This window comes from Streptomyces sp. NPDC058086 (assembly GCF_042885015.1).
GTDB lineage: Bacteria > Actinomycetota > Actinomycetes > Streptomycetales > Streptomycetaceae > Streptomyces.
The window spans coordinates 1-51,999 of record NZ_JBHVST010000083.1 but is presented as its reverse complement, the minus strand read 5'-3'; the positions used below and the strand labels follow the sequence as shown (position 1 = coordinate 51,999).

At 69.0% G+C, this 51,999-nt stretch carries 43 protein-coding genes; 17 read left to right on the top strand and 26 right to left on the bottom strand.

Annotated elements, in window-relative coordinates; translation table 11 throughout:
- Positions 1–168: 168 nt before the first annotated feature.
- Both ACFVWD_RS42065 and ACFVWD_RS42060 read right to left on the bottom strand, forming a co-directional pair.
- Complete coding sequence (locus tag ACFVWD_RS42065) at positions 169–2,280, bottom strand: acyltransferase family protein (protein ID WP_389603211.1); 2,112 nt, start codon at positions 2,278–2,280, stop codon at positions 169–171.
- Between the two features lie 236 nt (positions 2,281–2,516).
- Positions 2,517–3,344 carry an SDR family oxidoreductase gene (locus tag ACFVWD_RS42060; RefSeq protein WP_389603210.1) on the bottom strand — a complete coding sequence of 276 codons (828 nt, stop codon included), beginning with the start codon at positions 3,342–3,344 and terminating at the stop codon, positions 2,517–2,519.
- Positions 3,345–3,419: 75 nt separating this feature from the next.
- Here ACFVWD_RS42060 and ACFVWD_RS42055 point away from each other — a divergent pair, with 75 nt between their 5' ends.
- On the top strand, positions 3,420–3,869 hold the full coding sequence (locus ACFVWD_RS42055) for a MarR family winged helix-turn-helix transcriptional regulator (RefSeq protein ID WP_389603209.1): 450 nt from the start codon (positions 3,420–3,422) through the stop codon (positions 3,867–3,869).
- A 264-nt stretch (positions 3,870–4,133) separates the two neighbouring features.
- On the opposite strand, the gene ACFVWD_RS42050 is transcribed toward ACFVWD_RS42055, so the two are convergent.
- The 3 genes from ACFVWD_RS42050 to ACFVWD_RS42040 form a co-directional block, all read right to left on the bottom strand.
- On the bottom strand, positions 4,134–4,676 hold the full coding sequence (locus ACFVWD_RS42050; RefSeq protein WP_389603213.1) for a DoxX family protein: 543 nt from the start codon (positions 4,674–4,676) through the stop codon (positions 4,134–4,136).
- A gap of 333 nt (positions 4,677–5,009) precedes the next feature.
- A complete protein-coding gene (locus ACFVWD_RS42045; RefSeq protein WP_389603208.1) occupies positions 5,010–6,011 on the bottom strand; it encodes a zinc-dependent alcohol dehydrogenase family protein in 1,002 nt (333 codons plus the stop codon).
- A gap of 88 nt (positions 6,012–6,099) precedes the next feature.
- A complete protein-coding gene (locus tag ACFVWD_RS42040) occupies positions 6,100–6,699 on the bottom strand; it encodes a TetR/AcrR family transcriptional regulator (RefSeq protein WP_389603207.1) in 600 nt (199 codons plus the stop codon).
- Between the two features lie 675 nt (positions 6,700–7,374).
- On the opposite strand from ACFVWD_RS42040, the gene ACFVWD_RS42035 reads away from it, so the two are divergent.
- Both ACFVWD_RS42035 and ACFVWD_RS42030 read left to right on the top strand, forming a co-directional pair.
- A complete protein-coding gene (locus ACFVWD_RS42035) occupies positions 7,375–8,511 on the top strand; it encodes a PP2C family protein-serine/threonine phosphatase (RefSeq protein WP_389603206.1) in 1,137 nt (378 codons plus the stop codon).
- Between the two features lie 94 nt (positions 8,512–8,605).
- A complete protein-coding gene (locus ACFVWD_RS42030) occupies positions 8,606–9,280 on the top strand; it encodes a hypothetical protein (RefSeq protein WP_389603205.1) in 675 nt (224 codons plus the stop codon).
- A 39-nt stretch (positions 9,281–9,319) separates the two neighbouring features.
- On the opposite strand, the gene ACFVWD_RS42025 is transcribed toward ACFVWD_RS42030, so the two are convergent.
- The 3 genes from ACFVWD_RS42025 to ACFVWD_RS42015 form a co-directional block, all read right to left on the bottom strand.
- Positions 9,320–9,748, bottom strand: coding sequence for a hypothetical protein (locus ACFVWD_RS42025; RefSeq protein WP_389603204.1), 429 nt, complete (start codon positions 9,746–9,748; stop codon positions 9,320–9,322).
- A 321-nt stretch (positions 9,749–10,069) separates the two neighbouring features.
- A complete protein-coding gene (locus ACFVWD_RS42020) occupies positions 10,070–11,134 on the bottom strand; it encodes an LLM class flavin-dependent oxidoreductase (RefSeq protein WP_389603203.1) in 1,065 nt (354 codons plus the stop codon).
- Positions 11,135–11,246: 112 nt separating this feature from the next.
- Positions 11,247–11,807, bottom strand: coding sequence for an NADPH-dependent FMN reductase (locus ACFVWD_RS42015; protein ID WP_389603202.1), 561 nt, complete (start codon positions 11,805–11,807; stop codon positions 11,247–11,249).
- Positions 11,808–11,892: 85 nt separating this feature from the next.
- Here ACFVWD_RS42015 and ACFVWD_RS42010 point away from each other — a divergent pair, with 85 nt between their 5' ends.
- Positions 11,893–12,354, top strand: coding sequence for a MarR family winged helix-turn-helix transcriptional regulator (locus ACFVWD_RS42010; RefSeq protein WP_054233414.1), 462 nt, complete (start codon positions 11,893–11,895; stop codon positions 12,352–12,354).
- A gap of 16 nt (positions 12,355–12,370) precedes the next feature.
- Here the strand turns inward: ACFVWD_RS42010 and ACFVWD_RS42005 are convergent, their stop codons facing one another.
- From ACFVWD_RS42005 to ACFVWD_RS41975, 7 genes are all read right to left on the bottom strand, one after another.
- Complete coding sequence (locus ACFVWD_RS42005) at positions 12,371–13,561, bottom strand: thiolase family protein (RefSeq protein ID WP_389603201.1); 1,191 nt, start codon at positions 13,559–13,561, stop codon at positions 12,371–12,373.
- A 53-nt stretch (positions 13,562–13,614) separates the two neighbouring features.
- Complete coding sequence (locus tag ACFVWD_RS42000) at positions 13,615–14,259, bottom strand: CoA transferase subunit B (protein ID WP_389603200.1); 645 nt, start codon at positions 14,257–14,259, stop codon at positions 13,615–13,617.
- Complete coding sequence (locus ACFVWD_RS41995; protein ID WP_389603199.1) at positions 14,259–15,041, bottom strand: CoA transferase subunit A; 783 nt, start codon at positions 15,039–15,041, stop codon at positions 14,259–14,261. Before ACFVWD_RS41995 ends, ACFVWD_RS42000 begins: the two co-directional genes overlap by 1 nt.
- Before the next feature lie 116 nt (positions 15,042–15,157).
- Positions 15,158–16,921, bottom strand: a complete 1,764-nt coding sequence (locus ACFVWD_RS41990; protein WP_389603198.1) for an FAD-dependent oxidoreductase — start codon at positions 16,919–16,921, stop codon at positions 15,158–15,160.
- A gap of 14 nt (positions 16,922–16,935) precedes the next feature.
- Positions 16,936–18,927 carry a maleylacetate reductase and hydroxyquinol 1,2-dioxygenase domain-containing protein gene (locus ACFVWD_RS41985; protein WP_389603197.1) on the bottom strand — a complete coding sequence of 664 codons (1,992 nt, stop codon included), beginning with the start codon at positions 18,925–18,927 and terminating at the stop codon, positions 16,936–16,938.
- A gap of 205 nt (positions 18,928–19,132) precedes the next feature.
- Complete coding sequence (locus tag ACFVWD_RS41980) at positions 19,133–20,008, bottom strand: helix-turn-helix domain-containing protein (RefSeq protein ID WP_389603196.1); 876 nt, start codon at positions 20,006–20,008, stop codon at positions 19,133–19,135.
- A 394-nt stretch (positions 20,009–20,402) separates the two neighbouring features.
- Positions 20,403–20,957: an ester cyclase gene (locus ACFVWD_RS41975; RefSeq protein WP_389603195.1), complete on the bottom strand. Its 555-nt coding sequence runs from the start codon at positions 20,955–20,957 to the stop codon at positions 20,403–20,405.
- 158 nt (positions 20,958–21,115) lie between these two features.
- Here ACFVWD_RS41975 and ACFVWD_RS41970 point away from each other — a divergent pair, with 158 nt between their 5' ends.
- The 3 genes from ACFVWD_RS41970 (at position 21,116) to ACFVWD_RS41960 (ending at position 23,128) form a co-directional block, all read left to right on the top strand.
- The gene (locus tag ACFVWD_RS41970; RefSeq protein ID WP_389603194.1) at positions 21,116–21,727 is read left to right on the top strand and encodes a TetR/AcrR family transcriptional regulator; all 612 of its coding nucleotides are present in this window, start codon (positions 21,116–21,118) and stop codon (positions 21,725–21,727) included.
- A 99-nt stretch (positions 21,728–21,826) separates the two neighbouring features.
- Positions 21,827–22,309, top strand: a complete 483-nt coding sequence (locus tag ACFVWD_RS41965) for an SDR family NAD(P)-dependent oxidoreductase (protein ID WP_389603193.1) — start codon at positions 21,827–21,829, stop codon at positions 22,307–22,309.
- 69 nt (positions 22,310–22,378) lie between these two features.
- Positions 22,379–23,128 carry an SDR family NAD(P)-dependent oxidoreductase gene (locus ACFVWD_RS41960; RefSeq protein ID WP_389603192.1) on the top strand — a complete coding sequence of 250 codons (750 nt, stop codon included), beginning with the start codon at positions 22,379–22,381 and terminating at the stop codon, positions 23,126–23,128.
- A gap of 100 nt (positions 23,129–23,228) precedes the next feature.
- Here the strand turns inward: ACFVWD_RS41960 and ACFVWD_RS41955 are convergent, their stop codons facing one another.
- Together ACFVWD_RS41955 and ACFVWD_RS41950 are read right to left on the bottom strand one after the other, a co-directional pair.
- A complete protein-coding gene (locus tag ACFVWD_RS41955) occupies positions 23,229–24,293 on the bottom strand; it encodes a tartrate dehydrogenase (RefSeq protein WP_389603191.1) in 1,065 nt (354 codons plus the stop codon).
- 84 nt (positions 24,294–24,377) lie between these two features.
- Positions 24,378–25,271: a LysR family transcriptional regulator gene (locus ACFVWD_RS41950; RefSeq protein WP_389603190.1), complete on the bottom strand. Its 894-nt coding sequence runs from the start codon at positions 25,269–25,271 to the stop codon at positions 24,378–24,380.
- 268 nt (positions 25,272–25,539) lie between these two features.
- On the opposite strand from ACFVWD_RS41950, the gene ACFVWD_RS41945 reads away from it, so the two are divergent.
- Positions 25,540–26,706, top strand: a complete 1,167-nt coding sequence (locus ACFVWD_RS41945; protein ID WP_389603189.1) for an MBL fold metallo-hydrolase — start codon at positions 25,540–25,542, stop codon at positions 26,704–26,706.
- A 174-nt stretch (positions 26,707–26,880) separates the two neighbouring features.
- On the opposite strand, the gene ACFVWD_RS41940 is transcribed toward ACFVWD_RS41945, so the two are convergent.
- From ACFVWD_RS41940 to ACFVWD_RS41930, 3 genes are all read right to left on the bottom strand, one after another.
- The gene (locus ACFVWD_RS41940; RefSeq protein ID WP_389603188.1) at positions 26,881–28,905 is read right to left on the bottom strand and encodes a multicopper oxidase family protein; all 2,025 of its coding nucleotides are present in this window, start codon (positions 28,903–28,905) and stop codon (positions 26,881–26,883) included.
- Positions 28,906–29,304: 399 nt separating this feature from the next.
- A complete protein-coding gene (locus tag ACFVWD_RS41935; RefSeq protein ID WP_389603187.1) occupies positions 29,305–30,120 on the bottom strand; it encodes an alpha/beta fold hydrolase in 816 nt (271 codons plus the stop codon).
- Between the two features lie 156 nt (positions 30,121–30,276).
- The gene (locus ACFVWD_RS41930; RefSeq protein ID WP_389603186.1) at positions 30,277–30,942 is read right to left on the bottom strand and encodes a DUF4097 family beta strand repeat-containing protein; all 666 of its coding nucleotides are present in this window, start codon (positions 30,940–30,942) and stop codon (positions 30,277–30,279) included.
- A gap of 238 nt (positions 30,943–31,180) precedes the next feature.
- Between ACFVWD_RS41930 and ACFVWD_RS41925 the strand changes: the two genes are divergently transcribed.
- Together ACFVWD_RS41925 and ACFVWD_RS41920 are read left to right on the top strand one after the other, a co-directional pair.
- Positions 31,181–31,936 (top strand): helix-turn-helix domain-containing protein, encoded by a 756-nt coding sequence (locus ACFVWD_RS41925; protein ID WP_389603185.1) that lies wholly within the window; start codon positions 31,181–31,183, stop codon positions 31,934–31,936.
- 103 nt (positions 31,937–32,039) lie between these two features.
- Positions 32,040–33,413, top strand: a complete 1,374-nt coding sequence (locus ACFVWD_RS41920; RefSeq protein WP_389603184.1) for a hypothetical protein — start codon at positions 32,040–32,042, stop codon at positions 33,411–33,413.
- A 44-nt stretch (positions 33,414–33,457) separates the two neighbouring features.
- Here the strand turns inward: ACFVWD_RS41920 and ACFVWD_RS41915 are convergent, their stop codons facing one another.
- Positions 33,458–36,352, bottom strand: a complete 2,895-nt coding sequence (locus ACFVWD_RS41915; protein WP_389603183.1) for a BTAD domain-containing putative transcriptional regulator — start codon at positions 36,350–36,352, stop codon at positions 33,458–33,460.
- 135 nt (positions 36,353–36,487) lie between these two features.
- Entirely contained in the window at positions 36,488–37,951 is a 1,464-nt protein-coding gene (locus ACFVWD_RS41910; RefSeq protein WP_389603182.1) for a carotenoid oxygenase family protein, read from the bottom strand.
- Between the two features lie 326 nt (positions 37,952–38,277).
- Here ACFVWD_RS41910 and ACFVWD_RS41905 point away from each other — a divergent pair, with 326 nt between their 5' ends.
- The 6 genes from ACFVWD_RS41905 to ACFVWD_RS41880 all read left to right on the top strand — a co-directional run bounded on the left by ACFVWD_RS41905 (position 38,278) and on the right by ACFVWD_RS41880 (position 44,760).
- Positions 38,278–38,898, top strand: a complete 621-nt coding sequence (locus ACFVWD_RS41905) for a hypothetical protein (protein WP_389603181.1) — start codon at positions 38,278–38,280, stop codon at positions 38,896–38,898.
- Between the two features lie 123 nt (positions 38,899–39,021).
- On the top strand, positions 39,022–40,236 hold the full coding sequence (locus tag ACFVWD_RS41900) for a carbohydrate-binding protein (RefSeq protein ID WP_389603180.1): 1,215 nt from the start codon (positions 39,022–39,024) through the stop codon (positions 40,234–40,236).
- Positions 40,237–40,480: 244 nt separating this feature from the next.
- Positions 40,481–42,568: an FUSC family protein gene (locus ACFVWD_RS41895; protein WP_389603179.1), complete on the top strand. Its 2,088-nt coding sequence runs from the start codon at positions 40,481–40,483 to the stop codon at positions 42,566–42,568.
- Between the two features lie 188 nt (positions 42,569–42,756).
- Positions 42,757–43,398 (top strand): hypothetical protein, encoded by a 642-nt coding sequence (locus tag ACFVWD_RS41890; protein ID WP_389603178.1) that lies wholly within the window; start codon positions 42,757–42,759, stop codon positions 43,396–43,398.
- A gap of 157 nt (positions 43,399–43,555) precedes the next feature.
- A complete protein-coding gene (locus tag ACFVWD_RS41885; RefSeq protein WP_389603177.1) occupies positions 43,556–44,305 on the top strand; it encodes a glycine betaine ABC transporter substrate-binding protein in 750 nt (249 codons plus the stop codon).
- Positions 44,306–44,394: 89 nt separating this feature from the next.
- Complete coding sequence (locus ACFVWD_RS41880; protein ID WP_389603176.1) at positions 44,395–44,760, top strand: hypothetical protein; 366 nt, start codon at positions 44,395–44,397, stop codon at positions 44,758–44,760.
- 57 nt (positions 44,761–44,817) lie between these two features.
- Here the strand turns inward: ACFVWD_RS41880 and ACFVWD_RS41875 are convergent, their stop codons facing one another.
- The 4 genes from ACFVWD_RS41875 to ACFVWD_RS41860 all read right to left on the bottom strand — a co-directional run bounded on the left by ACFVWD_RS41875 (position 44,818) and on the right by ACFVWD_RS41860 (position 49,937).
- Positions 44,818–46,383: a DUF1254 domain-containing protein gene (locus tag ACFVWD_RS41875; protein ID WP_389603175.1), complete on the bottom strand. Its 1,566-nt coding sequence runs from the start codon at positions 46,381–46,383 to the stop codon at positions 44,818–44,820.
- A gap of 97 nt (positions 46,384–46,480) precedes the next feature.
- Positions 46,481–47,368 (bottom strand): geranyl diphosphate 2-C-methyltransferase, encoded by an 888-nt coding sequence (locus ACFVWD_RS41870; RefSeq protein ID WP_389603212.1) that lies wholly within the window; start codon positions 47,366–47,368, stop codon positions 46,481–46,483.
- Positions 47,369–47,451: 83 nt separating this feature from the next.
- A complete protein-coding gene (locus ACFVWD_RS41865; RefSeq protein WP_389603174.1) occupies positions 47,452–48,510 on the bottom strand; it encodes a family 2 encapsulin nanocompartment cargo protein terpene cyclase in 1,059 nt (352 codons plus the stop codon).
- Entirely contained in the window at positions 48,507–49,937 is a 1,431-nt protein-coding gene (locus tag ACFVWD_RS41860) for a family 2B encapsulin nanocompartment shell protein (RefSeq protein ID WP_389603173.1), read from the bottom strand. Before ACFVWD_RS41860 ends, ACFVWD_RS41865 begins: the two co-directional genes overlap by 4 nt.
- 537 nt (positions 49,938–50,474) lie before the next feature.
- Here ACFVWD_RS41860 and ACFVWD_RS41855 point away from each other — a divergent pair.
- On the top strand, positions 50,475–51,920 hold the full coding sequence (locus ACFVWD_RS41855; RefSeq protein WP_389603172.1) for a glyceraldehyde-3-phosphate dehydrogenase: 1,446 nt from the start codon (positions 50,475–50,477) through the stop codon (positions 51,918–51,920).
- The last annotated feature ends 79 nt before the right edge of the window (positions 51,921–51,999 follow it).

Below are 51,999 nucleotides of genomic sequence, written 5' to 3'. Positions count from 1 at the left end.
GGTGACCGAGGAGCCGTTCTCCGTCCGCAGAAACGTCGCATGGGTGTGGGTCACCGCGTCCGGATCTTCCCCGGGGACCCACACCCCAGATCTGACAGGCGCTCTGGCGCACCCCCGGTTCGGCCGAGGCCATCGGCCAACTCGGCTGCGGGCGTTGCGCGTCGATGTTCACGAGCTGCCGACGAGGCGGTCCAAGGGGTCGGCGAGGACAGGGGTGAGGGCCGCGGCGTAAGCCTCGGAGAGGTGACTTTCGTCGCGGTAGACGGCGGTGTTGCCGACGACGACGGGGCAAAGACCCGTGCGGATCGCGCAGACCCACGGTCGGGGGTCGATGACCGTGGCGCCGGTCGCGGCGGCGGCGTTGCGGATGGCGGTCTGGCGGGTCGCATCGTGGATCGCGTCCGGCAGGTGGTTGGCGCAGGCGTGCAGTTGCAGGGAGTTGTCGGCTGCGCAGTCGACCGGGTCGCCCTTGGGCCAGGGAGTGTCGAGCAGTGCGGCGACGTGGGCGCCGGAGGTGCCGAGGTCCCGGAAGGTCTCCTCGAAGCCGGTGGTCCACTGCCGCAGGGTGTCGTCGTCGGGCCGGGCGGGGTCGCCCGCGTCCGAGGAGGAGACGACCACCAGGGCAGGGTGAAGGGCGTTGATCCTCGCCACGGCGTTGGAACGCCAGGTGTCGCAGGCCGTGTACGGCCTGTGGCGGTTGATGATGGTCACGCCGGCGGTCTTGCAGGAGGCCTTCGTCAGTGAGACCAGCTTCCACCCGCGCTCGATCGCGAGGCCCTGCAGAGCCGGGAACCACTGGGCCGCGTGGGAGTCGCCGAAGAGCACGACGGTCCGGGAGGAAGCGCGGTTCCCGTAGACGCACGGCGGATTACGGGTGCTGTCGTAGTCGACGTGGCAGCCGTCCCGGTAGACCGCGGACCGGGAGGACTTCACCTTCGGCAGGGCCGGGGTGAGGTTGTTCGGCAGGCTGCCGGAGGACGCCGCCAGAAGCTCGGCCAGCCGCGCCTGCGGGTCCGGCGCGCCGGCCAGCTCCTCCGCCAGTACGGGCGCGGGCCCGCCCACTTCGATCGTCGGCGGAACCGCCGCCGCCGTCAGCGCCAGCACCGTGGCCCCCGCCGACAGCCCGACGCCGAGCGCCAGGGCCCGGTGCGGCCGTCCCCTGAACGCCCGGTGGAAGCGGACCGGGTTCTCGACGAGGCGCAGCGTCAGCCAGGCCAGGCCCAGCGCGACCGCGCACAGCCCGAGCGCGAGCGGCACCTCGGCGGTGCCGTCCGTACGGCCCAGCGCCACCGGGGCTACGACCAGCAGCGGCCAGTGCCACAGGTACCAGCCGTACGAGAGCCCGCCCAGCCACACCAGAGGCCGCCGCCCGAGCAGCCACCCCGCGCCGTGCGAGGCGGGCGCGCAGCCGCCGGCCAGAACGAGCGCGGCGCCGAGGACCGGCAGGAGGGCGTGGTAGCCCGGGAAGGGCGTCTCGGCGTCGAACCGGACCGCCGCCAGCACGACGCAGGCCAGGCCGAGCCAGGTCAGCGGGGCCGCGAGGGCGGCGGGCAGCCGTTCCAGCCGGGCCGTGGCCAGCGCCAGCAGCGCGCCGGCGCCGAGCTCCCAGCCCCGGGTGGGGGAGCCGAAGTACGCCCAGGGCGCCGAGGAGTTCGTCACCAGGACACTGATCACGAACGACACCAGGCACAGCGCCCCGAGCGCCAGAGCGATCAGTCGGCGCCGGCCGCGGGCGGCCCGCCAGCTGAACAGCAGGAGCAGCGGCCACACCAGGTAGAACTGCTCCTCCACGGCGAGCGACCAGAAGTGCTGGAACGGCGAAGGCGGACTGTTCTGGGCGAGATAGTCCGTACCGGCCGCCGCCAGCCGGAAGTTGACCGCGTACAGCGCGCTGCCGAGGGCGTCGCCCGCGTACTCGGCGAGCCGCGCCTTCGACAGGAACAGCCATGACCCGGCCAGCGTGACCGCGATGACCAGGGACGACGCGGGCAGCAGCCGCAGCGCCCGGCGGGCGTAGAAGGTGCGGACCGACAAGCGGCCGGTGGTGGCGAGTTCGCGCAGCAGCAGGGACGTGATGAGGAAGCCGGAGATCACGAAGAAGACGTCGACCCCGACGTATCCGCCGCTGACCTGCGGCACTCCGGCGTGGGAGAGCACCACGAGCGTGACGGCCACCGCGCGCAGCCCCTGGATGTCCAACCTTAAGGCGTGGTGTCCGGGTGGTGCGTTTCTGCCGCCCGCTGGGATGGTACGGACCTTGGCGGGCGTGGTGCTCGGCATCAGGCGCAACTCCTTGGGGGACTGACATGGATTGATGCCGTACTGTCCGGCCGTCGCCCGGAGTTCGGATGAACAACGCCTCAACTTCACAGGAATCCCCGGCGTGCCCGTGCGGATCCCGCCGGCCGGGGGGTGACCCCGCCATGCGGATGTCAGGCGGTCGAATGGGGGAGGGCCGAGTGGCCTCCGGGCTAGGTGCCTGACCTGTACGTTTCTTCCGGCTCAGTCCTCCCTGTTCATGCCCCGAGCCAGGAGGTGGTGAGAGCCTGTACGGCCGAGCCGTCGGCGTCGGCCAGCTTGACCGCGGTGAAGCCGGCCGCGGACTCGGAGCTCTGGTAGCGGAACCGGGGCTCGGCGGCGGTCAGCGCGCCCACGACGATCTCCGCGCACTCCCGGGCCGACTGTGCCGCGGAGAACGCCTGCTGGGTGCGGGCCAGATAGCCGTTGATCACCGACTGGTAGTCCCCGGCTCCGGCGACCAGGGCCTCGACGTCCCGGTCGGCCCGCACGTTCGCGACGAACTCGGTGGCCACCGCGCCGGGCTCGATCACGCTCACCGCGACACCGAGCTTGCCGACGACAGGGGCGAGACTCTCCATCCAGCCCTCGACCGCGAACTTGGCCGCGCAGTAGGCCTCGTTGAACGGCTGGCCGACGACGCCTCCGATGCTGGTGACCGTGATCAGACGCCCCTTGGCGGCGCGAAGGTACGGCAGCGCGGCCTTGGTGACCTGGACGACTCCGAAGAAGTTGACCTCCATGACGTCGCGGACGTCGTCGACGCTCTCCAGCTCGATGGTGCCCAGGTGTCCGGCCCCGGCGTTGTTGATCAGCGCGTCCAGCCGTCCGTGGTCGGCGATCACACCGTCGACGCAGGCCCTGACCGAGTCCGGATCCGTCACGTCGAGCTGTCGGACGTCGGCGCCGGGCAGCCGCTCGAGCAGCGCTGCGGCCTTGTCGGTGTTCCGCATGGTCGCGACGACCTCGTAGCCCGCCTGTGCGGCGAGTACGGCGGTTTCCAGGCCGATGCCGGTCGACGTACCGGTGACAAGGGCGATCTTCATGGTGAACCTCCATGGTTGCGTGTACACACACATTAAGGTTGCGTGCGCGTGCACGCAAATTGGTAGACTCGCCTGGTGACGGACATCAAGCTCAAGCAGGCGGAACTGCCTGTCGAGGACCAGGCGTACTACCGCCTCGTGGGGGTGAGCAGTGCCCTCACCTCACGTGCGAGCGCCCGATTGGAGGAGGACTTCCGCCTGCCGGCCTCCTGGTTCGAGGTGCTGCTCTGGCTCTACCACCAGGACGGGCCGCTGTCGGCCACCGATCTCGGCTCCTGCGCGTTGATCAGCCGCAGCCAGGTCTCCCGGGTGATCGACGCCCTCCAGGCCCGCGAACTGGTCACCCGCGCCCCTTCGGCCACCGACGCCAGGTCCGTCGAGGTGACCATCACACCGCAGGGCCGCGACCTCTTCGAGCGCGCGGACGCCGCCCGCCGCGAAACCCTGGCTCCCGTCCTGGCGGACAGGCTGGACCCGGCCGAACTCGAGGAACTGGCCCGCCTTCTCCTCAAGCTCAAGGACTGATGGCGGTATCGGCCACCGCCCCGGTGCACGTCTGAAGGTGCACTCCGACCAGATCACCGGACAACGGCGGTTCAACCTGAGCTGTCCACGCCGACCAGCGCCGGGGCGAGCCACTTCAGCGTGGTCCACGCCGACCGAGAAGCCGGTGCCGACCTGCGGCAGCAGCATGCCGAAGCCCACCTCACGGATCCCGACCCGGCGAGCCCTGCGAGTGGCCCTCCCACGTGATCCGCGGAATGACTCCGCGGCGTGGCTGGAGAATGGCTAGAGGATGAAGACGATCGCGGCGCCTATGCCGCCCAGGAACAGGGCGAGGGCCGCTTCGGCCCAGCCTCCTTTGCCCCAAGGGAAAAGGCGGTCGACGGCCAGGTTTCCCGGGCCGATGGACGCGACGGCGAGTGCGGTGACAGTGATGCACACGCTGTACTCCACACCGCCTTGGGTATCCCACAATCCATGCGCCCCGGTCACGATCGCCATGGCATTGATCATCACGCCGATCAGGGCAGCCGCCGCCAGCGGCGTGAACAACCCCAGAGCAAAGCCGATGCCGCCCAGGAATTCGGAGCCGCCTCCCATGACGGCGTAGACCTTTCCGGGACGGTACCCCAACGCGGCGAATCCTTTGCCTGTAGCGGTGAGGCCGTCGCCACCGAATATCCCGAAGAGTTTCTGGGCACCGTGTGCTGCCATGAGCAGACCGAACGTAAGCCTGATGAGAAGCAGGCCGCAGTCAGCGGCGGAGACCGCTGCCCGCGCCGGGGCGTCGACCGTCGGGGCGGTGGAAGAGCGCAGTCGCTGCGTTATGTGATTCACGGGGGGTGCTCTTCTCTGCAACGTGCTCCGGAGCGGTACCGGCCGACCATCCAGGAGCTCGCACAGCTGATTGTCCGGTCGCCATGGCGCGTGCAAGATCTTCAAGACCTTCATGACGCCATGTATGCAGGGCCACAACGCTGCCGCACGCGGCCGGAAAGGAAATTCTCGTGTGGGATCGCGTCAGGCCGCCGGTCGATTTCTCGTGCAGCGATACGGCCGCACTCTCCCATCCTTACTCCATTCCATTCCCCATGGTCGACCGTTCGACGGGGAAGGTATGTGAGCACTTGTGAGCACTACAGGCGGAATACGGAGCGCGGCTCATGGTCCGTCGGGAGCCTGTGCGATGTCCACCACGACCTTGCCTGCCGCGGTGCCTCGCTCGACCGCCGTGTGTGCGTCGGCGACGGAGTCGAGGGTGAAGGTGCGTGGGTCGAGCCGTGGCTTGAGGGAGCCCGCGTCGGCGAGCGTGGTGGCCTCGCGCATGATGTCGCCGTGGTCTGCGCGGTGGCGGCCGGTGAGCATGGGCATGAGGGTGAACACGCCGGAATAGGTGGCGCCCCGGAAGGAGAGGGGAGCGAGGGCGTGGGTGCCCCAGCCCAGTGCGCTGACGACGTGGCCGGTGTACGTGCGCACGGCGGTGAAGGAGGCGTCGAGCACGGGACCGCCGACGGTGTCGAAGACGATGTCGAAGCCCTCGCCGCCGGTGTGTTTGCCGACGTACTCCGTCACGGACATCGCGGTGCGGTCGATGGGCGTGGCCCCGAGGCGCGCGACCGTCTCGGCGTGGGCGGGGGACGTGGTGGCGTAGACGTCGGCGCCGTGGGCACGGGCGATCTGGATGGCGACGTGTCCGATGCCGCCGGCTCCGCCGTGGATGAGGACCTTGTGTCCAGGGCGGACTCGGGCCCGGTCGACGAGGCCCTCCCACGCGGTGATGAAGACCAGAGGCAGTGCGGCGGCTTCGCGCATGGTCAGGGCGGCGGGTTTGACGGCCAGCAGTCGGGCGTCGACCGCCGCGTACTGGGCGAGGGAGCCCTGGAGGTCGCCGACCCCGCCGGTGAGTCCGTAGACCTCGTCGCCGACTTCGAATCCGGTGACGGCGGTACCGACTTGTTCGACCACACCGGCGAGGTCGAGGCCGAGCACGGCGGGCAGGACGGTCCGGGCGTGTGCGGCCTTCCCCGCCCGGATCTTGATGTCGAGCGGGTTCACTCCGCTGGCCGCGATCTTCACCAGGACCTCGCCCTGGTCGGGGGCGGGCCGGGGGAGGTCTTTGAGGACCAGGGGTGCCCCGAACTGTTCGAGGATCGCTGCGCGCATGGCCCTGCCTTCCTTCCTGGAAGCTGTTCGTGAGTACGGAGTCGGAGGCGTGGGGCGTCTCGCGGTCACGGGTGTGCCTGGTGGCCTGTTACGAGAGGTCGTCGGCCGTGTCGCGGCGGGTGTGGTCGTCGAGGAGGCGCCGGGCCGCGGATCTGGCCTGATCCACCACCGCGCGGTCCTGGAGCAGCCGTCCGGACGCGAGGGCGCCGTCTATCAGGAGGCCGAGGTGGCGGGCGAGGGAGTCGGGGTCGGCGGCGCCCGCCTCGGTGCTCAGCTGTGTCAGCCAGGTGTGACGGCGTTCGATGTGCTGCACGGTGATGGCCCTGGCCTCGGAGTCGAGTGCGGTCTCGACGGCGGCGCTGATGAAAGGGCAGCCGAAGAAGCCGTGCCGGTCGAAGGCGTCCGTCAGTGCGTCGAAGAGCCCGGTGATCCGGGCCGCCGCGTCGTCGCCCGCCCGATCGGCGGCCGACTGGAGTTGGGCGCGCCAGGATATGTCGGTTCTGCGCAGGTAGGCCGCGACCAGCTCGTCCTTGGTGCGGAAGTGGACGTACAGGGTGGATTTCGCCACCCCGGAGGCGGCGATCACCTGGTCCACGCCGACGCCCCGCAGGCCGTTCGCGTAGAACAGCTCGGCCGCCGTGTCCAGGATCTTCTCGACCGTGTTCGTCCTTCTCGTGCGCGTCGCCATGTGCGGGCACCTCCCTTAATCGAACAGATTAGTCCGTTCGATTAAGGGAGGCAATGCCGGCCGCTGTGATCGACGCTCCGCGCCTGAGGTCGACCTCCGTAGGCGGCGCGGCTCCCTGTGCGCGGCTCGCTCGCCGCGACGGTGGCGTCCTCGTTGGCGAAGGGTTTCCCGGCGGCGAGGTCATCCCGGTCGCCCTTGGGGCCGACACCGATCAACTGGGTCTCGCCGGCGGGCGCTTCGCGCGGGTGCACGGCGGTACGGGCCCGTGCCCGATCCCCTCGCGGACCGGTTGACGCCCGGGCGGTGACGGTCACCGCCCGCGTCCGCTGGTGTCGGGCGGTTCAGGCGTCCTTCCGTCGGCGGCCATGATCCGCGCCCACCGGCAGGCGCCGTCCGCCCCGCCCCCGCAAGCTCGGCCTCATCGGGCAGGCCGATCTGGAACAGCTGACGGCCCGGCTCCCTTCGGGAAGCCCTCGACGTCTGCGGTCCCACCGGCTTCGTCGCGGCGGTCGGCGATCTCCTCGTCGGCGGGGGCTGGCTGCTGCCGTCTTTCGCACCGAACGCTTCGGACCCGCCGCTCCACCGTCCCGCCGCGCGTCACCCGCCCCGCCCCGAGGCGGGCCTGACCGCCCGGCGCCCCGCTCAATGTCTACTTCGACCGATATGATGCATTTTGTGATCATGTCCGGACGGCTGCGGCGCCGTCGTTCCCTCGGCGGTGGCTGGTGGGAAGCTGCCCCGCTGTCACCGGTGATCCTCACCCTCGTCATCACCTGCCTGGCGTTCTCCACACCGAGGGAGATCGCCGTCAGCCGACTCCTGCCCGCCGCCCCCGCCCTCGCCGCCGCGATGTGGCCCGTACTCCCCACGATCCTGCTGGGCACGTTCTGCCTGCTGGTCATGATCGGCCTCAGCTTCGTCTACGCCGACCTGGGGACGCAGTACACCGCGGCTGCGATCGTCGCGGTCACCCTGGCGGCCGCATACGCGAGCCATGTCCGACTCCAGCGGGAGGAGGCGCTCTTCCACGTCCGCCTCGTCGCCGACGCGGCACAGAAGGTGCTGCTGCGCCCTCTGCCACGCCGCATGGACAACGTCGAGATCGAGTCGCTGTATCTGGCGGCCCAACAACAGGCCCGGATCGGCGGCGACTTCTATGAAGCGGCCGCCACGCCGTACGGGGTCCGGCTGCTCATCGGCGACGTACGCGGCAAGGGCCTGTCCGCGGTGGGGGCGGCCTCGGCGGTGATCAGCTGCTTCAGGGAGGCCGCGTACGACGAGCCCGACCTGAGAGGCGTCATCCAGCGTCTGGAGATCAGCATCATCCGTCACAGCGCCGCGTTTCCGGCGCAGGACCTGCCGGAGCGCTTCGCCACCGCTCTCATCGCCGAGATCCCGCACGGCGGCGGCCACATCAGACTTCTCAACTGTGGGCACCCGCCGCCGCTGCTCTCGCATCGCGGGAAGATCCGCGTCCTGGATCCCACCGCTCCCTCGCCGCCTCTCCACCTCGCGGCGCTCATTGGCGCCCACTACTGCGTCGACACCGTCGCCTTCACCCCGGGCGATCAGCTGCTGCTCTACACCGACGGCGTATCGGAGACCCGGGACCGCGCCGGCGAGTTCTTCCCGCTCCCGGACTGGATGCGGCAGCAGGGCCCGAGGCCGCCCCGTGAGCTGCTCGACCGGCTTCACCAGGACCTGCTCCACCACAGCGGCGGAAGGCTCAACGACGACATCGCGGCCCTCGCAGTGAGACGCCCGAACACGCAGGCACCGGAGTCCCCGGAGTCCCCGGAGTCCCCGGTGTGAGTGGCCGGATGTCGTGGTCGGGGCCCGCGGTCGGATCCGCGGTGCGGCACGGGCGGTGACGCAACGAAGTCGGCCAAGGCTCGTTGATCACGGCATGAAGAACGTCATCACGCGGGGGCAGTTGCACGTCCTGGCCACGGCTGCCGCCCTGGTGCTGGGAGTCGCGGGCGCGGAAAGCGCACAGGCGATCCCGGCGGCTCGGGGTTGCCCCGCTGCGGAGATCTTCGCCACCGACAACACCGCGATCATCACGGATCCGGCCGACTCCCGGCTCAAGACCCGCCTGACGCGCTTCGACCACGAGGTGCGCAAGGTCATCCACGCCGACAGCGCGAGGCCCGGCTCCTCGACCCTCCTGGACGGCGTCTTCTGGTCCGGCGACCTGAGGAAGGCCACCTGCGAGCGTTCACGCGAGTTCGACGTCAACCAGGTCGGCCGCGACGGGCTCCACCACATCGCCGACGTCATCGCCAAGCAGTACCACCAGGAATCGGTGCTCACGTTCCGCTGTCTGCCGCGCACCTCGCCGGACACCGACGCGGTAGAGATCCAGGCCCCCGGCGTCAGCCGGACCCGTCTCCATGAGGCACTGCTCGCGGACGCGGAGGCCCGCGACCGGCTCGGTGGCGGCTCGGTCACCCTGGACGGGCGGCTCATCCTCACCGCCCCGCTCGCCGACCTCCCGGTGGCCCAGAGGTTCACGGCTGAACTCGGCGTCGACTGGAACAAGGCCGAGGTGAGCTACGGGGACGAAGAGTTCGTGAGCTGAGGCAGTGCCCGGCCCTGTACCGGCCGAGCCGGCTGAACGTCACGCGCGCCGGGGGCCGGCCGGTAGATGCGTGACAGCCACGAAGGTCGCGAAGGCGGCCAGACTCCCGCACACGAGGCCGGGCCAGTCGGCCCAGTCGGGATCGGCGGGAGCGGACACCACGGCTCGGGTGAGCCTGTCCGCGGACCATCCTGCCGGAAGAGCGGTGACGAAGGCCGGCCAGCGATGCCGTACCCCCTTGATCACGTCGTCGAGGAGGGCTTGCACGATGCCGACGAACATCACGACCACCACCATGTCCCCCCAGCCGAGGGCGGCGGCACCGGCCCCCGCCGCGACCACGAAGACCCAGACCCGCGCCAGCGGCCGGACCGGGGCAGCATCGCGAGAGGCCTGCCGCGGCAGCCAGAACAACCGCCGCACGCTCTCCGTGAAACCGTGCCTGTGCTCTCCGCCGTCAGATGTCACATCGCCCCCTGACCGGTGAGGTGGACCGATTCGGCCGACCGCGCCGAAATGGCTCGCCCGCGGATTCGTTCGGCTCGCGTCAGGTGGACGCACGGCACGGGCCGAAGGTTGCGGTGTCAGTGACGGGAAGGGGCGGTATCCGTCGGCCCTCCGTCGCGCACTCGGTGCGCGGGCCACGGATACCGCCCCGACGGACACGGCTACAGCCGTGTCCGATGGGTCGCGTGCTCCCACGATCGCGACCCTCCTGCATCCGTGTCAGCCATCACGGGGTGCAGGCGGCTTGGACGGCGACGCCGGTCGGCTTGAGGGTGGCACACCTCACGAGGCCATCAGCTCCCGCACCCGTGGAGCCACCTTGGTGCCGAAGAGTTCGATGGTGGTCATGAGCGTCTCGTGCGGCAGACCGTTCATCCCGTACTTGAGGTCGAAGCGGCTGGCGTCGAGCTCCCGGAGGGTGGTGGCGATCTTCTGTGCCACGGTCTCCGGTGATCCGACGAACAGCCCGCCACCGGGACCGGCATCGTTCATGAAGTGCTCGAATGTCGGGACGCGGAATCCTCGCTGCCGGGCCATCATGCGGATGGTCTTCTCGTAGTACGGCCAGAACTCCTCCACCGCCTGCTCGTCGGTCGCGGCCACATGCCCCGGACTGTGCACGCCGACCGGCAGGTCGGGCCGGCCGAGCTTCTCCAGCGCCTGGCGGAAGAGCTGCGAGAAGGGCGCGAACCGCGCCGTCGGACCGCTGATGATCGCGAGCATCAGCGGGAATCCGTAGCGTGCGGCACGGACGACGGACTGAGGATTGCCGCCGACGCCGATCCAGGTGGGGATCGCTCCGGACTCGCTGTGCGGGTAGACGGGCTGGTCGGCCAGCGCCGGCCGAGTGCTGCCGGACCAGGAGACGGGCTTCTCCTTGCGCAGTTCGGCGAAGAGGCCGACCTTCTCCTCGAAGAGGGTGTCGTAGTCGCCGAGGTCGTAGCCGAACAGCGGGAAGGACTCCGTGCTCGAGCCCCGGCCGAGAATCACCTCGGCACGGCCGTCGGACACGGCGTCGAGAGTCGCGTAACGCTGGTAGACCCGAACGGGATCGTCCGAGCTGATGACGGTGACACCGGATCCGAGACGTATGCGCGAGGTGCGCGACGCGATCGCCCCGAGCACCACATCCGCCGCCGAGAGCGGCATCCAGTCGACGTGGTGCTCACCGATGGCGAAGTGGTCGAGTCCGACCTCATCGGCGAGGATCCCCTCCGCCACCAGGTTGCGGATCGTCTCGCCGTGCGAGAGCGGTCGGCCCTGGGCGTCGTCGGTCACGTCGCCGAACGTGTCCAGTCCAAGTGTGATCGGGTGCCCACCCGCGGGGGAGGCGGCACGTTCTGACATCGGCGGATTTATCTTTCCCGTAACGGTCGAAGGGGGCTCGGGCCCCGCACCCCGCGCCGGTGCCGGGCGCCGGTGCGGGGTGTGAGTGGGCGGCGCCCCGTGATTCCTCTCCTCAGCCGACGCGCAGCGGAGCGAGGGCGTTGCTCCACGCCACGACCTGGTCGAGGGTGGCGGTGACGGCGTCACGGTGGCTGTCGGCGGGCTTGAAGACGCTGAAGTTCTCGAAGTCGGTGAACAGGGAGAGCGCCACCTGGGAGCGGACGTCCGCCATCTGCAGTTCACCGGCTATCAGGCGCAGGTGCTCGACGGCGCGGGTGCCGCCGGTGGAGCCGTAACTGACGAAGCCGACTGCCTTGTTGGCCCACTCGGCCGCCAGGAAGTCGATGGCGTTCTTCAGCGCGCCGGGCACCGAGTGGTTGTACTCGGGGGTCACGATGACGAAGCCGTCGAACGAGGCGATCTTCGCGGCCCACTGCTGCGTGTGCGGCTGGCTGTACTGGCCCATCGCCGGCGGATAGGCCTCATCCAGCAGCGGCAGCTTGTAGTCCACCAGGTCGACGAGCTCGTACTGTGCGTCGGTGCGGTGCGTGGCCAGCTCGTGCACCCACTGGGCGACGGCCTCACCGTTACGTCCGGGGCGCGTGCTGCCGAGGATGATCCCGATCCTTGTCATGTTTTGCACCTTCGCTTGTATGTGTGCTTGTCGAGTCAAGTAAATGTATGAGTGCTTGCCGTGTCAAGGAGATAGGGTGTGAGGCATGCCCTACGACGAACAGCCCCTGCGCCCCTTGGACCAGACCGAGGAATCGCTCGTGCGCGCCCTGGCCCACGTCATGATGGCGCTGCCACGACTGGTGGACGCGGACATGGTCGGCGACGGAGGGCTGCCCCTTTCCGAGTACACCCCCCTCATGTTCCTGTCCGAGGCGCCCCACCGCCGGATGCGGATGAGTGAGCTCGCCACCGCCTGCAATCTCTCGCTCAGCGGCATGACCCGTGTCGTCAACCGCCTCGAAAAGCAGGGGTTCGTCCAACGAGCCAAGTGCCAGGAAGACCTGCGCGGTTGGAACGCCGTCCTCACCGACGACGGCCTCGCCCGTCTCCAGGAGGCCTGGCCCGCCCACCTCGCCAGCATCCGGCGGCACGTCCTCGACAACCTCGCGGGCCATGACCTCGCCGCACTCACCGCCGCACTCGAACGCGTGGCGACGACACCCTGACCCGGAGGTGGCCGCCTCAGCGCTCCAGAACCAGGGCCATACCCTGCCCGACGCCGATGCAGAGCGCGGCCAGGCCCGTGCCCGAGCCCGCTTCCGCGAGCTGATGGGCAACCGCTCCGGTGATGCGAGCGCCGGAGGCGCCGAGGGGATGCCCGATGGCGACCGCGCCGCCCTTCGGGTTCAGGATGCCGGAGTCGAGTTCCGGCAGGGCGGCGAGACAGCCCAGCGCCTGGGCGGCGTACGCCTCGTTGAGCTCGACGGTGTGCAGGGCGTCCAAGGTGCGGCCCGCCTTCGTCAGGGCCTGGCGGATGGCGTCGACCGGGCCGAGGCCGAAGTACTGCGGCTCGATGCCCGTCACGGCACTGGCCCGGATCCTGGCCAGCGGCTCGCGCCCCGTCTCGGCCAGCCCGGCCTCGTCGACCAGCAGCAGGGCCGCCGCGCCGTCGTTGAGAGGCGAGGCGTTGCCGGCCGTGACCGTGCCGCCCGCACGGAAGACCGGCTTGAGGCGGGCCAGCGCTTCGAGCGAGGTGTTGTCCCGGATCCCCTCGTCGCGGGGCAGGTCCACGTTCTCGACGGGGACCACCTCGGCGTCGTACGCACCGTCCTTCCACGCCCGGGCGGCCTTCTCGTGACTGGCGAGCGCGAAGGCGTCCTGGGCCTCGCGGGTGATGCCGTACTTGTCGGCGATCAGCTCGGCGCTCTCGCCGAGCGGGATGGTCCACTCGTCGGGCATCCGCGGGTTGACCATCCGCCAGCCGAGGGTGGTGGAGTACAGCTGCTGGTTGCCGACCGGGAAGGCCCGCTCCGGTTTGGGCAGGACCCACGGGGCGCGGCTCATGGACTCCACTCCGCCGGCCACGGCGACGGAGGCGTCGCCGAGCGCCACCGCGCGGGCGGCCTGGATGACCGCCTCCATCCCCGAACCGCACAACCGGTTGACGGTGGTTCCGGGGACCGTCACGGGAAGACCGGCCAGCAGCACGGCCATACGGGCGACATCCCGGTTCTCCTCCCCGGCGCCGTTGGCGTTTCCGAAGAACACGTCACCGATGAGGGACGGGTCCAGGGCGGGACTGCGGCGGAGCAGTTCACGTACGACTCCGGCGGCCAGGTCGTCGGGGCGCACAGCGGACAGGGCACCGCCGTAGCGGCCGATCGGGGTGCGGACGGCGTCGACGACGTAGACGTCCCGCAGGCGCTCGTTCATCGGGACTCCTTGTGGTGGGGGGGGAAGTTGGGAGGGGGAGTACTGAAGCGGGGTCAGCCGACGGGGTCCGGCACGCGCACGGGCGCGGCGGTACGGCTGACGATCTCGTCCGTGCTGACGCCGGGAGCGGTCTCCACGAGGACGAGTCCGTCCTCGGTGACGTCCAGCACGCCGAGGTCGGTGATGACGCGGTCGACGCACGCCACGCCGGTGAGGGGCAGGGTGCACGCGTCGACGAGCTTCGGACTGCCGTCCTTGGCGCAGTGGTCCATCAGGACAATGACCCGGCGGGCGCCGTGAATGAGGTCCATCGCACCGCCCATGCCCTTCACCATCTTGCCCGGGATCATCCAGTTGGCGAGGTCTCCGGTGGCGGAGACCTGCATGGCGCCCAGAATGGCGGTGTCGATGTGACCGCCCCGGATCATTCCGAAGGACAACGCGGAGTCGAAGAAACTCGCGCCCGGCAACACGGTGACCGTCTCCTTGCCGGCGTTGATCAGGTCGGGGTCCACGTCCTCCTCGGCCGGGTACGGCCCGACGCCGAGGACACCGTTCTCCGACTGGAGTACCACGTGCACTCCCTCGGCCACGTGCTCGGGCACCAGCGTGGGCAGTCCGATGCCGAGGTTGACGTAGTCGCCGTCCTGGATCTCCGCCGCCGCGCGCGCGGCCATCTCGTCCCTGGTCCATGGCATCAGTGCCGCACCGTCCTTCGTTCCGACGGCGCGGAGACAGTGCGCCGTTCGATGTGTTTGTCCGCGGCCTGTTCCGGCGTCAGTTCCACCACACGCTGGACGAATACGCCGGGGAGATGGATCTCGTCCGGGTCGAGCTCGCCGGGCTCGGCCAACTGCTCGACCTCGGCGATCGTGACGCGGCCGGCCATCGCGGCGAGCGGGTTGAAGTTGCGGGCCGAGCGGTGGAAGACGAGATTGCCGTGGCGATCGCCCCTGGCGGCCCGCACCAGCGCGAAGTCGGTGGTGATGCCGTGCTCGAGCACGTAACGCCGGCCGTCGAACTCGCGGACCTCTTTGGGCGGTGAGGCGACGGCCACGGTGCCGTCGGGGGCGTAGCGCCAGGGCAGGCCGCCCTCGGCGACCTGGGTACCGACACCGGCGGGCGTGAAGAAGGCGGGGATGCCGCATCCGCCGGCGCGCAGACGCTCGGCGAGCGTGCCCTGCGGCGTCAGTTCGACCAGCAGTTCACCGGAGAGGTACTGGCGGGCGAACTCCTTGTTGTCGCCGACGTATGAGCCGGTGACGCGGGCTATGCGACCGGCGGCGAGCAGGATGCCCAGGCCACCGCCGTCCACGCCGCAGTTGTTGGAGACCACGCTCAGCCCGGTCACGCCGGTCGCGTACAGCGCGTGGATCAGCACGTCGGGGACGCCGCTGAGGCCGAAGCCGCCCACGGCCAGGGACGCTCCGTCCATGACGCCGGCCAGTGCCTCCTCGGCCGTGGCAACCACCTTGTCCATGTGCACTGCGCTCCGTTCCGGTCCGGCAGAATCGCCCCGAGCGGTGTCTGCCTGTGTTCGGGTTTCCGTGTGGGGGTGTGAGTGTGTGGCTGTACGCGGGTGTCGCGTCGCGGTCGTCAACGGTGCAGTACGGTCCTCACGGCTTCGAGCAGCTCGCCGTAGGCCGCGGAGTCGGAGTCCGGCGCCGAAGAGGCCCGCCAGGCGATGTGTCCGTCCGGGCGGACGAGCAGGCATCCGTCCTCGGCCACCTCCGATGTCCGGCGCCACTCGCCGTAGGCGTCGCGGCTGTCCTCGGCGCCGATGCGCACGCACTTCAGGGGAATCCCCAGTGCCTCGGCGCAGTCGGCCGCGGCCGACTCCCACACTCCACCGGACAGACCGGTGATCAGCGTGAGGGTTCCCTTGCCGACGACGTCCAGCGTGGACAGGCGGTGGCCGTTGCCGTCGACGAGCCAGGCGTGCGGGAGTTTCGCGCCGGGGCGGGTCGTCGGCCGGTGGAAAAGCTCCGGATCCCGGGTCCATTCCTCGACGGCGCCGGTGTCCTGGACGACCGCGGAGGAGTCGTAGCGCTGGTTCATCTCGACGCCGTGCGCGTTGAACTCGTAGTTCTTCAGCTGGATGGCCTCTTCCAGCGCCTGTCGGCGCTTGGTGCCGTCGGCCGTCCCGCTGCGGCACGCGGCGAGACCGTCGACAATGTCCTCCTCCTCGCTGTACTCGTCGAGTCCCAGTGCCTGGAAGATCGGGCCGAACTGGTCACGGCTGAGGTTGGCGCGATCGACGATCTGCCGGCCGACCGGTGCCCGTTCAGCGGTGTAGGTGTCGAGGAGTTCCGGTCCGGCCTGACCGCGGATGACCATGGCGAGCTTCCAGGCGAGGTTGTACGAGTCCTGGATCGAGGTGTTGGACCCGAGGCCGTTGGACGGCGGGTGCCGGTGGACCGCGTCCCCGGCGCAGAAGACCCGCCCGGCCGAATACGTCGTGGCATAGCTGTGGTTGACCGTCCACAGCGAGCTCGACATGATCTCGACGGGAATGTCGCGGTCGCCGATGAGGTCGTGGACGATGTCCCGGGCGGTCGCCTCGTCCATGAGGGGCGGGGGCTGGTCGATGTCGTATCCCCACACCAGCAGCCATTCGTTCCACGGCCGCACCATGCGTACCAGCCCCATGCCGATGCCGCCCATGTGGGCGCCGGGACGCATCACCCAGTACAGAACGCTCGGGCGGTGGGCCACGTGCCGGGACAGGTCGGCCTTGAAGACGATGTTCATGCTGCCGGCCTTGCCGCTCTGTCCGGCGATCGGCAGTCCGATCTGCTCCGCCACGCTGCTGCGGCCGCCGTCGGCACCGATCAGGTAGCGGGCCCGCACGGTGAACTCGTCTCCGCGTACCCGGTCCCGGAGCCGGGCGGTGACTCCGTCGGCGTCCTGTTCCAGGCTGAGGAACTCGGTGTCGAAGCGGATCTTGGCTCCCCGCGCCGCGGCGTTCTTCACCAGGATCGGTTCCAGAAAGGTCTGCGGAAGGTCGATCATCTGCGTCGGGCTGGCGGCACCGTACTCGGTCGCCGCGTGCGGGCCGGTGCCCCAGCTGCGGATCCGGCCGATCTCCTCGCCGGCCAGGGCGGTGCACAGAACGGTGTCGCCCATGAGTTCGGCGGGGCTCCCGGCCGCGGCGGCCTCGCCGTCCACGCCGAGGTCGCGCAGTACCTCCATGGTCCGCTGGTTGGTGATGTGCGCACGGGGGGTGTCGGCCAGCCAGCCGTACTTGGTGACGAGCAGGGTGCGAATGCCGTACGTGGCCAGGAGCAGGGCCGCGGATCCACCGGCGGGGCCACTGCCGACCACGAGGACGTCGGTGTCGTAGGTGTGGGTCGAGTCCATGAGACTGCTCCAGGTCAGTGTGCGGGGCCGTCGGCCAGGCGGGCGATGCGGAAGGTGAACTGCAGGCTGCGCCACTCCCCGTCGACGGCACGGCCGTCCGGGGTCGGTCCGACCTGGCGTGTGAAATCCACGATCAGGCCCTCCTTGACGCCGAACACGGTGTCGGAGTCGATGTAGTGGCCGCCCTTCACGAACAGCTGGGTGATCAGGCGCTGGTGGCCGGCGGCGGAGATCATGAAGTGCAGGTGGGGCGCACGGTAGGGATGACGTTTGACGGCTTGGAGCAGCTGTCCCACCGGTCCGTCGTCCGGGATCGGGTACTCGGCCGGCAGGGTCGTCCAGAAGCGCAGACGTCCCTGCGCGTCGGTGCGCAGGCGGCCCCGCAGCACCGGTCCGTCGAACTCGGGCAACTGGACGTCGTAGAAACCGTCCTTGTTGGCCTGCCAGACGTCCGTGACGGCATTCGGCACGGGCCGTCCGTCCGTATCGGTGATGAGGATGTCGGCCCACAGCGGAGTGCCGGCCACGCCCTGTGAGATGTCGGCGCCCTGCGCGGTTTCCGGCGGTCCGTCCGTGTAGAAGGGGCCGAGGACCGCTGACGGTGTGGTCTGCGGGGTGCGTGAATGGGTGAGCAGGTCGACGATGCTGGAGACACCGAGCGTGTCGGACAGCAGCACGAACTCCTGGCGGGTGCTGGTGGAGATCTGTCCGGTACGGGTCAGGAAGTCGATGGCCTGCTGCCACTCGGATTCGGTGACGTCATTGCTCGTCACGAAGTGGTGCAGGTGCCGTACGAGGTCGCTGAGCAGCTGCCTGCCCCGCGGATCGGGTGCGTCCGCAAAGCTCGCCACCACCTGGGCGGTCAGGCGCTCCACGTCCGAAGCCACGCCGTGCGGCGCGGGGGCCGACAGCCCAGGGGCCCGCGGGGCAGGAGTCGGCGCCGCGGGAACCGCCGGACGGCGGCCCTGCCAGGCATCGCGCAACAGGCTCTCGATTCCCGTGGGCGTCAGCTCGCGGGGGTTGGGGTACGGCGTGGCGAGCGCCAGCCGCGCGGCCTGCGGCAGGTCCGCCTCCGCCATGCCCAGCTCGCGCAGCGAGGTGGGGCCCCCGAGCGAGGTGATCAGGTCGAACATCCCGCTCGGAGCGTCCGGCACGCCGAGTGCGCCGGCGATGCGGCTCATGGCGTCTTGGGCGGCCGGGGCGTTGTAGGCCATCGCGTGCGGCAGGATCACGGTGTGTGTCGCGGCGTGCGCCAAGTCGAACGCACCCCCCAGCGTGTGGCACAGCTTGTGATGCAGGCCCATACCGACGGAGCCGAGGCAGGTGCCGGCCAGCCATGCGGCATGCAGGAGGTCGGCGCGGGCCGCGGTGTCGGACGGCTCGGCCACGAGAGTCGGCAGGGCGCGGGCGCTCAGCGCGATCGCATCGAGCGCCATGGCGTCGATGACGGGGTTCGCCTGTGGTGCGTACAGGGCTTCCACGGCGTGCGCCATGGCATTGACCGCGCTGGTGACCGAGAGGCCCACCGGCAGGCCGAGGGTGAACTCGACGTCGTAGACAACGGTCTCGGGCAGGATCGCGGGCGAGGCCACCGTGGTCTTGCGGCCGTCCTGCGTCTCCCCGAGGACGGGGGTGACCTCGGAACCCGCGTAGGTGGTGGGAAGGATCAGCTGGGGCAGATCGGTGCGGAGCGCGAGTGCCTTGGCCAACCCCGTGGTGGAACCCCCGCCGACAGCCACCAGGCAGTCGGCGGAGTGTTCCCGAAGGACGTCGAGGGCCCGCTCGGTCACGTCCACCGGGGTGTGCATGGTGGCACCGTCGAACTCCGCCACGATGACGTCACCGAGGACATCACGGACCCGGGCGGCGGCCTTGGCCACCGACGGAGTGGACAGGAGGAGGACTCGGGTACAGCCGAGTCGTTCGACCTCCGCACGGACCTGGCTGACCGTTCCGGTGCCGAAGACGATCCGCGAGGGGTGGGAGGTGTACACGAAATTCCGCATGGGGGTCCGCCTTCGCGTGTGCCGTGGGTCCCTGAATCTCTGACACCGAGTGTGGGGACGGCGGGCGCCTGGACTCCTGCACGTTTCGAGCGTGTTTCTGCAGGATCGGCGCGGGGCGGTGGCCTGGCGGGGGCGCGGGGTGGATGCGGTGCCCGTGGTGCGCCGGAGGAAAGGGGTGGGGCGGGGCAGGCCGTGGAGCGCGACGTCAGCCCGCGCGACGGACCGCGGCGGGGGTCGTGCCGAGCTTGGCGCGCATCACGCGCGTCAGGTGTTCCTGATGGGAGAAACCGCAGTGGACGGCCACGTCGGGGATGGGCAGGACCGTGGTGCGCAGCATCCGGCGTGCGTGGTCCAGCCGCAGTTGCAACAGGAACTGGTGCGGGGACTTCCCGGTGCTCGTCCTGAACTGCCGGCTGAACTGGCTCGCACTCAGCCCGGTGGCCGCGGCCAGATCGGAGACGCGCAGCGGGTCGGAGATGCGTTGCTCCATCAACTCCCGTGCGGACACGAGCTGCTGAGTGGTCAGCCCCGACATCGCGCCTGCCGGGGCCGCGGGCCGACCGGCCGTGTGCGCTTGGGCGAGCTGGGCGGCGAGCATGCCGACGAGGTGATCGACGTAGGTACGGGCGGAGGGCTCCCACTGCCGCACGGCGCCGTCCAGAGCCAGCATGACCTGCTCGATCAGCGGGTCCGAGCTGCCCAGTTCCTCGGCGAGTTCCACCGCCTCACGGCCGCCGTGCGCTTCCTGGAGGGCCGAGTCGCTGAGATAGAGGTGGACGGTGTCCAGGCCCCCCTGGAGTTCGACATCCAGCGCGCGATCTGCCGGGTGGACAAAGAGCCCGCCTGCCGGAATCCGCTGGGCCCGCATCGACCGGCCCGACCGGCGTCGGACGGTCACCGGGCCACTGAGGTGAAGGATCAGCAGGTGAGTGGGGGCGCCGTCGAAGGTCGAGTGGTACGGCGTTTCCCGCTGGGTGGACAGATACGCGTGCTCCCAGCCCAGACCCGAGCTCGTCCGGTCCGGGGCGACCCATGCCTGGCGCAGGATGCCGCCGGTGTCGAGGAGCCCCAGCTCAGACATAGTTCCATCCCCGATCTCGGCGGTGGTGCCCATGTGAGCCTCCCATACGGTCCGCGATCAGGTCCATATTGTTGAGTGCTAAATCATTGTCGGATATTCCCGTCGGAGAGGGGGCGGGTCGGTCGGCGGGGCGCCGACGAATGGTCGGGTCGGTCGGGCGGGCCGGGTCCGGAACCCACCCCACTACCGGCGTGGGCGGCCGGACCAGGGCCCACCGATGGCGACCCCGCCGGAGGCGCGGCCGTTCGGGACGGCACGATCGTCGAGTGATTGCGTGAACGTTGTCCGTGTCATCCCGGTGGAGCCTGGCCTGCCAGGACGTCGAGGAGGCCTTCGGTTCAGCGGTTTAGCGGCTCGGTGGCTCAGCTGCTGAGTGGCTCGGCCCCGGGTTTCCCTACGGGCGGCCGGCCGCCTCGACGGCTTTCGCCGTGACGTCGGACGCGGCGCGCGTGGCCCTTCCGGTCACTCGCCAGGCGACCATGCGCAGCGCGGTGGCCGGAGCGGGCGGGAAGACGCCGAGCTGGCCGAGCATGGTCATGTCGTCGCGCACCGCTTCGTGTCCGACCACTTTGCCGTCGCGGAGTTCGAGCACGTGGATCTGCTCGAAGTCGATGTCACGTCCGGTGGGCGGTATGGCCTGGTCGAGTGCGCCGTCACGGAAGCGGACGAAGGGACCTGTGTGGCGGCCCTGCATGCGAAGCCGCACCCAGACCTGCTCGTCGTTGCGGGCGATACCGAGGACAGGGAAGGTCAGGTCGCTGAAGGCGAAACGCATCCACGCGCCGGAGGCAAGAACTCCCGCAGGCCCGGGGAGTGCGCAGGCCGTGGGCGACACAGCTGCCTCGCGGTTGTGGAAGTCCTCGTGCACCACCTCGGCGGCCAGTGCCGGATCGCCTGTCTCGAGGACCCGGAAGAGTCCGTGGGCCAGGTCCGTGGCATCCATGGCCATTGCGTTGATCCCTTTCGACGGGTGTGCGCTCTGAGGGGTGACGTCGACCCGTCCGAGGGGGACGGGTGGCGCGGTCGTGACGGGGGCCGAGCGCGCGGCCGACCGGCCGATATTGAGGTTATAGCACGCCTAATGAATTCACGTCTTAGGATGGCGCCATGCCGTCCAAGCGCCGCTATGTCTCCCCGCTGCGCGAGCAGGCCGCCGCTCGGACGCGGGCACTGATCCTGGGTCAGGCCACGGAACTGTTCGCCGAGCACGGCTACGGTCGAGTGACCGTCGCCGACATCGCTTCAGCGGCCGGCGTCGCCTCGAAGACCGTCTTCGCGAGTGTGGGGAGCAAGAGCGACATCCTGAACCGGATCGTCGACCAGGGTGTGATCGCCTCTGGTTATGAGCAGGCCATGGAGAACCTGCTCGTCCTGCGGACGCCGGAGTCGGTCCTGAAAGCCCTGGCCCACGGCACGCGGATGGGCAACGAAGGGCAGTTCGCCGTGCATGAAGCGATCCGCAAGGCGCTGCCCGTGCATGAGAACGGCGAGGCCCTGTGGGAGCGCGCAACCGCGGCGTACCGGGACGCACTCCGCGCGACCGCCCGCCACCTGCACAACTTGACTCCGGCGCCCTCCCACTCGCTGAAGGAGACGGCCGACCTTCTCTGGTACTGGTTCGGTCCCACCGGCTGGCGAACGCTCGTGGTGGAGAACGGCTGGTCATGGGACCGCGCCGAGGAAGTCCTCTACCGCACTTCGGTCGCGACCCTTCGCTGAAGCCGTTCGCCGAAAGCCGCCTGCACGGCGACGCTCGTCCGGACGCCGCTCGATGGCTCCCGCCGGCCTGGACGGACGTCCTCGACGGTCACCAGCAGCATGGTGCAGGACCTGATCGGCCGAGAACTCATCCACCTCGGCTCGTGGACCGCCGCGCGCCGGCAGGAACTGCTCGAACAACTGCTCCCCGGCAACGTGCGCGCGCCGTTCTTCCTCGTGGCGGCGTTCTCCCCGGCGATGGCGGCGAAGGGATCGGGTAGCGTAATCAACATCGGCAGCATGGTCGGCAGTCTCGGCCTGGCCACCGGGACCGGGTACGGCGCGACCAAGCCCGTGCCGGCGTTCCTGACGCGAGGCTGGACGGCCGAGTACAGCGGCCGCGGCGTCCGCTTCAACACCGTTGCCCCCGGTCCCGGCCACACCCGGCCCGAGGCCCGCGACCTGTTCGACGCCCTCGCCGAGACCACCGCGATGAAACGCGCGGCCGAGCCCGCCGAGGTCGTCGCCTTCCTCGCCTCGCCGAAGGCCGGCTGTGTCACCGGCGCGACCATCGCCGTCGACGGCGGCCGCACCGCCATCTGAACCCGCCCGCTCTTTGCACAGGGACCGGGCACCGGAGCTGATACGACGCACACATGAAAGGTCACAGCCATGAACAGGCTGGACGGCAAGGTCGCCGTCGTCACCGGCGGCAGTAGCGGAATCGGATTTGCGACGGCGCAACAGTTTGTGGAGGAAGGTGCCTTCGTGTTCATCACCGGACGGCGCCGGCCCGAACTGGACAAGGCGAAGGACGAGATCGGCAGGAACGTCACGACCGTCCAGGGTGACGTCAGCGTCTCCGCCGACCTCGACCGGCTCTTCCGGACCGTAGCGGAGGAGAAGGGGAAGATCGACGTCGTCGTCGCCAACTCGGGTCTGGTCGATCCGCAGGTGTTCGGCCGGATCACCGAAGCGGCCTTCGACCGGACCTTCAATGTCAACGCCCGTGGCACCCTCTTCACCGCCCAGAAGGCCTTGCCCTTGATGAACGACGGCGGTTCGGTCATCCTCGTCGGATCGATCGCGGGCCACATCGGCGTCGAGGGGTACACCACCTACAGCGCCACCAAAGCCGCCCTGCGTTCCTACGCCCGCACCTGGACCAAGGAGCTCAAGGGCCGCGGCATCCGGGTCAACGTCCTCAGCCCCGGCCCGATCGACACCCCGATCATGGACAGCCAGGCGGACTCCAAGGAAGGCGTCGACGCGATCAAGGAGGCCTTCGCATCCGTCATCCCGCTCGGACGTATGGGACGTCCCGAGGAAGTCGCCGCGGCCGCCGTCTTCCTCGCATCCGACGAGAGCAGCTTCTGCGCAGGCATGGAACTGACCGTCGACGGCGGCATGGCGCAAGTCTGAGACTGGAGCCCGTCGAACAGCGCCTTGGCGCCCTCCGGATGAGGCGCACCAGTTCGGAGCGCCCGTCACAGGGATCCGCTGCCCTTGCCGGGAGAGAGGCTCAGAGCAGTTCGAGGAGCTTCTCGGTGAACTCGGTGGTCGTGGCGCTGCCACCGAGGTCGGGGGTGCGGACGTCGGTCTTGGCGAGCACCGCGGCGATGGCGTCGGTGATGTCCTCGGCCGCCGCGGGGTGGCCCAGGTGGTCGAGCATCAGGGCGGCCGACCAGATCGCGCCCAGCGGGTTGGCGATGCCCCGGCCCGCGATGTCGGGCGCGGAACCGTGCACCGGCTCGAACATCGACGGGAACTCGCGCTCGGGGTTGAGGTTGGCGGACGGGGCGATGCCGATGGAGCCGGCCACGGCCGCGGCCAGATCGCTCAGGATGTCGCCGAAGAGGTTGGACGCGACCACCACGTCGAAACGGGCCGGGTCGAGCACGAACTTGGCGGCGAGCGCGTCGATGTGCTCCTGGTCCCACGCCACCTGCGGATACCCGGTACCTCGCTCGGCGACCAGCTCGTCCCAGAACGGCAGGGTGTGCACGATGCCGTTCGACTTGGTGGCCGAGGTCAGCCTTCCGTCCCGCCGCGCGGCCAGCTCGAAGGCGTAGTCCAGCACCCGGGTCACACCGGCCCGGGTGAACACGGCTTCCTGCACGGCCATTTCCGACGGGAAGCCGCAGTGCAGACGCCCCCCGATCTCGCTGTACTCGCCCTCGACGTTCTCCCGTACGACCACGAGGTCGACCTTCCCGGGCACCGCCCCGCGCACCGGACTCTCGACGCCGTCGAAGACACGGATCGGCCGCAGGTTGACGTACTGCCGGAAACCGCGCCGGATCGGAATCAGCAGCCCCCACAGCGAGACATGGTCCGGCACGCTCGGGTGTCCGACCGCGCCGAGCAGGATCGCGTCCTTGTCCCGCAGCTGGTCGAGAGCGTCGGCGGGCATCATCGCGCCCTCGCGCAGATACCGCTCGCAGGACCAGTCGTCGTAGGAGGTGTAGGAGAAGCCGAAGCCGTGGCGGGCGCCGACCGCGGCCAGGACCTGCTGAGCGGGCGGGAGCACCTCGGGTCCGATGCCGTCGCCGGGGATGAGCGCGATGTGGTGGTGAGCGTGAGCCATGCCCCGATTGGAGCAATCGGGGCACAGGTCCGTCCAAGACGCTCTGCCGATCTGCCTTATAAGCTTGACCTATAAGGTGCACGATCAGTGCTTGATGTGCTTGATGGCCTCAAGCGCGCAGGTCACGAAGGTACGGGCGGCCGGGGACTGCTCGGCGTGGCGGCTGACCAGCGCGATCCGCAACGTCGTCCGCGGCTCGATGTCCAGGACCAGTGCCCCGGCTCGCTCGGCCGTTGTACGCCACGACTCGGTGACTACGGCCAGCCCGACCCCCGCGAGCACCAGTGGGAGGATCGCCACCCGGTGTTCGGTCTCCGCCGCGATGACGAAGCCGATGCCGCGCTCGCGCAGCCCGTCGACGTAGGACCGCATCCCGGTGCCCCGCTGCCCCACGATCAGCCGCTGCCCGGCCAGCTCCTCGCAGGCGACCGGCCGGCCCGCAGGGAACGGCCCGTCGGGAGGGGTGACCAGCACGAAACGCTGCTCCCCTGCGGCGTGCGAGACCACCTCCTTGTCGGTGAGCGGTTCCGACGTGGCGAGCAGGCCCAGTTCGGCGGCGCCGGTGCGCACCATGTCGACGACGTCGCGGAAGGTGAAGGCAGCCCGGATGTTCACCGACACCCCGGGATAGCGGCCGGTGAACGCCCGGATCATGGTGGTCAGCGGTTCCACCGCCTGGGACGGCATGGCGGCGATGTCCAGGCGCCCCTCGCGCAGTTCGTGCACGGCCGCGACGCTGGCGCGGGCCGTCTCCAGGCTGCGTACGGCCGCCCGAGCCGGTTCGATCAGGGCGGTTCCCGCCTCGGTGAGCACGGCCCGGCGGCCGATCCGGTGGAACAGACTGCTGCCCAAGTCCCGCTCCAGCGCCTGAACGGCCTGGGAGAGCGACGGCTGCGAGAGGTACAGGGCCGACGCCGCCCGGTTGAAACCCCCGTGATCCACGATCGCGAGGAAGTACTCCAGCTGCCGAATGTCCATGCCCACATCCTCTCCTCGGCGCACGGTACCGAGGGCCGGGCGGCGGTCACCGGTGGTCAGCCGGAGCGCGTGAGCGCGAAGCCGACATCCAGAACATGTAGACACTGGCATCATTGTTGTCGTTGACATCATTGTTTCCAGTGACTACATTCAGGGTCGCAGATCCTACGGAAACCCCGAGGGCTGTTCGTCGAGGCGTCAGGTCGACAGCGAACCTCCCGTCTCATCACAGCCTCGGCCCACCCGGCTATCACTACGGAGACCTCTCATGCCTCTGCCGCGCCTCGGGCGGTTGCTTCGCCCCGCCGCCTTCGGCGGCATCCCCACCGGTGCACGACTGGAGCGTATGCAGGCATCTCCTCAGTACGCCGACGGCAGCTTCCGCAACCCGACGGTCACCCTGACCATGACTTCCGGCTCCGCGCTCGACCTCGCCCGGACGAACGTTCACCGGGCCGATCGCGTCCGTCGCAGGCCGGCCGCGGCGATCCCCCTGCACCGGCCGGCCCTCATGGGACCCGACGCGGCGCCGGAATCCGGTCTTCGACTGACCTGGACGGGGCACTCCACCGTTCTCACCGAGATCGACGGCGCAAGGGTGCTGTTCGACCCGGTATGGGGCGAGCGTTGTTCGCCGGTGGGCTTCGCGGGACCCCGGCGACTCCACCCGGTCCCGCTGCCTCTTGAGGACCTCGGCCCCGTGGACGTGGTGGTGATCTCCCACGACCACTACGACCATCTGGACATGCCCACCATCCGCGCCCTCGCCGGCACGGGCGCCCAGTTCGCGGCCCCGCTGGGCGTGGGGGCGCACCTGGAGCGCTGGGGCGTCGCACCCGAGCGGATCACGGAACTGGACTGGCACGAGTCGACACAGGTCGCAGGCCTGACACTGACTGCCACACCCGCCCGTCACTTCTGCGGACGAGCCCTGCACCGCCGCACGCTCTGGGCATCCTGGGTGGCGGCCGGTCCCAGGCACCGGGTCTTCCACAGTGGGGACACGGGTTACTTTCCCGGCTTCGCCGAAATCGGGGCGGAGCACGGTCCGTTCGACGCGGTGATGATGCAGATCGGCGCCTACAGCGATTTCTGGCCGGACATCCACATGACACCGGAGGAGGGCCTCCGTGCCCACCTCGACCTGGCCGGAGGCGAGCCGCACGGTGTGCTGCTGCCGATCCACTGGGGGACCTTCAACCTGGCCCCGCATCCGTGGGAAGAGCCCGCCGAGCGCACGTACGCCGCCGCTGCTGAAGCAGGTGTTCGGGTTGCCGTGCCCATACCGGGTCAGCCCTTCGAACCTGGCGGCGAATTGCCTCAAGCCCCGTGGTGGCGCACGGTGGCAGCGCCTGTGTCCGACGGAGCCTCGGCCGTCTCCAAGGCCCGCCACCCGGCGGGCGCCCACGTCATTCCGGCTCAGCAACAGCCGTAACTTCGAGGCACAGCACGCCGCGAGCGGTGTCTCACGGCCATGTATCGAGGGCCGAGAGCATCCGCCCTCTTGCGGGCGCCGTAGTCCAAGGGTCCGGGGAGGGTCGGGTCACGGCGCCAGTGCCGGTCCGGGCCCCTTGGGCGCGGACCGGCACTGGCGGGTCGATCGATCCCGTCAGTGGCCGTGGCCGTGGCCACTGCCCTGGTCGCCGCCGTCGTGGTCGACGATCGTCCACGGGCGCATCAGGTCGTCGTCTTCGTGTTCGAGGAGGTGGCAGTGGTGGATGTATGTCGCCGGGAGCGTGGCGCCGCTGTCCGGAATCGACGCGATCTCATCCTTCGGCGGGACGAATTCCTGAATGATGATTCTGGTCACCATCTGTGCGGGGGCCTTGACCGTGTCCTTGTAGGACAGCGCTTCGTCCGGGTCCGGCGGAACCGGCGGGCCGGTGAAATAGTTGGCCAACACCGGGTGGTCCTTTGGTTTGCGGCCACCGTAGATCCACTTGTCGTAATCCTTTTGGTAGGCGGCCGCGTCGATCGGCTGCCTGTTCAGCACCTGGAAATTGACGAGGTGGACATGCATCGGATGGGCGTCGTGGTTGGGATTGATGTACTCCCAGATCTCGGTCGAGCCCTCCTTGATGAAGTCCTGGGACGGCTCCATGTATGGCACCGCGTTGAACGTCATCGTCCTGTAGAGCTGGTGCTGGTACACGACCCATTCCCGCCGACGGGTGTGCGGTTTCGGTTCGATGGGTGCGATCGCCCGCAGTTTGAGTTTCTCGGGTGGCGTCGTCCTGTCCCCACCTCCGGACAGTCGCTCGGTGACCCGGAATTCCATGATGTCCCCGATTTCGGGCCCGCAGCCGGGGATGCCGGGGAAGTGGACCTGCGTTCCCGGGTAGTTCGTCAATTTGACCTTCGTGCCGCTGGGAACCTGACTGAAGTCGACGATCAGGTCGTACCGCTCGGCTGGACTGATCAGGAAGTCCAGCATGTGCAGCGGGGCACGGAAGCCGCCGTCGGTGCCGATCAGCCAGAACGGCAGTGGGGGCTCATGAAGTGCGTCTCTGGGGTCTACATCGAACTTCAGCCGCCAGAAACGCTCGTTCGAAGCGTTGAGAATACGCAGCCGGTAGCGTCGCCGTTCGACGGCCAGGTAAGGGTAAGCCTTCCCGTTGACGACCGGGGTGTCCTCGCCTTCCCTGTCGGTCATGGTGTAGGCGAGCGAGCCGTTCGAGTTGAAGGTCCGGTCCTGCAGGATGAGGGGGACCTCGAATTCGCCTCGCGGCAGCCCGAGTCGCTCGTCGGCGGGGTCACGAATGAGGTAGAGACCGGCAAGGCCCGCATAGACGTTGAGAGCGCTCATACCCATGGCGTGATCGTGATACCAGAGCATGCATGAATGGTCGTGGTTGGTGTAGCCGTAGATCGCTTCGTTGGGTTTGACCCGGCTCGGGTCCAGGGTGGTGTAGCCCTCGGCGTGGAAGCCCTTCGGGCTGAACGACTGCAGCGGCAGGCCGTCGGACTGTGGTGCTGTGTAACCGCCGTGCTGGTGTACGACGTTCCACACGTCGATGTCATCGGGGAACTGCGGGACGTACTTGTAGGGAGGCGGAGGGATCGGGGCGACGACGGGTGCCTTGTCGCGAATCATTTTGATCACGCTCTGGAACATGTGGGTGGTCGGCAGCTCGTTGCGCCACTTGACGACCGTCGGGCGGTCCCTGGTCACGCTGAAGGTCGGCCCGAGATAGCCCATGCCGATCGGCCTGTGAGGATCGTGCGGGTTCGTGGCCCAGTAACCCCACACGGGTGACGGCTCGAGATCCCGGTGGAAGCGCCACGAGCCCTGCCGCATCGTGACCTCGTAGTAGTCGGCGCCCGGATAGACGGAAGGATCCGAGATGGCTGTCATCGGCCTGGGCAGCGGGTCGACGAACTTCTCCAGCGGAGGGGTGTTCGGCGTCCCCGCGGGGTCCTCACACCCTGCCGGCGGGTGAGCCGACGCCGCATACGACCGCGTTCCCAGATCACCTCGCGAAAACATGGCCGCACCCCCCAGTCCACCGGCCATGAGGAATTTCCTTCGCTCGATCATCGTCTCCAGCCTTTCATCGCCCTGGGTAACGCACAAGGGATACAGGGGCTGGTTCGGAACGAAATGCAGCGCGCCGGGCCGTTCCGAGAAGGCCACTCATTGAGCCGATCTCAGCAGCAAATCAGAAGGCATCGGCATCGGAATCAAACTATTACCGCCAGTCTGAATACATGTACCATTCTTCTGGCGCGTAATATTCGGCAGCGCGACGGACTGCGGGTCTGAGTTTCGCCGCTTCCCAGTGTGTCAATTCAATACCGCGGGCCCTTTCGGGATATCAGAGGCGAGGGTGAGGCAGGCGCCTTTGTTGTGGTGGTGGAATTCGGGGCGGCCGCGGGCCGCGCGCCGGCGGGCGTCACGAAGGATGTGCCACTCGCCGAAGTGCTCCTACCGCCGACAGACGAACCGGCAGCCGCCGTGCCGGAGTGCCGCCGCAGACGGCCCGCGACATGTGCCACGGCAAGCGCGGTTGTCGTCAGTCCGCCGGTCGTGTCTTCAGCGCCCCCTGCGGTCGAGGGCGGCGATCTCGCGTACGGCCTCGGCGACGGCCGGGAAGTCCTTCTTGAGGATCGCACCGTGGTTGCCGGCGACCTTCGCGCCGATCTGGATGTTCGGGTTGTGGGCGGTCACCGCGTCGAGGCTGGTGCGTATCCGTTCCTGTTCATCACCGCGGCTTCCGAAGGACGTTCCCGAAGCGACCACATACCGCACCGGGACGGCGATGTTGTCCAGCACGGGGCCCAGCTCGCGCTCGCGGGAGAGCCTGCCGAGCTCGATGTTGCTGTCCGCCTGCTGTTCCGCGGTCATCCGCGGGGCCAGGCCCGTCGGGCGCAGCAGCGGCAGGAACCAGCTCATCCGCCCGAACAGCTTCCGGATCCGCTGCTCCATGGCCTCGTCGAGCCAGTCGTACGGGAACGCGCCGTCGACCAGGACCGCGCCCAGGGCACGCTCCGGATTCCGGTCGGCCCAGTGCGCCCCGACGACCGCCCCGTAGGACCAGCCCACCACCAGCGCCCGGTCCACACCCCTGGCCGCGAGAACGGCGTCGACGTCCCGGACGGCTGCCTCGAAGGAATAGTCCGCCGAACGCTTCGATCTGCCACGGGCCCGCTCGTCGTAGGTGATGTGCCGCCACCCCGACCCCAGTTCGTCGATGACCCGCCGCCAGTACCCCTGAGTGGCGAACTGGCCATTGAGGTAGACCAGAGGGATACCGGGACCGCCGGTGTCGGTGACGGCCAGGGCCGTATCGTCGACCGGCACCATGCCGGTCCACTTCGAACCGGTCGAGGAAGTGCTGTTCTTCGTCATGTGTTTCCCCTGGTCGCTTGAGGGCGTCTTGTGCGCGTTCTTCAGGCCCTGGACGTGGATCGCAGGCCCCTCGGACGGACCGGCCGGGTCCTCGGCGACGACCGACAGGATCTCGATCGAGGGTGGGCCCGGCCGGTTGGTCCTGGTTCTGCTCCTTCAGAGGCTGCGGGCGGTGATGTCGCCGCGGGAGGTGGTGGCGCGGATGTCGAGTTCGGCGGTGCCGTCGTTCTTGAGGGCGTTGCTGACGCGGCCGTGGTCGGTGCCTGCGTCCAGGGCGGCCGAGACGCCGGCGGCGGCGCCGACCGAAATGTCGCCGGACTGGGTGCGGAGCACGACCGTGCCGCGCAGGGCCTCGGTGATCCGGATGTCGCCCCTTGCGGTGCTGATCTCCGCGGAGCCGCCCAGCCGGCCGATCTCGACGTCGCCGTCGATCGCGGTGAGGCGGACGTTCGCGGCCTCGTCGATCTTGATCTGGCGGTACGCGCCTTCGAAGGCGACGTCGCCGAGGCGTCCGACGCCGCGGAGCTCGGCACTGGCGGCCTTGGCCTCGATGCGGGAGCCGGCGGGCAGTCGGACGGTGACCTCCAGAGATCCGGAGGGGCCGAAGAGCCGGTTGTCGGGGGTCGAGGCCGTGATCCGCAGGACGCCGTCGGCATAGGCGACGGTGGTTCGCTCGGCGGTCTTGGTGTCGCGGCTTTTGGAGGGGTCGGCGGGCAGGACCTCGACAGTGGTGTCGGCGCGGTCTGCGGCGATGAACTGGATACGTCCGGCGGGGATGTCCAGGACGGCGGAGATCGGGGCGGGGGTGTCGAACTTCTGCATCGTGCTCTCCCGTGCTCGCTCGTTGTTTCTGACACCGGAAACGCTACGTTGCTTTCCAGAATCCGGCAATGTACTTGTTGCGGCTAATCTGCATATGTGCAGGTAGAGGCTATGAAACCGTTGCAACGGACTTGAAAGCAACGCAACGGCAACTGCTCCGGCCATTGCAATGGATGAGAAGTGAACGCTATGGTGAGGGGATCAAGGACCGCCACGATGGATCACCGAGGAGATCGCGATGCCGGGAGGCAGGCTCACCCAGCTGGAACGCCAGCAGATCGCGCTGGGGTTGGCCGACAGCCTCCCTTACGCCGAGATCGCCCGACGCCTCGACCGTCCGACCTCGACGATCACGCGTGAGGTGATGCGCAACGGCGGTCCCACCGCCTACCGCGCCGATCTGGCCCACCGCGCCACCGAACGCCGCGCCCACCGGCGCAGGCCCGCCTCTTCCCGAGGGCCGGAATCAGTCCCTCAGCCGCACGGACGCGATGCCGAGGCCGTGGCCGCGTACGAGGAGACGTTCACCACCGTCCTCATGGCTTCGGGCCTGACCAAGATGACGGCCCGGGTGCTGACCTGCCTGTTCACCACCGACGCGGGCAGCCTCACCGCGTCCCAACTCGCCCAGCGCCTCCAGGTCAGCCCGGCGTCCATCTCCAAGGCGATCGCCTTCCTGGAGAGCCAGAGCCTCGTCCGCCGAGAACGCGACGAACGCCGCCGCGACCGCTACGTCGTCGACGACGACGCCTGGTACGAGGCGACGATCGCCAGCGCCCGTGCCAACGACCAACTCGTCGAAACCGCACGCCAAGGCGTCGCCGTCCTTGGCCCCCACACCCCCGCCGCCACCCGCCTGGAGAACATCGCCCGCTTCCTCGACTTCATCAGCGAAAGCATCACCCGCGCCGCCGAACAGGCCCGCGAAGTCCTCCACACCAAACCCGAAACAACCTCGAACGACACCGCCCGACCAAGTCCGGACCACGGGTAGACAGCCGTCTCGATCGTCACAGCCGGCGCACGGTCTGACGAACGGTGAAGTTCCGTCCTCAATCGCCGAGAACAGGGGTCAACAACGCCCTAGCATCTGTCAGGTGAAGATCAACGGAATATTCAAGAGGAGCCTGAGACCCGCTGCGGCCACCGCGTATTTGGCGGTGGCCATGCTGTTGGTGTCGGCGGGCACCGCTCAGGCGGCCCCCGGCGACAACCCCAACAAACTGACCACGATCACCTCGTCCTCGGAGCTGGCGAAGCTCCAACTGGTCGAGCACCGGGTCCCGACGGCCTCTCTCGACAACCTGGCGAGCGAGATGGGCACCTCCCGCGGGGTCGACCAGGTCCTCGCCAGTGCCAACCACCCGATGCGGAACGCGGCGAACTGCAACAGCACCGAGACCGCCGCCCTGCCGGTGAAACCGACCGCTGAGTCCGCGTACTGCTGGGACACCGGTGACGCGGTGACACAGGACTGGCTGCCGCAGTCCGTGACCTCCTCCGGAGACGCGGACAACGACGGCGTGTGGGGCGCCAACAAGGTCATCCTGTCCGGGTGGGGCCAGAACGGCACCACCACCACCGACCACATGGGCCGTATCGCCTTCATCGACGCCAACGACCCGAACAACCTCAAGTACCGCTGGGTGCTGCCGGTCATCCCGCTCAACGGCGGCACCGACTACCGCGCGCTCAAATCCCATATGGGCGGCATGGTCTGGTACCAGGACAAGCTGATCGTCACGTCGTGGGAGAAGGACTCCGACAACAACGTGATGTACATCTTCGACATGAAGCGCATCCTCCAGGCGACCGTCAACAGCTCCGCGGTCGGCAAGGTGAGTGGCGGATGGTCGGCGGACGGCTACCAGTACGTGATGCCGGCCGTCGGCTCCTACAGCCTCGCCGGCGGGGCCTGTAGTTCGACCAACGACGACTCCCGGCCGTGCTTCGGGTCCATCTCGCTGGACCGCAGCAGCGTGCCGGACAGCCTGGTCGCCACCGAGTGGTTCTCCTCCGGCGGCTCGGAGCCGGCCCGCATCTGGCGGTACGACTTCAGCTCCGACCCCGGCTACCTCGCCACGGACAGCAGCAGCCACGTGAACGCCTCGGCGGCGTACGAGACGAGCGCCGTCGGGCTGCAGGGCGTGCTGTCGCACAGCGCCACCAGCGGTGGCACACCGAACTTCTACGTCGACGACGCGCGCGGCGGTGTCGGCCAGCACGGCATCCTGTGGCGGCAGAACACCAGCGGAGCCACGGCGGCCGCCAACTGCGGGCAGGACATCATGTACGCCTGCTGGGGCCAGCACACCGAGAGCATGTCCTACTGGTGGAGTACGGGCCGGGTGTGGACGCTCACCGAATGGGCGGCCGACAGCGCAGGGCACTGGACAGGAACCGACACCGCGATTCCGCAACGGGTGCTGTTCTCCGTGCCGTTGTCCTCGATAGACAGCTCACTCAGCTGACCGATGGGTGCCCCGGGACTGAGATTCCCGGGGCACGCTTCCCGTCAGGCGTCACCGTGCGGTTCGCCGAGTTCATCGAGCCGGGCACGGACCCGCTCGGCGTCGGGATGGGCGAGTTCGGTGAAGAGGGCGAGGGCGCTGCGCCAGGCGGCGCGGGCGGCCTCGTGGTCGCCTGTCGTACGGTGCGTGTCACCGATACGGACGAGGGTTCCGGCCTCCTCGGACGGCACGCCCAGGTCCCGGAAGATGGTGAGAGCGTTGCGGTAACTGGTGAGTGCCTGCGGGTGGTCGCCTAGGTTGTGGTGGGCGTAGGCGATGCTGTCCCAGGTGGCGGCCTGGCCGATGTGGTCTCCGAGATCCCGCTGAATGGTCAAGGCCTCGAGGCAGTGGCTCAGGGCCTGTTGGTGATCCCCGAGCGTCGCGTGGTCCCAGCCGACCGCGTTGAGGGCGGTTGCCTGCGCGGCCCGTCGACCGGTGGCCCGGAAGAGGTCCAGGGCCAGCTGGTCATGACGGAGGGCGCCGGGGAGGTCACCGTGCTGCTCGGCCTCCCAGCCGAGGCTCAGGTGGACGTAGGCCCGCCCGACGTCGTCTCCGAGTTCGGTGAAGCGTTCCAGGGCACGGTCGAGGTGGGCACCGGCTTCGTCGCGCAGGCCCAGTCGGCCTTCCACCCGGGCCAGTCCGAGCAGGCCGTGAGCTTCCACGACGGGGTCGGACAGCCGCAGTGCGGCGTCGAGCGCGGTCCGTTGGGCGACCACCCAGTCGTGCCAGTGCCCCTGCCGGTCGAAGAACCGCTCCAGGGACGAGACGAGCAGACAGACAAGGCGGTCCGAACCGGAGCTCGTGGCCGCGTCGATGACGGCGAGCAGCACCGCGTACTCGGCCGCCAGCCAGTTCAGAGCCGACTCGTCGTCGGCGAGTGGTTCGGGGAGGGCCCCCTCGGGGAGAGGCGGGAGCGGCATCGTGTCCACGTACGGTGCGATCAGCAGACCGGCGGCGTGCGCCGAGTACACATAGTGCTCGAACAGCCGGTCTACGGCCGCCCGGCACTCGGCCTCGCTGTGCTGGGTGTGCGCCAGTTCGGCGGCGTAGGCGCGGAGCAGGTCGTGGAAGGCGTACCGGCCGGGGGCATGCTCGTTGATGAGGTGCACGCGCGAGAGCTCGGTCAGCAGCAGCCGCGCCTCCCGTACCGCGAGCCCGGCCAGGGCGGCAGCGGCCGGTGCGGTGAAATCAGGTCCGGGATGCAGTCCGAGCAGTCGGAAGAGGCGGGCGGCGGCGGGTGAGAGGGCGCGGGAGGACCAGGAGAAGACCGCGCCGACATCGGCCGACGCGTCGGCCTCGATGAAGGCGTCGAGACTGCCATGGGCCTCGCGCAGCTCGGCGGCGATGGCCGACAGCGAGAAGTGCGGGTGGGTGGCCGCGCGGGCGGCGACGCAGGCCAGGGCCAGCGGCAGCCCGGCACACAGTGCGATGATCTCCGCCACCGCCTCCCGCTCGGCGGCGACCCGCTCGGCCCCCAGACGGCGGATGAGGAGTTCCCGTGCCTCGTCGGTGTCGAGCGGACGCAGTGTGAGGGAGTGGGCCCCATGGGCGGCCACCAGACCGGAGAGCTGGTTCCGGCTGGTGACGATCGTGAGGCAGCCGGGCGTGCCGGGCAGCAGCGGCCGTACGTGATCGGAATCCCGGGCGTTGTCCAGCAGGACGAGGAACCGGCGTCCGGCCAGCATGCTGCGGTAGAGCGCGGCCTGGGCGTCCAGACCGTGCGGGACGCGTTCCGGCGGTACTCCCAGCGTGTCCAGAAAACCGCGGATCGCTTCGTCGGGGCGCATGACGGCCCCCGACGGGTCGAAGCCCCGCAGATTGACGTAGAGCTGCCCGTCGGGATAGCGGTCCGTGACCCGATGGGCCCAGTGCACGGCGAGCGTGGTCTTGCCGACTCCGGCCATTCCACCGATGGCACTGATCACCACTGTTTCGGCGGACCGCCCCTCGCTCGACAGGGGTGCGAGGACCTCGTCCAGTTCGGCCCGCCGACCGGTGAACGTCGGCAGATCGAGCGGCAGTTGCGCGGGCACGGGCAGGGGGACCGCTCGCGGACCGACCAGGTCCGAGGCCGCCGGACCTTGGGCGGTGCGCGCCTCGGAGGCCCCGGCTCCGGGCCCGGCCGCCGTCGATGCCGCGTCGCGCAGTACCGCCTGGTGGGCGTCGCGCAGCTCCGGTCCAGGATCGATGCCCAACTCGTCGGCGAGACGGTCCGACACGGTGAGGTATGTGCTGAGCGCCTCAGGCCGCTGACCGGTGGCCGAGAGAGCGAGAATCAGCCTGGCCGTCAGCGGTTCGTCCAACGGGCTGTCGGCAGCGGCCTCCCGGAGCCGGGGGAGGACCACACCCGGCACGCCCGCACGCAGCGCGACATCGGCGGCCTCTTTCACGGTCGCGAGGCGCTCGTCGTCCAGTGAGCCGAACGCCGCGTGTGCGCGCGCCTCCACGGGGATTCCGTGGGCGGCCGGCCCCTGCCACAGCGACAACGCCTCGGTGAAGAGATCCACGGCCCGTGCGGGCGCTCCGTCGGAGGCGGCCCGCCGGGCCTCGATCCGCAGCGCACGGAAGCGCAACAGGTCCAGAGAGCCGCTGTCGGCCACCAGTCGGTATCCGCCCGTATCCCGGAGCAGCCAGTGGCCCGGTGCCCGGGTGGGAAGACCGGGCTCCAACAGGCGGCGCAGTGCCCCGACATGCCGGTGGACCACATTGACCGCGGTGTCCGGCGGACGCCGGCCCCACAGGACGTCGACGATCTCACTCATGGAGACGGGTTGCCCTGCCCGTACCAACAGCAGGGCCAGCAGCGCCCTTTCCTGCGGACGCCCGAGATGCAGCTCCGTCCCCGCCCGCCAGACCCGAACCGGTCCAAGTACCGCGAACCGCACCGTTTCCGGTGCCACCCCATGCCCCCTCCGGTCTTCCACCTCGGTGCTCACCCTACGTCACTCCGCTGGTGCGCCTACCCGAAGGACGACCGACTTACGGCAGTGCCCTGGAGGCCCGGCATCAGGTGAATTCCACGCACGACGATGCCGTCACTCCTCCGTCGGCAGCCAGCATCCGTGCAGGCCCAGTGGTACGCGCACCGGGATCCGTACGCGCGCCACCGGCCCCGCCTCCGGTTCCTGCGCCGCGAAGACCAGCAGCCAACTCGTCCCGTCCGTCCTGTCCGTCGCGTACGTCATCCAGTAGCCGTGATCCTCCGACGGGTCACCCGGCACCGGTGCGAACACCGGTTCCCCGACCGAGAGGTTCCCCGCAGGCCACGAGCCCGCGGCGCCCTGGGTGCCGTACCAGCGCAACGCGTCGAATTCGCCTGAGAGGAGTTCCGCACCAGGGGTACGCGCTGCCAGCGCGCAGCGGCTGTGGCGGCGGCCGATCAGGCGGTCGTCGACGCGCGGGAACTCCACGTGGGAGTCGTCGAGCAGGGTGCGCCGCATGGTCCCGGCCGCCGGATCGATCACGGCTCGTGCCAGACCGCTGCCGCCCTCCCTGTCGGCCGCACGTCCCGAGCCCGACATCTCGGAGTCACCGAGTGCCAACCGGGGCCACTGTACGTAGTCGAGCGTCACCGTCGGGTCCGGTCCGTCCGGCTCACTGGGCCGGCCTGACGAGTCGTACGCGTTGACGGTGTGCCACAGCCAGAAAGCCTCGTCCTCGGCCCAGCGCACCGGCCCTCCGTCCCGTGGAACGAGCGCCACCCGTGTGCCGCGCTCGGGGCGCCAGGCGATGAAGGAGCCACCGCTCATGGCGGCCGACAGATCGAAGAAGGCCGGTGCGAGGACGAGCACCAAGCGGCGGCTCGTCAACGCCATGTCGTGGACCATCATGGGTTCGTCGACCCCGGCCACGACGGTGGGGCCGCGCCGCACCGTTGCATCGGGTCCGATGATCGACCAGGTCAGCCACGGCGGTTCGAGGCCGTAGCAGAAGACCGCCATCTCACCGGTGAGCGGGTCGATCTTCGGATGCGCGGTGATGCCGGAGGGCAGTGCGCCGCCGAAGGTCTCCTTGCCGAGAGTGTCCAGATCCGGGCTCACCCGGAAGGGGCAGGCGGATTCGGCCAGGGCGAGGATCCTGCCACCGTGTCTGACGACGTTGATGTCGGGCAGGTCCTTGAATGTGTCGGCCAGATCGGGGCCCACGTCCGCCGGACCCGGCATGATCATCGATTCCAGTCCGCCCCACAGCGCTCGTCCGACCTTCTCCTCGGCGAGCACGGCGGGTGTGCGCACGAACCGGTTGCGGTAGCGCGCTTCGCCCTGGGAGATCCACACCCCGTGCAGCATGCCGTCGCCGTCGAGCGGATAGAGGTAGGAGCCGATGGGGCCGAAGCGCGGATTGGGGCCGTTGCGCAGATACAGCCCGTCCAGGTCGTTCGGCAGGCGCCCCTGGACCTCCAGATCGATGACGTCGACCTCTTCGGAGACCGGGGCGAAGGAGCCCATGAGGTGCGCGACGCGGGTGGGGTCCAACGTGGTGGGCGGGTGCGAGGTCATGGTGAGTCCCGGCGCGGCGGGGAGCGAGCGAACTGTCCTGGCGCCGACGGGCAGTCGGCCGTCATCCTTCAGTCAAACGCCGAGGTCTGCCGCCTGCAAACGGAGTGCCGAACCGACACCGGGGGGACTTCCGCAGCGGATGCGGCGGGGTTGGGGCGGTCGCAGCATGAGAAGCAGAGGTCCTCGCCTCAGCGCCCCGGCCGGGGGTTTCCTCGCGCTCTCGGTTTCCGACATGGAGGCGCCGTCCGCGGAGGTGTCCGATGGCTCAACCCGATGCGAATCGAGGACGCGGAGCGACGGGGAGCGGCGAGTCTCCGCAGTCCGGAATGCCGCAGTCCGGAATGCCGGCGGCCGATGCGCAGGCCGATGCGTCCAGCCGCGAAGCCCTGCGCACCAACAGCGTCTTCCTCGGTTTCGCCCCCTGGATCATCTTCGACGTGGTGGCGAGCCCCAGTACGTGGAAGTACGCCGCACTGGCCGCGCTCATCGCTGCCCTTGTGCTCAATGTGCCCGACCTGCGACGCGGGAGCTTCAGGATTCTGGAGGCGGCGAGTCTGGTGTTCTTCGCCGTCATCTTCGTACTCGGGCTCGTGGTGGACCGGCAGGACCTGATGTGGTTGGAAACCTACGCGCAGACGTTGTCCAACGGGGTGATCGCCGTCGTGGCACTCGGCTCCCTCGCCTTCACTCCGTTCACCGAGCAGTACGCACGTGAGTCGGTGCCCCGCAGGTACTGGGACTCGCCGTTGTTCCGGCGCACCAACCGGATCCTGACGGCCATGTGGGGCGGGGTGTTCCTGGCGACGGCCCTGCTGGGACTGCTCGCACTGCACGTGAAGTCGGGGTCGGACTGGCTCAACTGGGTCATCCCGATCGCCTTGCTGGTCGCGGCGATCCGCTTCACGAAGTGGTACCCGGCACATGTCAGGGCGCAGGCGCGGGGCTGACCCAAGAGGTAAAGCAATCGTATGGTCTAGTCCAAAAGTTATTTGGTCTAGGCCAATCTATTGGCATGGACGCAACACCTACAGGAAGCTGGGGCGACTCTCCCCACTCCCTGGAGGCACGCAGTGAGACGTCTTCGCGCATGTCTGGGCGCGGCGGCCGCCGTCGGACTCGCCGCAGCGGGCACGACCGCACTGGTCGCGGGCAGCGCTTCCGGCGCGACCTCCGCACTCAGCAACCGCTGGTACGCCGCGGCTCCCTACCTGATGCCGCTCGACAACGACCCGCCGGACCCGGCCGCCATCATGGACGCCACCGGCCTCAAGGCGTTCCAGCTCGCCTTCGTCCTCGCCCCCAACGGCGGCGGCTGCAGCCCCACATGGGGCGGTACGGCCGCGGTCTCCTCGGACACCGCTGTGCAGTCGGTCGTCAACACCATCCGTGCCAAGGGCGGCGACGTCTCCGTCTCCATCGGCGGTTACGGCGGTACCAAGCTCGGCCAGGTGTGCTCGGACGCGGCTGCCACGGCCGCGGCGTACCAGCAGGTCATCACCAAGTACGGACTGCACGCCATCGACTTCGACCTCGAAGAGCCGGAGTACGAGAACACGGCGGCCATCAAGAACGAGATCGGCGCCGCCAAGATCCTCCAGCAGAACAACCCCGGACTCTACGTCTCCGTCACCACCGCCGGCACCGCCGACGGCACAGGCTGGTTCGGCAAGCAGATGCTGCTGGAGGCGAAGTCACAGGGTTTCACCCCGAACAACTTCTCCATCATGCCGTTCGACGGCGGCTTCAACGGCGCGGCCTCGCAGACCAGCGCGCTGACCAACTTCAACCAGATCCTGCAGTCCACCTTCGGATGGGACCAGGCGACCGCGTACGCCCACGAGGGCTTCTCCGGGATGAACGGGCGCAGCGACACCGGCGAGTACTTCACACAGGCCGACTTCCAGACCGTGCTGGACTACGCCACCAGCCACAACATGGACCGCTTCACGTTCTGGTCCCTCAACCGTGACCGCCAGTGCACCCCGGCCGACAACGGTGGCCGGACCTCGGGCACCTGCTCCAGCGTGGCGCAGAACTCCTGGGACTTCGCCAAGTACTCGGTGAAGTTCGCCGGGGCCACCCCGCCCTCCTCGACGCCCACCCCGACGCCGACGCCCACGCCCCCGGGCACCGGGTGCAAGCCGGCCTGGAGCTCGACCGCGGTCTACACCGCAGGCAACGAGGTGTCGTACAACAACCACAACTGGAAGGCCAAGTGGTGGACTCAGAACGAGACTCCCGTCGCCTCCGAGTGGGGTGTCTGGCAGGACGAGGGCACCTGCTGACGATCTGACCGCCTGACGACCTGACCGCCTGACGGTGTGCCGGACCGGTTCGGCGGGGCCCTTGAGGTGCCCCGCCCACCGGCGCCGGACATGCGCCGACCCTTCAGAGGGTCGAAAATGGTCAGAGGCCCCGTCGTCGAGGACACGCGGCGCCTGCCGAGAGGAACGTCGCCATGCGCGGACAGCCGCCATCGCCGTCAGGGGCCGTCCTCGGTGCACGTACCGGCGCGGGCGGCGAGCACGCATGACGCCGGGGCCGGGCGGTGGCGCGATCGTACGACGGTCGATCCAGGTCACCTGCTCGGCGAGCGTCGGCTTCTACACGTTCCTCTACGGCCTTCAGCAACCCGTGGCGGCGCTGTACGCACTGTTCACACCGATCGCGCTCGGCCTGCTGTCCACCATTCCCGGGACCGGCCGGCAGCAGGCATGGATCACGTTGCGGACCCTGCCGTTCGGAGTGGGTCTCGTCGCGCTGGGCACGGCACTCGCGTTGAGCACGGCGGCCGCCGTGGCAGGCATGCTGATCGTCGGATTCCTTTTGGCTTTCACTGTGGTGGCCGGACCGCGTACGGCGGGTCCAGCCCCCGGCCTCCAACTCCTCTACATCCTCGCCTGCTTCCCGCCGTACGCTCCTCAGACGCTGGGCGCACGGCTGACGGGCGTGACCGTGGGCGTCGTACTCCTCACCCTGTGCCAGGTGTTCGTGCTGCCCGGTCCACCTGCCACCGGCTTCCGGATCCTGCTCGCCGACGCGCTGGAGACAGCCGCCGCGGCAGCGGCCGATCCGGCCCGCGTCTCCGTCGCGAGGCTGCGTGATCTCAGCGAGGGGATGCGGCTGTCGCAGGTTTCCCCGGCTGAGCGCCCGACCGGCCCGGGGCGCCGGGACCGGGCCCTGGCACAGGCGGGAGCCGCGGTCCGCCGGGTCGTGGACCAGCTGGCGGCGCGGAGCGCGACGTCCGTGTCTGCCGGCACAGCGCCGCGCACGGATCGATCGTCCGCCGCGCTCCGTGAACGCGTCGCGCGGACGTGCAAGGACACGGGTGCGGCCCTGCGTGCCGGAGAGCGTCCACCGACGGCCGACGCGCTCGACAGCGCGATCCGCCAGTTCCAGGCGGAACGGATCCGCTGTGCGGCCGACCCGGAGGAACCGGGCGCGGACACCGGCGTCCTGCGGCGACAGGCGACGGAACTGACACTGGCCGAGTCGACGTGGATCGCGGTGACCGCCCTGGGCGTCTCCGCCGCCGGGCGCAGAACTTCGCCTCTCCCGCCCCCCGAACTCTTCTGGTACGCCGACCTGCCCACGACGCATCTGTGGGCGCGGCGCATCGCAGGCAACGCGACGCATCGCTCGGTGTGGTTCCAGAACGCCGTACGGGTCGCGTGCGGCCTCGCCATCGCCCGTCTTGTCGCGGGCACCCTCGACCTCGCGCACGGATTCTGGGTCCTTCTCGCGGTCCTCACGCTGGGGCGCACCACGGTCGGCGCCACCTGGCGGGCCGTGCGCCAGGCCATGGTCGGCAACCTGGTGGGGGCTGTCGCGGCAGGTGCGCTGCTCATCGCCCTCGGCCGGCATCTGGACGCCTACGCCGTCCTGCTCGTGCCGGGCATGCTGATCGCCTTCGCTCTGGGCCCACGGCTCGGAGTCGCCTACGCACAGGGGCTTTTCACGCTGGTGGTCTCCCTCGCCTTCGCCCAGATCACTCCGACCTCCTGGCGACTGTCGGAAGCCCGCATCGTCGATGTCGTCACCGGCAGTGTCATCGGCCTGCTGTGCGGGCTGCTGGCCTGGCCGGCGGGGGCACGCAGGGAGGTACACCGCACCATGGCGAGCCTGCTGCGCTCGTGCGGGGCGCTGATACCTGCCACGGCCGAAGCGCTCCTGGCCGCGCCCGTACCGTCTCCGCCCGCGACGTTGCCGACCCTGCGTCATCTGCGTCTGGCGGAGTCCGCCTATGCGCAGTACCGCAGCGAGCCACCCACCGCCTGGGAGGGTGGCCAGGCCGACTGGCACGGGGTGCTCATCGTGGCGTACCACACGGTGCTCGGAGCCCAGCGGCTTCCTTGCTTCGAAGTGCCCCTGACCGATGTGCCGCCGGACGCGAGCACATGGGTCCGCAGGACGGCCGCCGAGCTGACGACGGACGCCGACCGCATCGCCACGTACTTCACCACCAACGAAGGCCCCGCGCCAGACCGGAGTCCCCCTGGCCCACCGCTGCCGGAGCACCACCCGGCGCTGCCCGCACTCATCGATCTCGAAGTGTGGTTGACCGACATCGACCGCCAGCTCGCCCGCATCGAGGACTCCGTCGGACCCAAGGACTGAGCCCGACGGGCCTTTCATGACGCCGGGCGGGCCGCGCTCGCTCCGCTCGGTTGTGAGCCACCTCTGATCCGGCTCTGATCAATCCCTGATGGAACGCTGCCAGGCTCATGAACGAGTTGAACGCCGATCGCACGTGGCCGCAGTCGGCGGGACATTCCCCGAAGTCCGCCCTCCTCATGGAGTGATCAATGGTATCCGCGCACCGCAGGAACGGATCGGCCCGGCACCTTGCCCGTACGGCCGGGACGCTCGCAGCTCTGACCATGGGTGCTTCACTGCTCGTGGCCCCGCAGGCGTTCGCGGCGAGCAGTCCGACCAACGCCGAACTCCTGAAGGCCTGCAACTGGGCAAGTCTCTGCAAGTTCCACCCGCAGAGCTACTGGGGGTACACCGGGCCGAAGCACCAGGTGGGCAGCACCGCGTACAACTGCGGGAGCAACACCAACCAGCACCGGATCGACTGGTCGGACACGACCACCGCCGGCAACACGGTCGGCGTCTCCGTCTCGGCGACCTACAAGTTCTCCTTGGTCTTCGAGGCCTCCGTGGAGACCAGCTACAGCCACAGCTGGGAGAACTCGCACACCGACACCGAGTCCAACACGATCAACATCTCGCCCAGAAGTGTCGGGTGGCTCGAGCGCGGGACCTCGAAGCAGCAGGCCAAGGGCTGGTGGGAGATCCAGTTCAAGAACAAGTACTACGACCACTACGTCTGGTACCTCTACGACTTCCAGCAGTCCGGCTTCAACAAGGACAACCCCGGCTACGGCTACGTCAACTTCAAGGACCGGCCGATGACCTCGGCCGAAATCGGCGCACACTGCTGAATCGGCTCATCGCATGTGGTCATCCGTGATGCCAGGAATTCGTTCTCCATTCCGAATCGTCGCTTTCGCCGTCTGCTCGCTCTTCGTTCTCTCCGGATGTGCGGACGGGCCGACCGAAGGCACGTACAGCGGCCACGCGGACCGTCAGGGGCCGACCGTGATCGGCACCGACGGCTCCGCGGAGAGCCGGGTCGTGGCGGCGATCTACCGCGAACTCCTCACCGCCGCCGGGCAGGAGGTGCGGACCGCGAGTGCCACGTACGCGTCCCCAGCCGACACCGCCCAGGCCGTGGTGGCGGGCAAGATCGGTATCGCGCCCGCTTACGAGAGCGCCATGCTGCGTGCGCTGCCGGGCGGTCAGACCATGCCCGGCGACATGGAGGCAACGCTGAGCATGGCGTTGCCTCCGGGGACCGTCGCGCTGCCGCCGTCCGCGGCGCGGCGCGGGGTCGTCCTCGCGGTCACCAAGGCCACGGCCAAGCGCCACACACTGCGCAGCCTCGCCGACCTCGGCAACGCCGGCGGTCGCCTGACACTGGGCGGTGACGCCTCCGGTGATCCCGATGCCCCGTCCACCTCGTCCCTGAAGCAGGCGTACGGCGTCACTCTCACCGCTGCCGGAACATCGGGGAGGGCAGATGTGCTGGCGCTGCGCAGCACCGACCCCGCGATCACCCGGGACGGCCTGGTCGTACTGGCCGATCCCAAGTCCGTCGTCCCGTCCGCGCACGTCTTCCCGCTCATCAGCTCCCCTGCCGTGGACGCGAGCGGCAGGGCGGCTCTGGCCCGCGTCAACGCCCCGCTGACGACCGGCCAGTTGACGGCGCTCGCCTCCTCCGTCAACGCGGGCGAGGCTCCCGGGAAGGCGGCCAGGACCTGGCTGCGGTCCAAGGGCCTGCCGCGCTGAGCCCACATCCGATCCGGTCCGGTCCCATCTGCTCCACCCGGTCCAGCCCGGTCCACTCCGGTTCCAAGAACAAGAATGGTGACAGTCCCATGCACGGTCTCAAGCGCAAAGTCGCCACGGCGGCACTCGCCGCAGGCGCCCTCTTCGGCAGTCTGGCGGTTCCGGGAACGGCCTACGCCGCCAACAAGTACGTACAGCTCAAGGTCTGCAGCGGGTCCACCGAGACGGTGAAGTTCTACTTCGTCGGCGAGAACCAGTACGGCGACTGGGGCGGCTCGAGGTTCTGGGAGATCGCCCCGAAGGGTTGCACCTTGGCGGAAGGCTACTGGTGGATAGCCGGGCAGTCGGTCGAGTTCCACCACCGCAAGCCGAGCACCGGATGGCGGTGGGAACCCCGGCTCATTTCGGCGAACGACACCAGCAACGGCGCCACGTACCAGCTCTACATCGGCTGAGAGCAGCCCCATGCACCGGTCCGTGGGCCGCCACGCGCGGCCTGCGGATCCGTCAGGTCAGTCGACACGGGTGAGCGGAGGGCATTCCCACACCGCGTCCACGACCTCGCGGTGCGGACGGTACATGCGCAGGATCACGAACCAGGTGCCGCTTTCGGGCGTGGGCAGCCAGTTGGCCTCACGGTCCTCTCCCGGTGATGTGGACTGCAGATGGAGGGTCAGACCGCCGTCAGGGTCCATGACGAGCCCGGGCGTGCGGTCCCCGACCGAGTAGCGGTCGGCCGGGTTGGGGATCAGGTTCATGTCGTCGCCGTAGGCGGACAGGGACCAGAAGGCATCGACGGGCGGCATCGCGCCCGCGCCGAAGCGCAGCGTGTACCGGCCGGACGACAGCTTGTTCTCGTCCGCGTCGTCGTAGTTGAGCAGATAGACCGCCTCGTCGGGATCGTTGGCCATGATGCCCGCCAACGACTGGTCGGCGGCGCGCTTGACGAAGTCGTCGCCGAAGCGGCCCATCTGCGGTGGCGGATAACGCCAACCGTTCACCACATGTGCCCACTCACCGCTGAGCATCTGCTGTTTGAGCATCGGCGTACCGACAGCCGCGGCCCGGATGAGGTTCTGCCTGACCGCCTCAGGCTGGGCCTCGACGTCGAGACCGGGACCGATGCCGATCTCGGCGAACTGCTTGAGCAGGATCGCGTGGTGCGCCGGTGGCGGGTTCTCGGCCAGCATGGCGTTGAGCGTCTTCCAGGGGCCGAGGGGATCCTGCGCGGGATCCACCGGCGCCGCCACCTCATGGCTCGCCGGGAGCTGCGCCGGGTCGACGGCTCCGCCGCCCCTGCCGAAGAAGCCGAGTGGAGTGAGCCGGTACTGGGCTTGGAGCGTCTGTACGTTCGGCACGTCGTCCTCGCCGTCGACCAGTGTCCTGCCGAGGATCAGGATCCACGGGCTCGGCGCGGTCGCGACACGGCGCACACCATCGGGAAGCTGCCCGCTCCAGTCCGGACCGACGATCGCGAAATGGCCGGCGTCGGATCCCGTGGTCCGCTGGCCTATGTAGTCGAAGTTGTCAGAGGTGATGCCCATCAGTTCGAAGGAGAAGTAGCGATCACCCATGTCCGGGTGCGAAAGAATGATCGGCTCGCTGCGCAGGTCCACCCACGCGGTCGAGTACAGGGTGTCGTTGTTGGGACAGCCGCCGTCCTGGTACGAGGCGTCCAGCAGCCGTTGCGCGTGCCAGAAATGGTTGACCGCCGCATACGGCACCGTCGCCGGGTCACGCGGCTGGGTCACCCACTGGTGACGCAGCCGGGCGTTGTAGATGTACGGAAAACCGTAGACGAATGCCTGCTCACCCAACGTGTAGGCGTACTCACCACGCCAGTCACGCACTCGTCCGGTCAGGATGGGTACCACCGCCTGCCGCACCAGTGGCAGCGCCTGAGGCAGATGCCGCAACCGGTCCACCACGGCCTGGGGGTGCCGTACGGCATCCGCCGCGGCCCGACCGGCGGCGCCCGCGGCGCTCGCCGCCCGGTTGATGGTGGCCGTGACGCCTGCGGCATCGTCGTGCGTCCGCCGAAGCGGACGGTGATGTGTGGGATGTGTGGCTTCGGACATGATCATGTCCTCCCCGTAGTGAACACCTCGTGGGAAAGCCTCTGCACCACTTCTCACCATAGGACTCATCCGCAGGAGCGCCAACGCGGCGGAGATGTCAGACGCGGTCGGCCGCGATGAGCAGGTACTGGAAGCTGCCGTTCTCGTAGGCGCTCAGGAACGTTTCCTCGATGCCGGTGACCAGGTGCTCGGCCTGCTTGCGGAGTTCCCAGTAGGGGATGGTGCCGGCGGTCAGGTCCTGGACGTGGACGGGTACGAGGCGGTTGCGGGCCATGGCGCGGAAGTACTCCGACCGTGGATGGATGTCGCAGATGTAGTGGGCGTTGATGAGAGACACCTCCCGGGAGGCCCGCCCGTAGGCGTCGTTGTAGCAGCCGGTGATCGTCACGTAGCGTCCGCCGCGGCGCAGCAGCCGCGCGTGCTCGGCGAACAGCAGGTCCAGCTCCACATACATGGTGGACTCGTTGTTCCAGGAGGCCGCATAAGCGCCGGAGGGAAAGCCGGTGTCGAGCATGTTCCGGTGGTGGTAGCGGACCTTGTCGTCGATGTGCCGATTGCGGGCCTGGGCATTGGCGAAGTCGGCCTGTTTCCAAGAGATCGTGACGCCGTCGGTGTGGCATCCGTACCGCAGATGGGCCACCACACTTCCGCCGCCGCGCCCGCAGCCGGCGTCGAAGACGCGGTCGGCGGGGGAGAGGGGGCCGAGATGGGAGGCGAGGAGGTCGGCCTGTGCCTGTTCCAGACGATGTAGTTCGGAGGTGATCCGGTCACGGCGCTCGGCAGCGTCGTCCCCGCCCCCGCCCTCGTTCCCGCCCTCGTCCCGGTCTCCGTCGAGCACCGACCAGTCCACGTCCCCGATGCCGTAGTGGTGGTGGTAGAGGTCGTCGATCTTGCCGAGTTCGAGGTTGACCGGGTTCTCCTCGGCGTTCCAGTAGTCCGCGACGCGGGTCTGGTACGTCGACTGGCAGGTGGCCTGGGTCGGCATGGGCGCTGCCGTGGTGCCGGCATCGGTGATGGGCAAAGGTGACTCCTTGTGGCGCGGTGGGCGACGAGTCGGGCTGCGGGGCGTCACCAGTAGTTCGGCAGGTGGTAGCGGTGGGTGTTGGTGGCGTGCCATTCGTGGTTGCCGGACACCCAGGCGGCCAGGCCCCTGGCGTAGCGCTCGACGAGAGGCGAGGTGGCGGACAGGGCCGCCGCCTCCTCCTCGAACGCCTCCATGATCTGGTTGTGGATCTCGACGGCCTTCAGATAGGCGGCCTTCAGCCCGCACCGTTCGTTGGCGGCGATGACCTGAGGCAGATTGAGATGGCTGGGATCGTTGGCCAGTTCCTTGGTGAAGGAGTACAGGTCGTTGACGAGCGTGGTGGCGTTGCCGGCGAGCGCGGTGATCCGCTGGATCTCGGGCCGGACGTAGAGGGCCTCGGGCAGTTCGTAGCCGTCCACGGCGTCGACGATCGACAGGCAGGGGCGGAAGTTGTTGAACTGCCGCATCATCAGGTACTCCCAGACCGGTGGCACGTACCGGATCTCGGACCAGGCGGCCTCACCGAGATAGCCCAGATGCAGCCGGGCGAGATCGTGCACCAGCCGGTCGGTCTGGCTGGGAGTGGCGAACACGGCGTAGTCCTTGAGGGCCCCGTGGTACGAGCGCAGCGGCCCGTCGGCCTGTACACCCCGCCGCCACCGCGCTTCCAGTTCGGGAGTGGAGTGGAAGGGGTCGAGCGCGGACTGGGCCCTGATCAGCCTGCCGCCGAGTCCGCGTGACGAGCCGCCTCTGTCCTCGTCCTCCTCGCAGTAGCAGTTGTCGACGAGGTTCTCGGCCAGCAGCAGCTTGCCGGCCGCGGTGAGGCGTTCGAGGTCGGCCGCGCCCGGATGCTGGAGTACGACGGCCCGGCCGAACTGGAACCCCGCGAAGTCCCCCGTCCACGCCTTGGGGAACGCGTCGAGCCGACGGACCCAGGCCTCCAGCCTGCGGTCGACCTCCGCCGCCTTCCCCGGGTCCGCGGGGGCGGCGGGCCGGTGGCGCAGCCCGGGGATCGCCCCGCTCCGCCGGGCTTGCGTGACGGGGACGAGGCGGGGTGGCCCGGGCAGTCGCGGCGGCGATCCGGAAGCCGATGGCTCGCTCATTCCGCGATCCGCCCCACCTGGACGTTCTCCAGGATCCCCGCGGCGTCGGGTACGAGGATGGCCATCGCGTAGTAGGCGGTGACCAGGTAGCTCATGATCGCGGTGCTGTCGATGCCCATGAACCGTACGTTCAGGCCGGGTTCGTACTCCTCCGGAATGCCGGTCTGGTGCAGGCCTACGACTCCTTGGTCCTTCTCTCCCGTGCGCAGCGCGATGATGCTGCTGGTGTGTTGGGGACTGATCGGGATCTTGCTGCACGGAAAGAGCGGAACGCCGCGCCACGCGGGTACTTCGTGGCCGTCGAGGTTCACGGTGCCGGGCACCAGCCCGCGCCGGTTGCACTGCCGGAAGAAGGCCGCTATCGCCTTCGGGTGGGCCAGGAACAGCCGGGTCTTGCGGCGCATGGACAGCAGTTCGTCGAGGTCGTCGGGCGTGGGGGGACCGGAGAAGGTGCTGACGCGCTGGCCGTAGTCGACGTTGTGCAGCAGACCGAACTCGCGGTTGTTGACCAGCTCCCACTCCTGGCGTTCGCGGATCTCCTCGATGGTCAGGCGGAGTTGCTGCTCGGTCTGGTTCATCGGATGGTTGTAGAGGTCGGCGACCCTGGTGTGGACGCGCAGGACGGTCTGGGTCAGGGACAGCTCGTATTCGCGCGGGGCGAGGTCGTAGTCGACGAAGCCGCCGGCGAGGATCGGTTCGCCCACGTGCCCGGCCTGGACGGGTACGTCGGCCTCGCCCTTGCGGTTCATGGGCTTGCTCTGTTGCTGCGCGAAGGCGTCCAGTTGGGCGGCGAGCGACGGGGTACGCTCCACGAACTGCGTCAGGGTGTCCCAGTTGAGTGCCAGCACCACGCCCGGAGTCTCGGCCCGCACCGAGCTCAACCACAGCGGGTCGGCCTGGCCGATGGCCTCGTCTCCCATCCCGTCGCCGTCCGTGATGACCCCGGTGACCTCCTGCTCGCCGTACTTGCCGGTGGTGTAGCGGGTGAACCGGCCGTGGACGACCAGGTACGCCTCGGTGACCGGCTGCCCGGCGTCGAAGAGGACCTGGCCCGTACGCACCTCACGCACCCTGAACCGTGAGGAGATCTCCTGCAGGGCGGCGGTGTCTGAGTAGCCGCGCAGGGCGGGCAGCTCGGTCAGCGTCTCGGGAATGACCTTGATGTCGTCCGCGCCGTTCTGTTCGAACTGCACCCGCCCCCGGCCGACGCGGAGCTGGAGCCGCCGGTTCACCCGGTAGGTGCCGCCCTTGACGTCCACCCAAGGCAGCATCTTGATCAGCCATCGCGAGGTGATGGCCTGCATCTGAGGTTCGGACTTGGTGGTGGTGGCCAGCTGACGTGCAGCGTGGGTGCTGAGACTGGTGGACCGTGGTCCGTCGTTGGTGGGTCCTGCGGCGCTTTCTGGGGAGCTTTCCGGGACTGTCACATGTCCTCCAGATACGTGAGCGGGCGTGGGTGGATACGCACGAACATCAGCGAACGAGGCGGGGTGTCTACGCCGTGCGCCTCGGGCGAGGGCTCCTACCGCCTGGCCATGGACGACGTCTGACCTGAACCCGTGTCGCAGGGTCGCCTCGGCGACGCCTCAGAAGCCGTGCGGCGTGGGTTCACGGAGGCGGTGGAGGTCGAAGACGGATTCCGGGGAGGTGGACGCCAGGACAGCAACTTCGTGACGGTCCGGGCAGTTGGGCAGCGCGCGCCCCATGTCAAGCGAAACAGTCACAGGTGGCGGTCGGAACCGCGTGAAAGGGGCGCATTCGTGTCCTCGATGTGGGCATCTCTCGCGCGAGGCAGACCGGTCACGAGGGCGCGCTCTCACGCCGGTCGCCGGGACCCGTGCCACCGGCGCGAGGGCGTACGAACGCCTCGGCTGCGCGTTCCTCTTGATCAGGTGGCCCCGCTCGAATGATCAAAAAGGCGTCGAGCTACCATCTGAGCGCCACCTAGCTCGAAAGATGAATCTGTGACTGTCAATGACGACTCGTTCACCAATTGGAACAACCGCGAGGAGATCGCGGAGTCGATGATCCCGATCATCGGGAAGCTGCACCGGGAGCGGGACGTCACGGTCCTGCTGCACAGCCGTTCCCTGGTGAACAAGTCAGTGGTGAGCATCCTCAAGACCCACCGGTTCGCCCGGCAGATCGCCGGTGAGGAACTTTCGGTCATCCAGACGCTGCCGTTCCTGGAGGCTCTCACCACGCTCGATCTCGGCCCGTCGCAGATCGACATCGGCATGCTCGCCGCGACCTACAAGTCCGACGACCGTGGTCTGTCGGTGGCGGAGTTCACCGCCGAGGCCGTGGCCGGCGCCACGGGCGTCAACAAGATCGAGCGCCAGGAGCCGCGCGACGTCGTCCTCTACGGGTTCGGCCGTATCGGCCGTCTCGTCGCCCGCCTGCTCATCGAGAAGGCCGGCTCCGGCAACGGGCTGCGGCTGCGTGCCGTCGTCGTCCGCAAGGGTGCCGGCCAGGACATCGTCAAGCGCGCCTCGCTGCTGCGGCGTGACTCCATTCACGGCCAGTTCCGGGGCACGATCACCGTCGACGAGGCGAACAGCAAGATCGTCGCCAACGGCAACGAGATCAAGGTGATCTACTCCGACGACCCACTGTCGGTGGACTACACGGCGTACGGCATCAAGGACGCCATCCTCATCGACAACACCGGCAGGTGGCGTGACCGCGAGGGCCTGTCCCAGCACCTTCGCCCCGGCATCGCCAAGGTCGTCCTGACCGCACCGGGCAAGGGCGACGTTCCCAACATCGTCCACGGCGTCAACCACGACACGATCAAGCCGGACGAGCAGATCATGTCCTGCGCCTCCTGCACCACCAATGCGATCGTCCCGCCGCTGAAGGCGATGGCGGACGAGTACGGCGTTCTGCGCGGCCATGTGGAGACCGTCCACTCGTTCACCAACGACCAGAACCTGCTGGACAACTACCACAACTCCGACCGCCGCGGTCGTTCGGCGCCGCTCAACATGGTCATCACCGAGACCGGTGCCGCCTCCGCCGTCGCCAAGGCGCTGCCCGACCTCAAGGCGAAGATCACCGGCAGCTCCATCCGCGTCCCGGTTCCGGACGTCTCGATCGCCATCCTCAACCTGCAGCTCGCCCGCGAGACCACACGCGAGGAAGTCCTCGACCACCTCCGCGATGTCTCGCTGACCTCGCCGCTCAAGCGCCAGATCGACTTCATCAGCGCCCCCGACGCGGTCTCGAGCGACTTCATCGGCTCGCGTCATGCCTCGATCGTCGACGCCGGCGCGACCAAGGTCGAAGGCGACAACGCGATCCTCTACCTGTGGTACGACAACGAGTTCGGCTACTCCTGCCAAGTTGTCCGTGTCGTCCAGCACGTCTCCGGCGTGGAATACCCGACCTACCCGGCCCCGGCGGCCTGATCGCGGCAGTCTCTCCCGATCGGCATCCAGTCGCCTCCGCTCCCACCGTGCCCCGGCGGTCGTACCACCGCCGGGGGAC

Bases quoted from the DNA above. Each gene is read 5' to 3' on its own strand.
- ACFVWD_RS42065 (WP_389603211.1), bottom strand. From the start codon at position 2,280: ATGCCGAGCACCACGCCCGCCAAGGTCCGTACCATCCCAGCGGGCGGC.
- ACFVWD_RS42060 (WP_389603210.1), bottom strand. From the start codon at position 3,344: ATGAAGATCGCCCTTGTCACCGGTACGTCGACCGGCATCGGCCTGGAA.
- ACFVWD_RS42045 (WP_389603208.1), bottom strand. From the start codon at position 6,011: ATGCGCGCAGCGATCCTCGAACAGTTCGGGGCACCCCTGGTCCTCAAA.
- ACFVWD_RS42040 (WP_389603207.1), bottom strand. From the start codon at position 6,699: ATGGCGACGCGCACGAGAAGGACGAACACGGTCGAGAAGATCCTGGAC.
- ACFVWD_RS42030 (WP_389603205.1), top strand. From the start codon at position 8,606: ATGAAGAACGTCATCACGCGGGGGCAGTTGCACGTCCTGGCCACGGCT.
- ACFVWD_RS42020 (WP_389603203.1), bottom strand. From the start codon at position 11,134: ATGTCAGAACGTGCCGCCTCCCCCGCGGGTGGGCACCCGATCACACTT.
- ACFVWD_RS42015 (WP_389603202.1), bottom strand. From the start codon at position 11,807: ATGACAAGGATCGGGATCATCCTCGGCAGCACGCGCCCCGGACGTAAC.
- ACFVWD_RS42010 (WP_054233414.1), top strand. From the start codon at position 11,893: ATGCCCTACGACGAACAGCCCCTGCGCCCCTTGGACCAGACCGAGGAA.
- ACFVWD_RS42005 (WP_389603201.1), bottom strand. From the start codon at position 13,561: ATGAACGAGCGCCTGCGGGACGTCTACGTCGTCGACGCCGTCCGCACC.
- ACFVWD_RS42000 (WP_389603200.1), bottom strand. From the start codon at position 14,259: ATGCCATGGACCAGGGACGAGATGGCCGCGCGCGCGGCGGCGGAGATC.
- ACFVWD_RS41995 (WP_389603199.1), bottom strand. From the start codon at position 15,041: ATGGACAAGGTGGTTGCCACGGCCGAGGAGGCACTGGCCGGCGTCATG.
- ACFVWD_RS41990 (WP_389603198.1), bottom strand. From the start codon at position 16,921: ATGGACTCGACCCACACCTACGACACCGACGTCCTCGTGGTCGGCAGT.
- ACFVWD_RS41985 (WP_389603197.1), bottom strand. From the start codon at position 18,927: ATGCGGAATTTCGTGTACACCTCCCACCCCTCGCGGATCGTCTTCGGC.
- ACFVWD_RS41980 (WP_389603196.1), bottom strand. From the start codon at position 20,008: ATGTCTGAGCTGGGGCTCCTCGACACCGGCGGCATCCTGCGCCAGGCA.
- ACFVWD_RS41975 (WP_389603195.1), bottom strand. From the start codon at position 20,957: ATGGCCATGGATGCCACGGACCTGGCCCACGGACTCTTCCGGGTCCTC.
- ACFVWD_RS41970 (WP_389603194.1), top strand. From the start codon at position 21,116: ATGCCGTCCAAGCGCCGCTATGTCTCCCCGCTGCGCGAGCAGGCCGCC.
- ACFVWD_RS41965 (WP_389603193.1), top strand. From the start codon at position 21,827: ATGGTGCAGGACCTGATCGGCCGAGAACTCATCCACCTCGGCTCGTGG.
- ACFVWD_RS41960 (WP_389603192.1), top strand. From the start codon at position 22,379: ATGAACAGGCTGGACGGCAAGGTCGCCGTCGTCACCGGCGGCAGTAGC.
- ACFVWD_RS41955 (WP_389603191.1), bottom strand. From the start codon at position 24,293: ATGGCTCACGCTCACCACCACATCGCGCTCATCCCCGGCGACGGCATC.
- ACFVWD_RS41950 (WP_389603190.1), bottom strand. From the start codon at position 25,271: ATGGACATTCGGCAGCTGGAGTACTTCCTCGCGATCGTGGATCACGGG.
- ACFVWD_RS41945 (WP_389603189.1), top strand. From the start codon at position 25,540: ATGCCTCTGCCGCGCCTCGGGCGGTTGCTTCGCCCCGCCGCCTTCGGC.
- ACFVWD_RS41935 (WP_389603187.1), bottom strand. From the start codon at position 30,120: ATGACGAAGAACAGCACTTCCTCGACCGGTTCGAAGTGGACCGGCATG.
- ACFVWD_RS41930 (WP_389603186.1), bottom strand. From the start codon at position 30,942: ATGCAGAAGTTCGACACCCCCGCCCCGATCTCCGCCGTCCTGGACATC.
- ACFVWD_RS41925 (WP_389603185.1), top strand. From the start codon at position 31,181: ATGCCGGGAGGCAGGCTCACCCAGCTGGAACGCCAGCAGATCGCGCTG.
- ACFVWD_RS41910 (WP_389603182.1), bottom strand. From the start codon at position 37,951: ATGACCTCGCACCCGCCCACCACGTTGGACCCCACCCGCGTCGCGCAC.
- ACFVWD_RS41905 (WP_389603181.1), top strand. From the start codon at position 38,278: ATGCCGCAGTCCGGAATGCCGGCGGCCGATGCGCAGGCCGATGCGTCC.
- ACFVWD_RS41895 (WP_389603179.1), top strand. From the start codon at position 40,481: ATGACGCCGGGGCCGGGCGGTGGCGCGATCGTACGACGGTCGATCCAG.
- ACFVWD_RS41890 (WP_389603178.1), top strand. From the start codon at position 42,757: ATGGTATCCGCGCACCGCAGGAACGGATCGGCCCGGCACCTTGCCCGT.
- ACFVWD_RS41880 (WP_389603176.1), top strand. From the start codon at position 44,395: ATGCACGGTCTCAAGCGCAAAGTCGCCACGGCGGCACTCGCCGCAGGC.
- ACFVWD_RS41875 (WP_389603175.1), bottom strand. From the start codon at position 46,383: ATGTCCGAAGCCACACATCCCACACATCACCGTCCGCTTCGGCGGACG.
- ACFVWD_RS41870 (WP_389603212.1), bottom strand. From the start codon at position 47,368: ATGCCGACCCAGGCCACCTGCCAGTCGACGTACCAGACCCGCGTCGCG.
- ACFVWD_RS41865 (WP_389603174.1), bottom strand. From the start codon at position 48,510: ATGAGCGAGCCATCGGCTTCCGGATCGCCGCCGCGACTGCCCGGGCCA.